At 62.0% G+C, this 56,366-nt stretch carries 46 protein-coding genes and 6 pseudogenes; 22 read left to right on the top strand and 30 right to left on the bottom strand.

Annotated elements, in window-relative coordinates:
• Both MKL01_RS35565 and MKL01_RS35560 read right to left on the bottom strand, forming a co-directional pair.
• The coding region (locus MKL01_RS35565) for a DDE-type integrase/transposase/recombinase (RefSeq protein WP_243909859.1) at positions 1-712 on the bottom strand (712 nt) is incomplete at its 3' end.
• A 24-nt stretch (positions 713-736) separates the two neighbouring features.
• Complete coding sequence (locus MKL01_RS35560; protein ID WP_243909858.1) at positions 737-898, bottom strand: hypothetical protein; 162 nt, start codon at positions 896-898, stop codon at positions 737-739.
• Between the two features lie 339 nt (positions 899-1,237).
• Between MKL01_RS35560 and MKL01_RS36075 the strand changes: the two genes are divergently transcribed.
• Together MKL01_RS36075 and MKL01_RS35550 are read left to right on the top strand one after the other, a co-directional pair.
• On the top strand, positions 1,238-2,752 hold the full coding sequence (locus MKL01_RS36075) for a glycosyltransferase family 61 protein (RefSeq protein ID WP_243909857.1): 1,515 nt from the start codon (positions 1,238-1,240) through the stop codon (positions 2,750-2,752).
• A 101-nt stretch (positions 2,753-2,853) separates the two neighbouring features.
• Positions 2,854-4,389: a glycosyltransferase family 61 protein gene (locus MKL01_RS35550; protein ID WP_243909856.1), complete on the top strand. Its 1,536-nt coding sequence runs from the start codon at positions 2,854-2,856 to the stop codon at positions 4,387-4,389.
• Between the two features lie 37 nt (positions 4,390-4,426).
• Here MKL01_RS35550 and MKL01_RS35545 read toward each other — a convergent pair whose 3' ends face one another.
• From MKL01_RS35545 to MKL01_RS35535, 3 genes are all read right to left on the bottom strand, one after another.
• Positions 4,427-4,738 carry an ATP-dependent helicase gene (locus MKL01_RS35545; RefSeq protein ID WP_243909855.1) on the bottom strand — a complete coding sequence of 104 codons (312 nt, stop codon included), beginning with the start codon at positions 4,736-4,738 and terminating at the stop codon, positions 4,427-4,429.
• A 195-nt stretch (positions 4,739-4,933) separates the two neighbouring features.
• Positions 4,934-5,989 carry a non-hydrolyzing UDP-N-acetylglucosamine 2-epimerase gene (gene wecB, locus MKL01_RS35540; protein ID WP_243909854.1) on the bottom strand — a complete coding sequence of 352 codons (1,056 nt, stop codon included), beginning with the start codon at positions 5,987-5,989 and terminating at the stop codon, positions 4,934-4,936.
• Complete coding sequence (locus MKL01_RS35535) at positions 5,986-8,574, bottom strand: glycosyltransferase (protein WP_243909853.1); 2,589 nt, start codon at positions 8,572-8,574, stop codon at positions 5,986-5,988. The genes wecB and MKL01_RS35535 overlap by 4 nt, the downstream gene beginning before the upstream one ends.
• A gap of 926 nt (positions 8,575-9,500) precedes the next feature.
• Here MKL01_RS35535 and MKL01_RS35530 point away from each other — a divergent pair.
• Both MKL01_RS35530 and MKL01_RS35525 read left to right on the top strand, forming a co-directional pair.
• Positions 9,501-9,803 carry an ATP-dependent helicase gene (locus MKL01_RS35530; RefSeq protein ID WP_243909852.1) on the top strand — a complete coding sequence of 101 codons (303 nt, stop codon included), beginning with the start codon at positions 9,501-9,503 and terminating at the stop codon, positions 9,801-9,803.
• Between the two features lie 122 nt (positions 9,804-9,925).
• A complete protein-coding gene (locus tag MKL01_RS35525) occupies positions 9,926-10,222 on the top strand; it encodes an ATP-dependent helicase (RefSeq protein WP_243909851.1) in 297 nt (98 codons plus the stop codon).
• 116 nt (positions 10,223-10,338) lie between these two features.
• Here the strand turns inward: MKL01_RS35525 and MKL01_RS35520 are convergent, their stop codons facing one another.
• The 9 genes from MKL01_RS35520 to MKL01_RS35480 all read right to left on the bottom strand — a co-directional run bounded on the left by MKL01_RS35520 (position 10,339) and on the right by MKL01_RS35480 (position 19,660).
• Entirely contained in the window at positions 10,339-11,202 is an 864-nt protein-coding gene (locus tag MKL01_RS35520; RefSeq protein ID WP_243909850.1) for an NAD-dependent epimerase/dehydratase family protein, read from the bottom strand.
• Positions 11,203-11,206: 4 nt separating this feature from the next.
• On the bottom strand, positions 11,207-12,337 hold the full coding sequence (locus tag MKL01_RS35515; protein WP_243909849.1) for a class I SAM-dependent methyltransferase: 1,131 nt from the start codon (positions 12,335-12,337) through the stop codon (positions 11,207-11,209).
• A 115-nt stretch (positions 12,338-12,452) separates the two neighbouring features.
• Positions 12,453-13,451: an NAD-dependent epimerase/dehydratase family protein gene (locus MKL01_RS35510; protein ID WP_243909848.1), complete on the bottom strand. Its 999-nt coding sequence runs from the start codon at positions 13,449-13,451 to the stop codon at positions 12,453-12,455.
• A gap of 182 nt (positions 13,452-13,633) precedes the next feature.
• Complete coding sequence (locus MKL01_RS35505) at positions 13,634-14,935, bottom strand: glycosyltransferase (RefSeq protein ID WP_243909847.1); 1,302 nt, start codon at positions 14,933-14,935, stop codon at positions 13,634-13,636.
• Positions 14,936-15,072: 137 nt separating this feature from the next.
• A complete protein-coding gene (locus tag MKL01_RS35500; RefSeq protein ID WP_313901512.1) occupies positions 15,073-15,462 on the bottom strand; it encodes a UDP-N-acetylglucosamine 2-epimerase in 390 nt (129 codons plus the stop codon).
• A 122-nt stretch (positions 15,463-15,584) separates the two neighbouring features.
• The gene (locus MKL01_RS35495) at positions 15,585-16,724 is read right to left on the bottom strand and encodes a DegT/DnrJ/EryC1/StrS family aminotransferase (RefSeq protein ID WP_313901511.1); all 1,140 of its coding nucleotides are present in this window, start codon (positions 16,722-16,724) and stop codon (positions 15,585-15,587) included.
• Positions 16,725-16,726: 2 nt separating this feature from the next.
• Positions 16,727-17,308 (bottom strand): acyltransferase, encoded by a 582-nt coding sequence (locus tag MKL01_RS35490; RefSeq protein WP_243909845.1) that lies wholly within the window; start codon positions 17,306-17,308, stop codon positions 16,727-16,729.
• A 10-nt stretch (positions 17,309-17,318) separates the two neighbouring features.
• Positions 17,319-18,287 (bottom strand): Gfo/Idh/MocA family protein, encoded by a 969-nt coding sequence (locus MKL01_RS35485; protein WP_243909844.1) that lies wholly within the window; start codon positions 18,285-18,287, stop codon positions 17,319-17,321.
• Positions 18,288-18,298: 11 nt separating this feature from the next.
• Entirely contained in the window at positions 18,299-19,660 is a 1,362-nt protein-coding gene (locus tag MKL01_RS35480) for a nucleotide sugar dehydrogenase (protein ID WP_409566410.1), read from the bottom strand.
• Between the two features lie 368 nt (positions 19,661-20,028).
• Between MKL01_RS35480 and asnB (MKL01_RS35475) the strand changes: the two genes are divergently transcribed.
• The 9 genes from asnB (MKL01_RS35475) to MKL01_RS36070 all read left to right on the top strand — a co-directional run bounded on the left by asnB (MKL01_RS35475) (position 20,029) and on the right by MKL01_RS36070 (position 31,022).
• Positions 20,029-21,963 (top strand): asparagine synthase (glutamine-hydrolyzing), encoded by a 1,935-nt coding sequence (asnB, locus tag MKL01_RS35475; RefSeq protein WP_243909843.1) that lies wholly within the window; start codon positions 20,029-20,031, stop codon positions 21,961-21,963.
• 91 nt (positions 21,964-22,054) lie between these two features.
• Positions 22,055-24,007 (top strand): asparagine synthase (glutamine-hydrolyzing), encoded by a 1,953-nt coding sequence (gene asnB, locus MKL01_RS35470; RefSeq protein WP_243909842.1) that lies wholly within the window; start codon positions 22,055-22,057, stop codon positions 24,005-24,007.
• 86 nt (positions 24,008-24,093) lie between these two features.
• Complete coding sequence (asnB, locus tag MKL01_RS35465) at positions 24,094-25,965, top strand: asparagine synthase (glutamine-hydrolyzing) (protein WP_243909841.1); 1,872 nt, start codon at positions 24,094-24,096, stop codon at positions 25,963-25,965.
• Positions 25,966-26,060: 95 nt separating this feature from the next.
• Positions 26,061-27,197 (top strand): DegT/DnrJ/EryC1/StrS family aminotransferase, encoded by a 1,137-nt coding sequence (locus tag MKL01_RS35460; protein WP_243909840.1) that lies wholly within the window; start codon positions 26,061-26,063, stop codon positions 27,195-27,197.
• The gene (locus MKL01_RS35455; protein WP_243909861.1) at positions 27,172-28,251 is read left to right on the top strand and encodes a DegT/DnrJ/EryC1/StrS family aminotransferase; all 1,080 of its coding nucleotides are present in this window, start codon (positions 27,172-27,174) and stop codon (positions 28,249-28,251) included. The genes MKL01_RS35460 and MKL01_RS35455 overlap by 26 nt, the downstream gene beginning before the upstream one ends.
• Positions 28,242-29,288, top strand: coding sequence for a GNAT family N-acetyltransferase (locus tag MKL01_RS35450; RefSeq protein ID WP_243909839.1), 1,047 nt, complete (start codon positions 28,242-28,244; stop codon positions 29,286-29,288). The genes MKL01_RS35455 and MKL01_RS35450 overlap by 10 nt, the downstream gene beginning before the upstream one ends.
• Positions 29,289-29,295: 7 nt before the next feature.
• Positions 29,296-30,057 carry a formyltransferase family protein gene (locus MKL01_RS35445; protein ID WP_243909838.1) on the top strand — a complete coding sequence of 254 codons (762 nt, stop codon included), beginning with the start codon at positions 29,296-29,298 and terminating at the stop codon, positions 30,055-30,057.
• Between the two features lie 193 nt (positions 30,058-30,250).
• Positions 30,251-30,544, top strand: a complete 294-nt coding sequence (locus MKL01_RS35440; protein WP_243909837.1) for a hypothetical protein — start codon at positions 30,251-30,253, stop codon at positions 30,542-30,544.
• Positions 30,545-30,833: 289 nt separating this feature from the next.
• Positions 30,834-31,022, top strand: coding sequence for a transposase (locus MKL01_RS36070; RefSeq protein ID WP_313901513.1), 189 nt, complete (start codon positions 30,834-30,836; stop codon positions 31,020-31,022).
• Between the two features lie 270 nt (positions 31,023-31,292).
• Here MKL01_RS36070 and tnpC read toward each other — a convergent pair.
• Positions 31,293-32,595 (bottom strand): annotated as a pseudogene (gene tnpC / locus MKL01_RS35430) (IS66 family transposase).
• 219 nt (positions 32,596-32,814) lie between these two features.
• Positions 32,815-34,074, bottom strand: coding sequence for a hypothetical protein (locus MKL01_RS35425; RefSeq protein WP_243909836.1), 1,260 nt, complete (start codon positions 34,072-34,074; stop codon positions 32,815-32,817).
• Between the two features lie 957 nt (positions 34,075-35,031).
• Here MKL01_RS35425 and MKL01_RS35420 point away from each other — a divergent pair.
• From MKL01_RS35420 to tnpB, 4 genes and pseudogenes are all read left to right on the top strand, one after another.
• Entirely contained in the window at positions 35,032-35,781 is a 750-nt protein-coding gene (locus MKL01_RS35420) for a hypothetical protein (protein ID WP_243909835.1), read from the top strand.
• A gap of 1 nt (position 35,782) precedes the next feature.
• Entirely contained in the window at positions 35,783-36,628 is an 846-nt protein-coding gene (locus MKL01_RS35415) for a class I SAM-dependent methyltransferase (protein ID WP_243909834.1), read from the top strand.
• A gap of 281 nt (positions 36,629-36,909) precedes the next feature.
• Positions 36,910-37,260 carry an IS66-like element accessory protein TnpA gene (tnpA, locus tag MKL01_RS35410; RefSeq protein ID WP_243909833.1) on the top strand — a complete coding sequence of 117 codons (351 nt, stop codon included), beginning with the start codon at positions 36,910-36,912 and terminating at the stop codon, positions 37,258-37,260.
• Positions 37,257-37,574 (top strand): annotated as a pseudogene (tnpB, locus tag MKL01_RS35405) (IS66 family insertion sequence element accessory protein TnpB). The gene tnpA and the pseudogene tnpB overlap by 4 nt, the downstream one beginning before the upstream one ends.
• On the opposite strand, the gene MKL01_RS35400 reads toward tnpB, so the two are convergent.
• Together MKL01_RS35400 and MKL01_RS35395 are read right to left on the bottom strand one after the other, a co-directional pair.
• Positions 37,550-38,485 carry a transposase gene (locus MKL01_RS35400; protein WP_243909832.1) on the bottom strand — a complete coding sequence of 312 codons (936 nt, stop codon included), beginning with the start codon at positions 38,483-38,485 and terminating at the stop codon, positions 37,550-37,552. The pseudogene tnpB and the gene MKL01_RS35400 sit on opposite strands and share 25 nt — an antisense overlap.
• A 70-nt stretch (positions 38,486-38,555) precedes the next feature.
• Positions 38,556-39,155, bottom strand: coding sequence for a transposase family protein (locus MKL01_RS35395; protein ID WP_243909831.1), 600 nt, complete (start codon positions 39,153-39,155; stop codon positions 38,556-38,558).
• 116 nt (positions 39,156-39,271) lie between these two features.
• On the opposite strand from MKL01_RS35395, the pseudogene MKL01_RS35390 reads away from it, so the two are divergent.
• A pseudogene (locus tag MKL01_RS35390) lies at positions 39,272-39,494 on the top strand (transposase domain-containing protein); the annotation flags it as partial.
• 224 nt (positions 39,495-39,718) lie between these two features.
• Here the strand turns inward: MKL01_RS35390 and MKL01_RS35385 are convergent.
• The 4 genes from MKL01_RS35385 to MKL01_RS35370 form a co-directional block, all read right to left on the bottom strand.
• Positions 39,719-40,099 (bottom strand): hypothetical protein, encoded by a 381-nt coding sequence (locus tag MKL01_RS35385; protein ID WP_243909830.1) that lies wholly within the window; start codon positions 40,097-40,099, stop codon positions 39,719-39,721.
• A gap of 581 nt (positions 40,100-40,680) precedes the next feature.
• Entirely contained in the window at positions 40,681-41,757 is a 1,077-nt protein-coding gene (locus tag MKL01_RS35380; protein ID WP_243909829.1) for a glycosyltransferase, read from the bottom strand.
• Positions 41,758-42,384: 627 nt separating this feature from the next.
• Entirely contained in the window at positions 42,385-44,283 is a 1,899-nt protein-coding gene (gene asnB, locus MKL01_RS35375) for an asparagine synthase (glutamine-hydrolyzing) (protein WP_243909828.1), read from the bottom strand.
• Between the two features lie 407 nt (positions 44,284-44,690).
• Positions 44,691-45,158 (bottom strand): hypothetical protein, encoded by a 468-nt coding sequence (locus MKL01_RS35370; RefSeq protein WP_243909827.1) that lies wholly within the window; start codon positions 45,156-45,158, stop codon positions 44,691-44,693.
• Positions 45,159-45,593: 435 nt separating this feature from the next.
• On the opposite strand from MKL01_RS35370, the gene MKL01_RS35365 reads away from it, so the two are divergent.
• Positions 45,594-46,469 carry a DapH/DapD/GlmU-related protein gene (locus MKL01_RS35365; protein ID WP_243909826.1) on the top strand — a complete coding sequence of 292 codons (876 nt, stop codon included), beginning with the start codon at positions 45,594-45,596 and terminating at the stop codon, positions 46,467-46,469.
• A gap of 185 nt (positions 46,470-46,654) precedes the next feature.
• Here the strand turns inward: MKL01_RS35365 and MKL01_RS35360 are convergent.
• The 7 genes and pseudogenes from MKL01_RS35360 to MKL01_RS35330 all read right to left on the bottom strand — a co-directional run.
• Positions 46,655-46,850: pseudogene (locus tag MKL01_RS35360) on the bottom strand (IS3 family transposase); the annotation flags it as partial.
• 50 nt (positions 46,851-46,900) lie between these two features.
• Positions 46,901-46,991 (bottom strand): annotated as a pseudogene (locus MKL01_RS35355) (IS5/IS1182 family transposase); the annotation flags it as partial.
• Between the two features lie 145 nt (positions 46,992-47,136).
• Positions 47,137-47,781: an acetyltransferase gene (locus MKL01_RS35350; RefSeq protein WP_243909825.1), complete on the bottom strand. Its 645-nt coding sequence runs from the start codon at positions 47,779-47,781 to the stop codon at positions 47,137-47,139.
• A gap of 150 nt (positions 47,782-47,931) precedes the next feature.
• Positions 47,932-48,159, bottom strand: a complete 228-nt coding sequence (locus MKL01_RS35345; RefSeq protein WP_243909824.1) for a hypothetical protein — start codon at positions 48,157-48,159, stop codon at positions 47,932-47,934.
• Positions 48,159-49,097: a 3-oxoacyl-ACP synthase III family protein gene (locus tag MKL01_RS35340; protein ID WP_243909823.1), complete on the bottom strand. Its 939-nt coding sequence runs from the start codon at positions 49,095-49,097 to the stop codon at positions 48,159-48,161. Before MKL01_RS35340 ends, MKL01_RS35345 begins: the two co-directional genes overlap by 1 nt.
• Positions 49,098-49,188: 91 nt before the next feature.
• Positions 49,189-49,425, bottom strand: a complete 237-nt coding sequence (locus tag MKL01_RS35335; RefSeq protein ID WP_243909822.1) for a hypothetical protein — start codon at positions 49,423-49,425, stop codon at positions 49,189-49,191.
• Between the two features lie 40 nt (positions 49,426-49,465).
• Positions 49,466-51,073 carry an HAD-IIIC family phosphatase gene (locus MKL01_RS35330; RefSeq protein WP_243909821.1) on the bottom strand — a complete coding sequence of 536 codons (1,608 nt, stop codon included), beginning with the start codon at positions 51,071-51,073 and terminating at the stop codon, positions 49,466-49,468.
• 203 nt (positions 51,074-51,276) lie between these two features.
• On the opposite strand from MKL01_RS35330, the gene MKL01_RS35325 reads away from it, so the two are divergent.
• Positions 51,277-52,710 (top strand): hybrid (R)-hydratase [(R)-specific enoyl-CoA hydratase/NAD(P)-dependent dehydrogenase, encoded by a 1,434-nt coding sequence (locus tag MKL01_RS35325; RefSeq protein ID WP_243909820.1) that lies wholly within the window; start codon positions 51,277-51,279, stop codon positions 52,708-52,710.
• 543 nt (positions 52,711-53,253) lie between these two features.
• Here MKL01_RS35325 and MKL01_RS35315 read toward each other — a convergent pair.
• Complete coding sequence (locus MKL01_RS35315) at positions 53,254-53,784, bottom strand: hypothetical protein (RefSeq protein WP_243909819.1); 531 nt, start codon at positions 53,782-53,784, stop codon at positions 53,254-53,256.
• A gap of 426 nt (positions 53,785-54,210) precedes the next feature.
• On the opposite strand from MKL01_RS35315, the gene MKL01_RS35310 reads away from it, so the two are divergent.
• Both MKL01_RS35310 and MKL01_RS35305 read left to right on the top strand, forming a co-directional pair.
• Entirely contained in the window at positions 54,211-56,265 is a 2,055-nt protein-coding gene (locus MKL01_RS35310) for a hypothetical protein (protein ID WP_243909818.1), read from the top strand.
• Positions 56,175-56,366, top strand: a pseudogene (locus MKL01_RS35305) (MFS transporter); the annotation flags it as partial. The gene MKL01_RS35310 and the pseudogene MKL01_RS35305, both read left to right, overlap by 91 nt.

The following is a 56,366-nucleotide window of genomic DNA, read 5'->3' as shown; positions in this document are numbered from 1 at the left end:
GTCCATGGGTGGTCAGGCGATGCTCGATGCCGTGCTCGTGGCAGACGCGCGCGAACATGTGCCGGCTGTAGAGGGCTGTCGGGCCTGAGCGGTTGCGCGGGGCATGGCAGAACCGCACCCCCTTGTCGGTCAGCACGGTGTGGATCTTGTACGGCACGACCGCGACCAGGGCGCAGAGAAAGTCCGATGCTGCGTAGCGGTTCGCTTCTGCCTCCAGCTTGACGAAAGCCAGCTTCGAGGTTCGGTCGATAGCCACAAACAGGTAGAGCTTGCCTTCCTCCGTCCTGACCTCGGCGATGTCGATGTGCATGTAGCCGATGGGGTAATCGGCAAAGCGCTTCTTCTTGGGCTTGTCGCCTTCCATCTCCGGCAGGCGGCTGATGCCGTGCCGCTCAAGGCAACGGTGCAACGACGAGCGAGTCAGATGCGGGATCGTGGGCTGCAGGCCGTATAGGCAGTCGTCCAGCGGCAGCAGCGTATGGCGCCGGAAGGCGACGATGACCGCCTCGTCCTCAGGTGTCAGGACGGTCGAGCGGGGTTCCTTGGGCCCCATGGCAGCATCGACCGTCGACTGCCGCGCGCGCCATTTCTGGATCGTCGTCGGGCTGACGCCGTAGCGCTTGGCTGCCGCTCTCACACTCTCTTGACGTAGCTGTATTGCGCGACGGATCGCCTCCGTCGTGCGGGCGCTGCCGTGGAGAATTTGGCCCATAGCGCATCTCTCGCAGCATGGTGGTCAACCGTACCACCACACCGCGGGATCAAACAGCTTGAGGGAGTCGACCTTCGAGCCCTCCGCCAGCAGCGCGGTCTCCGGTGCCTTGACGATCGGATCGTCGGGACCGGATTCCTCGTTCACCCGGTCGATGGCCTTGTAGACGATATCCAAACCGCGCACGCCGGACTCCAAGTCTATTTAGAGACACTGATGACCGGCGCGCTGCCACTCCATGCCGGCCAAATAATGTCGAGAGGCCTGCCTCCCTAGCGAGGGACCGACACTTCCTGCAAGATCCGGCCGGATGCAGGGCGCAAAACGGCTTCGCGTGGCGGGCGTGGCTGCATGCAGCCGGCGGCGCGGTCCATGACCTGTCCGGGAGCCGCATCCCATATGGCATCGCGCGTTGCGGAGCGCCGAAAGAACGCCGCATTCCCGCGTGACAGGCGGCAGATCCTGGGTGATGCGGCTTCGGGGGACGAGATCGGCGTGCGGGCTGTCGGAAACCGGATGCGGTCGGTGCGCGCGCGCGCTGCACAGGTGCTCGCTTCGAAACTCGTCGATCCTGACTACTACCTCGCGCGCAACGGGGATGTCGCCGCGTCGGGGATGGACCCGATCGAGCACTTCGCACAGTACTGGCATTATCCGCCGGTCCGCGCACCGAACGCGCGCGCGGAGCCGTGGATCTTCACCCTCTCGCCGCTCGTCGCGCTTGGCTTGCGCGCTGCGGGCCGGGATCGCGCGGACGTCCTCGATTATCTACGCCAGCGGATCAACGACCTCTCCGGCGAGAGCAGGCCGATCCAATTGCGGCTCTGCCTCGCCGTCGCGCGATTCCTGGCACGCAGACCGACTCCCGCCGTCACCGCCGCGCTCGGGCGCCCGCTTGGCGTCGCGCGGATCGTCTCCGACCGGCCGGGCTGGATCGAGCGGACGCCTGTCGCCGACGAAACGACGCTCACGTTCCGCGATCCGCCGATCCTCCCGTCGAGCACGCCAGGAGAGACGCGCAGAATCGCAGTCCCGGCCCTCTGGTGCGCCACGATCCGGGACGCGGCCGTGTTCGGGGCCGCCGAGGTCATGGCCCGTGACCACTTGGTCGTCCACGAGCCCGCGGCCGATCCCCGGCTGCGCTACGCGACGCGGCAATGCAACTTCGTCACGAATTGCTATCCGGTGCAGCGCGGCAAGATCCTGGCGCGCCTGCCGGACGCGGCCGAGCAGACCCTGGAGCGCGCCATCCTTCTCGGCGGCCGAGGTGGGGAGAACTACTTCCACTTCCTGATCGAGTACCTCACCAAAGGTCACGTCATCGAGCGGCTGCCGGAACTCGACGGTGTGCCGCTCCTCGTCTCGGCAGAGCTGTACCCGCAGGAGATCGAGGCGCTCGGCCGGGTCCTACCCGGCCGGCCCGTGATCCGGCGCCGGACCGGCGCGCGGATCGACGTCGAAACCCTCCATCTGCCCTCGGTCATGTCCTTCGTGCCCGACGACCCGGCCATCCCGTTCTGGCGCGCCGCGGCCGCCAATCCGGACAGCCTTCGCTGGCTCCGGGACCGTGTCCTCGCCGGTGAAAATGATACGGTGCGGAAGGACACCCGGATCTATCTCGGCCGCAGCGGCGGGCGGAATATCGGCAACGCCGAAGAAGTGGCCGAGGTGTTCCGCCGTCACGGTTTCGTCGTGCTCGATCCGGCACGGCTCAGTTTCGCCGAGCAGGTCGCGATGTTCCGCTCCGCGACGCACATCGCGGGCCCCGTCGGGGCGGCCTTCGCCAACCTCGTCTTCGCCTCACCCGGCGCGCGGGTCATGGGCATCATCTCGCCCTTCGCGGTCCGCTTCTCGCTCTTCGCCCATCTGGCACGGTTCGCCGGATGCACCTACGATGTCCTGCCCGGCATCCGGCCGGACTACCGCGCGGGTATGGAAGAGCGCGGCAACCCGATATCGGTAACGCACGGTGCCTTTGGCGTCGATACCGACTATCTGGAGCGGGCTTTGTCCCAGTTTCTCGCGCCGCGGGACGGCTGAGCCGTGGCCGCACCGAGCGGTTGCGGAATGGGTCACGCGCCGATGGGGCTTCAGCCTGACAGCCCCCGGTGACCCCTTCGGATGAGGTCAGGGGCTGCATCATGACCACGACTCTCCGAACTCGCATCGGCCGCGCCTTCGCACGGATGGTGGTCGATCCCGACCACATGCTGGGCCGCTATCCCGACCTCGCAGCCGCGAAGGTCGACCCCGTCACCTGGTTCGCCGAACATTGGCACCACGAACCGGTGCGCGCACCGAGCCCACGCGGTGAGACCGCTCTCTTCGCGCTCTCGCCCCTCGTCGTGCTTCTGCTCCATCTGGCAGGCCGCGACCGCCAGGATTGGCTCGACTGCCTGCGCAAGCGGATCCTGGACCTGTCCTGCACCGATCGAAAGGTGCAGCATGGGCTGGCCTTGCGGATCGCCCGGCTCGTCGGTGATCGGCTGCAGAAGTCACCGGAACGGCTGGCCGCCCTGCGCGGCGGCGGCCTTGGCCGGACGATGCCCGTCGTCCCGATCGGTGCGGGCGAGACCGGCGCGCGCGTCGAAATGGTTGAGCCGGCCGGCACCTACACCTTCCGCGAACCGCAGGACATCGACGAGCGCCGCGAACCGGTGTTGCGGACCGTAGAGCGCCCGGCCCTGTGGTGTGCGACCGTTCCGGAGGCTTCGGTTTTTGGCTCCTTTCAGGTTGCCGCGGGTGGGGCGCTCATCCGCTACGAGCCGGCTGCCGATCCGACGTTCCGCTTCGTCGCTCGGCAGTCGGAGTTTGTCATCGGCTGCTATCCGAAGCGTCGCCGTGCAGTGCTCGCCCGGATGCCGGCCACCCCCGACGCGACGATCGACGAGGCGGTCCTGCTCGGCGGTCGCTGCGGCGCCAACTACTTCCACTTCCTGATCGAGTACCTGACCCGCGGGCGCATCATCGAGGCACTGCCACAGCTCGCGGGCCTGCCGCTGATCGTCACGGAGGAGATGTTCCCGCAGGAATACGAGGCGCTGGACCTCGTCCTGCCGGGGCGGACGCTGATCCGGCGGCGCTACGCGAGCCGGCTGGACGTCCGCCGTCTGCACATCCCGTCGCTCATGACCGACCTGCCCGACAGCGGGGAGGTGCCGTTCTGGCGGTTGGGCGGCCTCAATTCCGAGAGCCTCGCATGGCTGCGCACACGGGTGCTCTCCAGTCCCACGATCCGGGACCGAAAGATCGCCGGTCCGGAGCGGATCTACCTCGCGCGTTCGGGCGCGCGAAGCATCCTCAACGCCCCCGAAATCGTGGTGGAGTTCCGCCGCGCCGGTTTCACGGTGATCGATCCATCTCAGCACGACTTCGCCAAGCAGGTTCATCTGTTCGCCGGCGCCACCCACATAGCCGGCCCGATGGGAGCAGCCTTCTCGAACCTCTTGTTCGCGCAGGCCAGCACGCGGGTCCTTGTCCTGTCTTCACCGTTCCTAGTTCGCTTCCCGATCTTCGCGAACCTCGCCGCCTTCGCTGGCTGTCACTACACCGCCCTCTCCGGTGAGCGGCCGGACTTCCGACCCGGCATGGCGGACGAGCGGGCGGCGCTCGAACGGTCACATGGCGATTTCAGTGTCGATCCGGTCAAGCTGCGGCGGATCCTGGCGAATCTATGAGCGCGGTCCGCGCTCAGCCGGATCCGCCCGTGCGCTCTTAGAGCGGGGCGTTGACGTCGATCCCGAGGACACGCCGCGCCTCCGTCAGCAGGATGGTGTGGCGCACTGCCTGTGGCCCCTCGTCCGGCGTCTCCCGGCCAGCCTGGGCGACGATCGCATGGAACTGACGGCGGTTGAGGCCCCGATTTGGCAAGCTCGCCAGCACGGCGTTCAGGACGATCCGCACGGCTTCAGTGCGCTCCCGCTCCCGTTCCAGCGCGGCAACAGTCCGGCTCAACTCCGCTTGGATTGTCGCCAACTCACGTCTGAGGGTCTCGTTCGTGGGTGTGGCTTCCGCCGACTCGCCCATGACAATTCCTCTTGAAACCAATCTCGCATCTACAGGACAGCGGCGGGGGATGTATGTCCATGGGGTCAGCCTCATCGATCGGAACGCGCGAGGCAACGCCCTGTGAGACCTCGATCGGACGGCCCTTCAGGACGCCGGAGGCCCGACGAGCCCGCCCGGAGGTGTCGCCGCGTCGCGGTCACCGGGTGCGGACCCTCAACCTTCGAGGAAGCGCGCGATGTGCTCAACGATGATCTCTGCGCTGCGGCCTGTGCCGTATTCAGTAATCTCACGGCGCGGTCTGTCCGCCTCGTCGGACCAAAGCCGATTCCAGCCGGCCTCGACCGTCTCGACCCACTCTGTCTCGTCGCGCAAGGTCACGCACGGAACCCGGTGGAAGTAGGCTTCCTTCTGGAGGCCCCCGGAGTCAGTCAGCACGCCTGCGGCATTGCGGAGAAGCCAAGCCATATCGAGATACCCGAGGGGCTCGATTGCGCGCACGCCGACGATGGCAGACTTTCGTGCAGCCAAGCGCTGGCGGGTCCGTGGGTGAGCGACGAGGATGACAGGGCGCAGTTCCGCTTCACGTTCAAGGCGCGCGATAACCTGAGCGAGGCGCATCTCGTCGTCCGTATTCTCTGCGCGGTGGACCGTGGCGACGGTATAGGTTTTCGGAATCAAAGCTAGCAGTTCCAAGATGTTGGAACTCAATTCAGCCTTGGATGCTGCGAAGATTGCCGCATCATACATCACGTCACCGGTCGCGAAGACACCGGTGCTCAAACCTTCACGGGCGAGATTGGCGACCGCCGCTCCAGTCGGGCAAAACAACAGGCGGCTCATGTGATCGGTGGCGACGCGATTGATCTCCTCCGGCATGCGGCGGTTGAAGGAACGCAAGCCGGCCTCGACATGCGCGACCGGCACGTGGAGCTTGACGGCAGCGAGCGCGCCGGCAAGCGTCGAGTTTGTATCGCCGTAGACCAGCACGAGATCAGGCCTCTCGCGTAGAATCAGCTCCTCGATCCCCTCCAGCATCCGGGCAGTCATGGCCCCGTGACTCAGACTGTGTACGTTGAGGTTATAAGCCGGCGTGGCGAGGTCCAATTCACGGAAAAATACGTCCGACATCATCGGATCGAAATGCTGTCCGGTATGGACGAGCATTTCCGCAATTCCGGCCGCGCGGAGGGCTCTGGCAATTGGGGCAGCCTTGATGAATTGCGGACGTGCACCGACCACGGTGAGTATCCGAGGACTCACGCCGCTCACCCGCCTAATCCGAACGCGCGCGCGATCGGCCGTACGAACCGCCGAAGCGCATGTGGAACCGCGCGCGCATCCTCCGGCGTCTGAATGGCAACCTCCTCAGGGAGCGTCGGCTCGACCGGAGCGGGTCGTTGCGCTTCCGCCGGGGGCACCGGAGGGATCGGCTCTGGAAAGTTGATCACCGTGAGTTCGCCGGCGCCGCGTCCCGTCAGCATGGCCTCAAGGCGCTCATACATCACGCGGCTACGCGATTGCCAGTTGAAGCTCGTCTCAAAATAAGTGCGCGCCTTGCGACCGAGCTGCCTGCGCAAATCGGGGTCAGCCGTCAATTCCGCCACAGCAGCGACGAAACGCGCTCGATCACTGAAATCGACGACCCGGCCGCATTCCGCCTCTCGGATGATGGCGCCGACGAAATTCGTATCGTTGGCAAGGATCGGCAGCCCAGCACGCATGTATTGTGAGGTTTTGTTCGGGCAGCAGAAGCGGTGATTCGTAGAGATGGGTTCGTAGGGGATAAAGCCGACATCGGCGCGACGCATCGAGGCGACGATCTCGGTTTCGGGCACGGGATCCGGGAACAGGATTCTGGTTCCGAGAAGGCCGTTCGCCTCCGCTCGAGCGATGAGATCGCCCTTCAGTGGATTGTGCGGACCCTGAAGATGCAAAATCGCATTGGGCGGCGTATCGGGCCATGCATCCACCAGCAGGGCAAGCCCCCGACCAGATCCGAACAAGCCACAGAACAGGAAAATGCAGTCTGTCGAATCAGGCCGGTGCGCCGCCTCGAAACCGACGTCCTCGTTCGGCTCTGCGTTGACGACGACGTCGAAGGGCCGACCATACTCGACAGCCATCAGGCCCGCGAGCCCGGGAGTCACTGTCTGCCTGGCATCGGTGTGCGCCACGAGTCTCCGTTCCAGAGCAGAAAAGAACTGCCGCTCGAATTCGTTCGACTCAGGAATCATTTCCGGCATGTATTCATGGGCATCGTAGAGAACTTCGATGCCGAACAACTCCTTCAGGATAATCGCGGCCGGCAGGGTGAAGGCGTCGGATGCGATGATCGCCTGTACACCACGCAGGCGTCGGCCGGCTTCGACGAGCGTCATCGTTGTGGCGAGCAGCACCCGGAGGGAAAAGCGCAGGCTGCCAAGTCGTGGCGCGTGTGTCGGAGCACCGACCAGCGTCGCGAATTCCTCCTGGGGCAGCCGATAGGCCCGTTCAAGGAAGGCCAGCTCGTGCAGGATCGCGACCGCCGTAGGGCTGGTACCTAAGGGGCCGAACCACGTGAAGGCCGTACCGTCGACCCATTCTAGCCGCGGCACGGCCCAGTAGAGACCGTCCCGCGTCGACGTGCGCAGGATCGGCGCCTCGTCGGATTCAAGGACGCCGAGTTGGTGCACCAGCACGTCCGGCGGCGCGTGCCGTTCGGTCCAGCCGTGCCGCGGATCGTGGCGCGGCTCCATCGCCGAGAGGAGAAGCACCTGGCGCTCGCCCCGGTACGACAGCTTGGGCACGGTGAACGCGCCCTTCTCTTGCCCGACCTCTTCGATGCGGTCATCGAGACGGCCGATGAAGGTCTCGATCCAATTGGCGCGATCGAGGATCACCTCAGCGCGAGCCGCCTCGACGATCGCGCCACGCTGCGCCTCGTCGCGTATGATCGCCACCGCCGCGTTAAGGTCGCCACCAGGCGCGATCGGGATGAAGTGCCGGCCCGGCACGAGGAGTCCGGAATAATGCCCGGGAACAAGAAGTTGAAGCGTGCCGCAGGCCGCGGCTTCGAATTGCGCGGGCGCAATTTGTCGAGCATCGATCCGCCCTTCCAGAGCGGATAGGCGTGCGAGATACGCCTGCGCGTGATCCGGATCCTCCCGGAGTGGGCCGAGCTCTGCCTCGATGTCCGCGATCCGGTGCGCGAGTGTGCCGTCGAGGTCGAACAAACGTACGCCGTCCTCCGCACCGAGGGTCGCCTTGCATGAGAGCAAGAACTGGGTCCAGGCATCGCTGTCGAAGCGCTCCTCCCGTCGGTTCGCGATGTCGAGGAGGAGACCGCGGCCGGCTAGGCGGCGCACAATCTCAGCGCCGACGGCTCCCGCCTGCCAAGCGTGACTGTCCAACAACCGAGGACTGCCTTCGCCGCGGTAGCCGATATCGATGGGACGAGGCGCAAGGCGCGTATCGATCGCCCGCTGGGTTGGCGTCACGTAGCCTGGCAGCATCCGCTCCAACAACGTGGAATCGAGTGCTTCCTGCGGATAGATCAGCCCAACGCTCTCTGGCGGCAGGTTCGTGAACAAGATGTCGTAGCCGGTCTCCGCCATATGCGTAGCGACCGCCTGGGCATTACCGCCGTCCTCCCGCCGCATCAGCACCTTTACGCCAGCATAGTCCTTCAACTTACGCCGGGTGTATGCGTCGAGGCCGCGCAGGATCGCCGCGTCATCGGTAAGTGTGTGATGCAGTATGATTGCGGCATAGGAGTCAAGGTCGACATCCGGGGCCAAATGCGGCGTTCCCACCGGAGGCGCGTACTCGCCCAGGTTGAGAACGGTGATCGGAAAGCGCGACAGCCTCTGTATCAAGGCGATTGCTTCGGATGGGGAGATAGAGGCGCCGATATCGAAGCAGCAGACAAGGAGCAGTTTGTCCGGTCGCGGCTTGAACGGTCCCTCGCCCTGGCGGGGGGCTCGCGACCGGGGAGAACTCGATGTTAGTCCCGCGACAGGCAATCTGTTGCTAATCGTGAAGATGGTGTCCTCCTCCCCTCGGTTGCGGGCCTGCCCGGCCTTGAGACAGCCCGTTACGGACCGTGGCGATAATAGTGTCCTGCATCTCCGCCGAAAGGTCGGGGTGCGTATGTAGCGCCACGACGTCAACTGCTACGCCATGGGAGAGAGGCAGGCCGTTGCCCGCGACCGGGTAGCCGCGATAGGCCGTCTGCCGGTGCAGCGGCATCGGATATCACACCATAGTTGAGATTTCCCGCGCCTTTAGGTCAGCCAAGAAGGTCTCTGGGCGCGCAGCTGGTACCCAAATCTTGAACTGTGCCGAGAGCGAGGATGATCCAGAGCACTGGGCCGGCAGCGTCACAATTCCTAAGAGGCCGGGTATGTTGCGCTCGGCAACCCCCTGCCGCAGGACAAAAGCGATCTGCTCGTTCGTAAAGCGTTTGCGAGGCATGGCATCCACCCTCCTTCAGAGTTCAGGATGCCCGAAAAACTTGCGCTCGGCGCGGACCAGTTTGCTGGGTCAGGGTCACTCGTGGTGCGGGGTTGTATGATGAGAGGCATAGTCCTATGGCTCAAGGTCAGTTGGCGACCCGAGCCTGAGCCGATCGAGCTGTCACGACCCGAGACCGTGCATAGACCATGGACCACCGCCAGGGCGGACCCATTGCTTCAAAAATGGTGCGTTCAGCACGCATCAGTTCGAAGCAAGATTAACGACAACGCGATCGGGTATCGCCCTGCGAGGGATGGAGGTTTTTGTGCTACGGGACGAGGTCGTGTTGGCTATCGAGAGCGCGCAGAAGGCGCTTGATGACGCGCGCATTAAGATGAAGGCGCGCGACGAGACCCTACGGGCGATGGCAACCGCCGAGGCTGATCAGCGAGTTCAGGCGCTTCAGACGGTGCTCGACGCGCTTTTGGCGAGTATGAAGCCGCGCGGATTCGACCGGAAGAAGTTCCAAGCGCGCATCGCCCTGGCGGGCCGCGACACGCCGGATTCGGGCCCTGCGGCCGTCCGGCACGCGATATACCTCGCCGAGGCGCGAAAGGTGCTTGGGATTGACCCAAATGCCCCGGCTTGAGTCGCGAGGCGACAATGCGAGTGGCGGCTCGGCGTCATCGGTGGAGGTTCGGAGAAACTGGCCCTCGATGGACAGGGCCTGGGAGCCGATCCATTAGTCCCGGGACGATCGGGGAGACCTGAGTGATAGATTCCGTTGAGGAGCGCCTGAAGCAGGTTGAGAGCGCGCTGCAGGCAATGCGATCCGAACTGTTCCACCGGGAACGGATCGACGCGGCGCTGGCCGAACATCGGGAGGCCGCTGTGCGGACCGTACTCGATGCGATGATCGCCAGTCTCGGCTGGCGCGGACTCGACCGCAAAAAGTTCAAGGCACTCATCGCCGGCGCGGCGCAGAAGGTCCCCGATCACGGCCCCGCCTCCGTGCGCCATGAGGTCCTGTATGCTGAATCTCGGAAGGTTCTGGGGATACAGGGCTAGGTGTATGGTCTCGTATGATTTCCCAGGGCTGAGCTCAATACTCATGGAAAGTCTCGACATCTGGAAACCAAGATCGGAGGACGATCGTCAGCCAATCCGACGTTCTATGGGAATGTTCAGTGCTGAGAGTCCTCTGCGAGGGTCCGGTCTAGCCCCACTTCCAAAGGCACCAGGCTGGTGAGATCGAAGAGTTGGCCGAGCCTCGCGACGGGCGGCACGAGGTCGAGAGCGGTCCCGTTGCCAATTTCGAAGACGGGACGCTTCGCGAGCCTCATTCCGATGATCTCCGCGAGGTCCGACAGCGTGACGGCGCGCGGCGAGGCCACATTGAAGACGCCGTTCCAGGCCCGGGCCAAGCTCTCGATCACGATGTCGCACAGGTCGTCGACGTAGATCGGTGCGAGGCGCAGGCCCTTGCCGTCGGCAGATAATTCCACCGGGACTTCGCCGCGCACGCGGCCGATGATCGAAGGGACGATCCGATCGGTCTGCCCCGGTCCGTAGGGGCTAAAGATGCGCAGGACGGCGACCGGCATCAGCGCCGAGAAGGGCGTCGCGATCACCTCGGCTGCGAGCTTCGTCGCTCCCAGGCAGGTGTCCGGCCTCAGCGGCGCCTCTTCGTCCAGTCCGTTGCGGAACGGCTGATACACGGTTCCGCTTGACAGCAGGCAGAACCGCGATGCACCGGCCGTGGCGGCGTAGTCGAGCAGCGCAAAGGTGCTTGCGGTATTGACCGCGAACATCTCCCGCCCGTCTGCAGGGAAGGCGCGGTGGTTACGCGACTGGGCCGTGTGGACGATGGCGTCGATCTGCTGCGGCAGGGTGGTCGGGGCGGGTTCGCAGCCGAAGTCCCAGCGGACCGCACGGGGGTCTGCGACATCCCCGCGCGTCACGACGACCGGATCATATCCCGTCAGGACCAAGCGGCGGACCAGAGCCCGGCCCACGAAACCCGTAGCGCCTGTGACGAGCACCCGCATTGGGCTAATCCGACGGCCGCGTCAGCAAGACGGAGATGCCGTTCGGATTCGCATCGTTGACTTGGAACTTAGCAACCCCGAGATCCGTCAGCCATCCCTCGACCTCTTCTACGGAGTGCTGCCAAGCGTCGTGAGGGTGATACCAGTCAAAATTTACCATGTTGTTGGTTTCGAAGTCGAAGGCTTCGTTCCAGAAACATTTCAGAAAGCTGTAATAGATCAATCGCTGAACATCATGCGTCCCGGCCGGGATGCCGAGCACGTCGATCGGTCGCGACAGGGTCACCGTGCCGCCGATTCGGCTAAGCTCGCGCCCGAGTTCGGTGATCGGTTCGCAGGCACCGTAGCACGCGTCCGGCGTCATCCGAGTGAAGGTGCTACGGATGTGATCATCGCAGAACCGCCGCGCGGGTCCCATCTGCTTGTACACGTAGAAGAAGAACTGCCCGCCCGGCCGTACTTTCCGATACAGTGCCTCAACCGCTGCCCGCGTATCTGGCGTGTGGTGCAGAACACCGTCGGCGACGACGAGGTCGAAGCTCTCGTCTGCGAAGGGGGCAGCCATCAGGTCCGCTCGAACGACGGTGCAGTTCGGCAGCGTCCGCGTGTTTTCGAAGGTCGTGTCGGCGGCCTCTGAGATATCGAGCGCGAACACTTCGCCTCGGCAGTGGCGGGCCATAAACCGTGTATTGAAGCCCGATCCAGGGCCAACCTCCAAGATACGGCTGCGGCAGGCGTAGAAATCTGGCAGCTCGGCCCGATCCGCCAAGCCGAACTTTTTCGCGTACCAGTCGAAGAGGAACGTCTCGTGACCCGGCTCCAGGCCGTAATTCTTGAAGCGGCGCCATTTGTCGGAGAACGTCTGCGTCGTCATGGCCTGCTGGGCCGCGCGAGCGTCACCGGCCCCACGTGTGGGGAGGGCAAGCCCGTGACGTGCACAGAAATCAATCCACTCAGGGTCCGCCGCGCCGTCAAGGAAGGACGGCACGCCTCTCAGGATCGGAAACCACGATCCATCCGCGGCACGGAGCAGCCCCTCGCGAACATGGTCCTCATCGCGCGCGAAAACCTCGAGGTTCAGGCTCGCCTCGGAGCTTCCCGGAACACGCAGGGCTTCAATCATGGTCTCGCGCAACGGATAGTCTCCTCAAGCCGTGCTGTGCCCGTCCACCGCGCTCCGGAGCGTGAACCGGAGCAAATCCCGATTCGCGCGCTGGCCCCCGGCCGCCATCAGGCCGTCAGGAAAGTCGTTAGACGATGGCGGCCCGCGCGCGGCGGGCCTCGACTTCCTGGATGTGGGACATACGCCAAGCGATGAGATCGCGCAGCCCTTCCTCCAGGCTGACGCTCGCGGTGAAGCCGATCTCCTGGGCCGCGCGCCGGGGCGAACCGATGCGGTTGCGCACGAGGGTCGCGTGGCTGCGCGGCGCGTACTGGATCGGCTGGTTGCAGCCCGTGAGGTTGAGCAGCATCTCGGCGAGTTCCCGCAGCGACGTGCGCCGCCCCGTGCCGACGTTGTAGAACCGATCGACGACCTCGGCCTTCAGGGCGCAGAGGTTGGCTGCCGCACAATCCTTTACCGCCACAAAGTCGAACGCCTCGCTCCCATCCCCGAGGATTGTCGGCCCCTCGCCGCGATCAATCGCATCGAGCATCTTCATGATGACTGCGATATAAGCTCCCCGGTAGTCCTGACGCGGTCCATAGACGTTCATGTAACGCAGTCCAACAACGTTAAGCCCGTAGCGATGGTGAAACGCCCGAGCCATCGCCTCGCCGGCGATCTTGGTCGCACCGTAGAAATTCTTGTTGTTGAAGGGGTGTTCTTCGGTCATCGGCTCCTCGACAGCATCTCCATAAACCGACGCCGAGGAAGAGTAGACTAGCCGCTGAACGCCGTTCCGCACGCAGGCTTCCAGCACGTTGAAGGTGCCACGGACGTTCACGTCGAAGGCCGACCGGGGAAACTCGTGACACTGAAGCAGCCAAAGGGCCGCGAAATGCAAGACCCCGTCAGCACCTTTCAGCGCCGCGTCGAGGATGTCCGTCTGCATGATATCGCCGCCGGCTTCGAAGATTTTCACGCGCGGATCGCGCAGCGCGCCTGCTAGATTCTCCGGCGTACCGCGGACGAAATTGTCGTAGATGACGATTTCATTGACATCTTGAGCCGTGAGCTGATCGACGGCATGCGAGCCAATGAGACCGGCTCCACCGATCACGACGATGCGCTTTCCCTGGAGATCCATGATCCGCTCCTTAATCAATATCTATCGGGCAAGCGATCCGGCTGATGCTCGATCCAACTTTACCGCGACCCGTCGGCGCGACCGTCAAGACCGCTCGGCTCTCGCACGCTTCGTCCGATAATCCTAGAGCGCGGGTCGCTGGCCATAATACCAGGACGCGCCAAATTGAAGCCTCGATGCTTTCAGGCCTGCATGGCCCGATCGAAGGCTTCTACGAACTTCCGCTCCTCCATCTCCCAGTGATACGTGCGGCGAGCGGCTTCGTAAGCGTTGACGCGATACTCAGCCAGCTTGTCTGGCTCGGCGATAAGTACATTCAAAGCATGAGCGATCTCGTGAGGATCCAGTTTTGGAAACAAGCGTCCGACTTTGAGCTTCTCCGTCAAAGCTCTCATTTCAACGAGGTCGGAGCTCATAACGGCTAACCCCGCCATCATGTATTCAAAAAATTTATTGGGCAGCGCAAATTCAGTATTCTTGCAAACGTTCACGAAAGGGTTGAGGCCGATGTCGCAAAACGCAGCGGTCTCGACCAATTCAGTGACCTTGACCGGCTGTTCAAAATGGACTTTGTCGGCCAAACCCACGCGCTCCACATGCGCGCGAAGCACAGACTCATATTCGCCAATCCCCCGCAATACGAATAGTGCGTTTGGGACATAGCGGGCGGCCTCGACCATTTCGTCCAAACCGCGGTAGGCGAAGTAGGCGCCGTGATACAGGACCCGTGGGACATGGTTACGTCTCTCAAGGGTCGCCACGTTCGGAAGATGCCGGATCGAGGGGACGTTGTGAATCGTCACGAACCCATCTGCATGATACTCAGTACGGAAGTAATCGGCGATAGCACCACAGACCGTAAACCGGCATTGCGAGAAAGGTATCAGCTCCTTCTCCAGCGCAGTGTAAAACCTGTGCCAGATGTGGCCGCGCATATGGGTCGGAAGCTGTTCAGGATAGACCTCATGCGCGTCGTAAACAATCTTTGCGCCATTCACGCGATGCAGCATATGAGCCGCAACTAGCGTGTCGAGATCATTCGCATAAACGACGTCTGGCTTAAATGATTGCGCGGCGCGAAAAAGATCCAAATTAACTAGGAGGATGGACCGAATCCGATTGATCGACTGGATCAATCCGAGATGAAGGTCCCATTGCCGGTTATTGCAAATGTACTCGACGCGGCGATCAATCTGCCAGATAATGTTGTCCAACGCGTTGATACGTCGAACGTCCAATTCCATTACGCGTGGATCGCATCGGCCTATGATCCGCGCGGTATCCGGAGAAACTTTAGAAATTTGTTGAACACGCTCAAGGTCATAATTGTGGGCGACTTCCACCCGCTCAATCTCGATGCCGTCGACGATTTCGGATTTTGACTTCCCACCCAGGCGCATCTCGAAGACGCGGGCGGTGTGGCCGCAATCTTGGAGGGATCGAGTAGTCCTGCGGACGCGTGGATCGCGGTGCGTCTCATTCATGTTCAGCACAGCTATCCGCAAGATTCCTGTTCCTCTTCTGCTCAACCAGCCCCGCACCCATAGAGTCGCGTGAACGCCTCAGCACAGCCGTTGAATTTATTTGACTTGACCGATCCCTTATAATCGCCGAGAGGCGCTCAGTTCACCGCATCAAAGAAATCCTTGGGCACGGCGACGATCCGTGCTGCGGTCTCGCCGCAGCCGTAATCCGGAATATCGTAACGCGGCGAATTGCGCGGATGACGCCACAGTTGACTCCAGCCGCTGTCGACGGTCTCGACCCACTCAGTCTCCTCGCGCAGCGTCACGCATGGCTCGCGATGAAAGTAGGCTTCTTTCTGCAGCCCCCCGAATCCGTTAGGACCGCCGCCGCGTACCGTTTCGTGGAGGAGCATTCCCGCGTAACCGTCAAGCTCTACATCAGGCGGCAGTTGTAGCGTCCGGTCATCATTGCGATGCTGGGAAAGATTGAGCACTGTAATCGGAAAGCGAGAGCATCGCTGCAGACAAGAGATCGTTTCAGGCACCAGTACGATGCCGTTAGGATCATACCGGCAGACAAGGAGGATCGGCTCCGGTCGGACCGTTGCTCGTATAGAGCCCAGACGCGATGTATGAAACCGTCGGCCGATATCATCTAAAGAAGCACTCACGCCTTGCTCACGCACTCGCGGACCGCTGCGATGACGACATCTTGCGTTTTTGCATCGAGATCTGGATGCATCGGTAGGGAGAGGACTTCGTCCGCGACGCGATCGGAAACTGGCAGGCCATTGCCGGCGCAGGGGTAATGGCGGTAAGCCGTCTGCCGATGCAGTGGCTTAGGGTAATAGATGGCGGTCGGGATACCCTTTGCCTTTAGGTCAGCGACGATAGCAGCGCGATGCGAAGCAGCCACACGGATCGTGAACTGAGCCCAAACGGATGTACATCTCTGCCGAATCCGAGGAACTGAGACGACGTCGGCGAGGCCATCCTGGTAGCGACCCGCGACCCTGTCACGCATCGCGATTTCCTCCGGAAACACCGCAAGTTTCTCTAGGAGGACCGCCGCTTGCAATGTATCAAGGCGTGAATTTACGCCGATACGGACGTTATCATATTTGTCGGTGCCGCGCCCGTGGACGTGGAGCGAGCGAAGAAGTTCCGCGTGCCGCTCGTCATCAGTGAGGATCGCACCACCATCTCCGTAGCAACCTAGCGGTTTTGACGGGAAGAAGCTGGTGGTCGTGAACGTACCGACAGATCCGACTAATCGACCTTGATACGAAGCGCCGAGACCTTGAGCAGCGTCGCAGATGAGGGTGAGACCATGATGCGCGCAAAACGCCTCAATCGGATCGTAGTCGGCAGGCTGTCCGAATAGATCTACGGAGATGAGCGCCCGCGGAATAAGGTTCGCCGTCTTAGCGGCGGCAATGCCCTGCTCGAGACCGGCAGGATCAAGGGTATAAGTCTCGTCCTCGATGTCGACGAAAACTGGGCTTGCACCAAGCCAAGCCACGACCTCCGCTGTCGAGGCAAAGGTGAAGGAAGGGACCAACACGGCATCGCCTGGCCTCAGATTGAGTGCCATCAGGCATAGCGCAATTGCGTCAGTGCCATTACCACAACCGATCGCGTGCTTGGCACCACAAAACGACTCGAGCGCACGTTCAAATTCTGCGACTTGTCGACCGAGAATGAAGTTCGCCTCATTGATGGCACTCAGCACAGCCTCATCTAGTCGGGCGCCGAGGCGACGACGTTGCGCCTGTAGGTCGATGAATGCGATTGGCTCCGCGCTCAAGCTCAAATTTCCTCCAGAACGTTAGCGCCGTTCAACCGGTAGCGATGACCCTCGCGGGGGCAGACCAAGTCACTACCAAGGCGTTCGCCAAGTCGACTTACCCAGCCGATTTGCCGGGCCGGAACCCCAGCGACGAGGGCAAAGTTCGGCACGTCGTGAGTAACAACTGCTCCAGCGCCTATGAGGCAGTAAGCGCCCAACCGATGGCCGCAGACGATCGTCGCGTTTGCACCGATGCTGGCCCCACGACCGACAGGCGTCGATCGGAATTCGCTCTTACGATTCACGAACGCGCGCGGCGTGTCCACGTTGGTGAAAACGCAGGATGGCCCGCAGAACACGTCATCCTCAAGGTCTACACCCTCGTATAGCGCGACGTTGTTTTGGATTTTGCAGCCGTTCCCGACCCGGACTCGCGGTCCCACCATGACGTTTTGGCCAAGCACGCAATCGCGTCCGATCGTGACGCCGGACAGCACGTGCACGAAGTGCCAGACCCGCGTTCCTTGGCCGATTGTGACGTCCGAATCGACGTAAGCCGACTCGTGGATCTGGACCCCCGGGAAGCGCGGATCCTCAATCATCCCATCCGCACTAAAGGTCATGCTGACCCCGTATTGGCCGCCGCTGACCCACGAAGGGATGGCGCTCGCCCACTTCTGTGATCGGGATCGACCGAAATGCCGAGACCACCTCGATGCAGGGTCGCACTGCGTCGAGTCCATAGCCGGCTCCAGCTAAGATCTCCTCGTAGCTACGCGTGTGAAGATCGGTGAACCCGTCCGAGAATTCCACCGCCTCGTCGTCGACCGAAATCGCGCGGTAGGTCGTCTTTTGCCCTCTTATCTCCAGCGGCAAATCTGATCGATCCACAGACAAGAACCAGCGCACATCAGCGTTCGCGTAGTGCAGCACGCCCGAGGCCCGCTCGCCTTCGCGCAACGTCGCAGTCTGGGACTCGAAGGGCCCGAAAACGAAGTTGAGCATGTCGAAGAAATGGACCCCGATGTTCGTCGCAATGCCCCCCGATTTCGGCTCCTCCCCCTTCCAAGATGCGTGATACCAGCGGCCCCGAGAGGTGATGTATGTGAGATCGACCGCGTGTCGCCGGCCGGAATGAGCGACACGCTCCCTGAGCGCAAGGATCGCCGGATGAAGGCGCAACTGGAGGATGGTCGACACACGCCGGCCGGTTTCCCGTTCCAGTTCGGCTAGTCCATCTATGTTCCATGGGTTGAGGACGAGGGGCTTCTCGCAGATCGCGTCCGAGCCGGAGCGAAGCGCGAACCTCACATGTGCATCGTGCAAATAATTCGGGGAGCAGATCGACACGTAATCGATCCTGGAGCCGCGACGACGGATCTTATCGATGTGACGATCAAATCGTTCGAACTCGGTGAAAAAGTGTGCGTCGGGAAAGTGGCTGTCGAGAATGCCTACGGAGTCATTCGGGTCGAACGCGACCAGAAGGTTACCGCCGACCTTCTTGATGGCTCCCATGTGGCGGGGCGCGATGTAGCCCGCGGCGCCGACCAGCGCGAAATTTGTCACGGGCTCCTCCATAGCGCGATCCGTCAAGCTTTTACGATATGCATACCCACGGCACCCGCGCGTCCGCACGCATTGCGTGTGTCGACGAGCAACCGGGCCCGGGCAGCGAGGGCGCCGAAGTCAATCGCGTCGTGATCCGTCGCGACAAGCACCGCGTCGTAGGCCTCAACCGTTCCATCTGCCAGCGATACGGACCTGCGGCCGGCCAGCGCGGCATGCTCACGTGTCGGCGGAATCTCAGGAACGTGGGGATCGAAGTAATCGACCGCGGCACGCCGTTCTTCGAGGATCTCGATCAGCCGCAGCGACGGGCTTTCCCGCATGTCATCGACGTTCTTCTTGTATGCAATGCCGATCACGAGCACCCGCGCACCACGCAATCCGCGGCCGGCGGCGAGGTCAAGCGACTCGGCGAGACGATCGACAACGTAGTAGGGCATGCCTGTATTGATCTGTCCGGCGAGTTCGATGAAGCGGGTTGTGATGTCGTATTCCCGCGCCTTCCACGTCAGATAGAATGGATCGATCGGGATGCAATGGCCGCCGAGTCCGGGACCAGGGTAAAATGGCATGTAGCCGAACGGCTTAGTCTTGGCTGCGTCAATCACCTCCCAGACGTCAATACCCATCTTATGGTAGATGACCTTAAGTTCATTCACGAGCGCGACGTTAACAGCTCGAAAAATATTCTCGGTGAGCTTGACGGCTTCGGCCGTGGCGGGCGTCGACACCGGAACGGTCTTGACGACCAGCGTGTCATAGAGAGCTTTAGCGATGCGCAATGCCTCGGAGCCATCACCGCCGACGACCTTCGGGATAGTTGAGGTGCTGTGGGTCTGATTTCCCGGATCCTCTCGCTCGGGCGAGAACGCTAGATAAAAATCTACGCCACTACGAAGACCTCCGGCCTCAAGCATCGGTTTGACGACCTCATCGGTCGTGCCCGGCCACGTCGTCGATTCAAGAACCACTAGTTGACCAGGCCTGAGGCGGGCCGCCACGGCCTCGCTCGTCCGCTCAACAAAGCTCAGGTCTGGCTCGCGATTCCGTGTCAGCGGCGTTGGTACCGCGATAATGATCGCATCCACCTCGGCAAGGCGACTGAAATCGGCCGTAGCCGAGAACCGGCCGGCCTGTACGGCATCCGCGACCGCGGCCGACGGAATGTGCTTGATAAAGCTCTCGCCCAAATTGAGCTGCTCGACTCGTCGGGCATCGATATCGAATCCGATCACCGGAAAACCGGCTTTGCATGCCGTCAGCGCGAGCGGAATCCCGACGTAACCTAATCCGATGATGCCAACCCGATAATTCCGCGCGGCTATCCGTGTGATGAGATCATCGGCCGACGGCGAACTTGCGGCCGCTGCTTCGCCCAACTGCACCAAAGTGAGGTCTCCTTGCGAATTTCGCCGCTGGCCGACCGCCAATTGCTGCCGTACCGCAGTCTCGCGAGCTAAATTGCGTCGTGCAGAGCTGCAGGCCACCCGCCACGGCCGCCCTTCTGCGACCCTGGGACGTGCTGGTCAAGTAGCCCTCGACGCGCGCAGGTGCTCCTGCCGCCGTATGCGATTGCGCGCGCTAGGCTTAGCTGACGAGAATCGGCAGCAATGACGTTCCAAGTGACCTGCCTTGTCAAAGCCAATTTCGTCCGACAGAAGGCCCGCTCTACCCAAGGCTTCCCCTCGGCCATACTCCGATCAGGCGGTCCTTTGGAGAATCATCGTGTGCTGCGGAAGGGACGCTCGAGGACATGTGTGGCATCGCGGGCGCAGTGTCGCTCCAGGGCGGTCCGATCCCGCGACTTGATCAGATCCTAACGGCGATGGGTGGACTGATCGCCCATCGCGGTCCGGATGGGGAGGGCACTTGGACAAACTCGTCCCGGTCGTGCGGCCTCGTTCATCGCCGGCTGTCGATTATCGACGCGACTCCGAGCGGCAGCCAGCCGATGGTTGGGCAGGATGGCTCGGTCGTGACCTTCAACGGTGAAATCTACAACTACGTCGAGCTTGCGGAGCGTCTGAGTCGCGACTGGACCTTTCGGTCGCGGTCAGACACAGAGACGATCCTCGCTGGCTACGCCAGATGGGGCCTCGACTGCCTGAGCGAGTTGCGCGGGATGTTCGCCTTCGCGATCTGGGACGGGGCGCGGCTCGTCGCGGCCCGGGACCGCTTCGGCATCAAGCCCCTCTATTATGCGGTAGTCCGGGATGTGCTGTACTTTGCTTCCGAGCCGAAGGCACTCCTTCCGATCATGCCCGATGTTGTCACCGATCGGGATGCCTTGGCCGAGTACCTGACCTTTCAGTACACGATCGGCGAGCAGACCCTATTTAAGGGCATCAAGGCGCTCCTGCCTGGTCATACCCTGATCGTCGCAAACGGATCGATCGAGGTGCGCAAATACTGGGACATCCAGTACGAGATCGACGCCGACCACACAGAGCACTGGTTCGCTGAGGAGATGCGTCGTCGCCTCCACGATTCGGTCAGGCTGCATTTGCGCGCAGACACGGAGATCGGCGCCTACGTCTCAGGTGGGATCGACTCGAGCCTGGTGGCGAGCCTCGCCGCACGCCAGGACTCGCGCGTGACGCGCGCATTCCACGGGAAGTTCGTCGAGCACGACGGCTACGACGAAAGTGGCTTTGCCGCGGAGGCGTGCGCCCACGCCGGTCTTGACCTCCACCAGATCGCCATTACCGGCCAGGATTTCAACGATAACATCGAACGGGTTGTCTACCACCTCGACACGCCGGTAGGCGGCCCTGGGTCGTTCGCCCAATTTATGGTGTCCGGACTAGCCGCCCGCCACGTCAAGGTGGTGCTCGGAGGGCAAGGCGGGGACGAAATCTTTGCCGGCTACGCGCGCTACCTGATCGCCTACCTGGAACAGTGCCTCAAGGCCGCGATCGAGGGAACGCAGCGGAACGGCAATTTCGTCGTCACTCCAGAATCGATCATCCCGCATCTGCGCGTCCTGCAGGAGTACAAGCCCCTCATCCAGCAGCTGTTCTCGAAGGGTCTCTTCGGCCCCCTGGACGAGCGCTACTTCGCGCTTATCGACCGCTCATCGGACACCACCGCAGAAATCGACTGGCAAGCGCTCGACCGCCGCGGCGTCTTCGAGCGCTACACGGCGATCTTCAACTCGGCGCGCAACGTGCGCAAGGAAGCTTACCTCGACTCGATGATGCACTTCGACTTCAAGGGATTGCTGCCGGCGCTTCTACAAGTCGAGGACCGCATGTCCATGGCACACGGCCTCGAAGCACGCGTGCCCCTCCTCGATCATCCGGTGGTGGAGCTAGCCGCTACTGTCCCCGCCATTGTGAAATTTCAGGGCGGCCAGATGAAGCACTTCCTCAAGACTACGTTCCGTCAGGACATCCCCGAAGCCTTGATCGGCCGGCGCGACAAGATGGGCTTCCCGGTTCCGATCAAAGAGTGGCTGACGGGACCATCGCAGGCGATGTTTGCCGACCTCTTCTCCAGCCGCGCCGCACGCGAGCGCCGCTTCATCAACGCGCCGGTTATCCTGGAGAACTTCCAGGCGGCGGGCCGCTACTCCCGCAAGGCCTGGGGCCTGCTCAATATTGAACTCTGGCACCGCATCTTCCACGACCGCGCCGCTCAGTATCGGCGCTTGGTGGACGAGGCCGTACCTAAGGCAGCCGCAGGCTGATCCCTTGGACGCGGCGTCTGAGGGCCACCGCGCGATGGTGATGCGCCGCCGGAGGAGCCCGGGGACGAAGGAATGGCGAGGAGCTGATCGGATGTGCGGCATCAGTGGGGTGATCTGGCGGGCTCAGGACAGGCCGGCGGCTCGCCATGAGGTCGAGCGGATGAACGCTATGCAGTTCCACCGCGGACCTGACGGCGGCGGCGTTTTCACCGACGGGAACGTGGCCTTGGGGCACCGGCGCCTGTCGATCCTGGACCTTTCCGAACTCGGCAAGCAGCCGATGACGAGCGCGGATGGGCGCTACACAATCACGTTCAACGGCGAGATCTACAACTATAGGGAACTCCGCGGCGAGCTGGCGGCGGCCGGCTACACGTTCCGCTCCTCGACCGACACCGAGGTTCTGCTCGCGGCCTACGCCCTTTGGGGCGAGGCCTGCGTCTCGCGCCTGAACGGAATGTGGGCCTTCGCGATCTACGATCGCGACGCGCGGACCGTATTCCTGTCGCGCGACCGCTTCGGGATCAAGCCGCTCTACGTCGTCGACGACGCGCAGCGCTTCGCGTTCGCCTCCGAGATGAAGGCGCTGCTGGCAGCCTTCCCCGACCTGCGCGACGTCAACTACGCGATGCTGCGCTACTTCCTGCCGTGGGGAAGTTTGCACGACGGGCCGGAGACCTTCTTCAACCGTATCGAGTCGGTCCCGCCCGCTCACAACCTCATCGTCGAACTCGCCTCAGGCCGGCGCAGGAGCTACAGTTACTGGTCGGTCGACCCAGAGGCGTTCGCGCGCAAGTGGGTTGGCACCTCGCCCGTCGACGATCTCGACGCGCTACTGCAATCGGCCATCCAGCTCCACATGCGCGCCGACGTGCCGGTCGGGACCTGCCTGTCCGGCGGCCTCGATTCGAGCACGATCGTCGCGCTGATGAGCGAGCGGCATCCCGAGAAGATCCGCACCTATTCCGGTCTCTACAAGGGCCGCGAATACGACGAAGAGATATACGTGGACGCGGTCAACCGGCACCTTGGCTGCGTCGGCGAGGGCGTCCGTCGCCAGCCCGACGGCGATCTGCTCGATGACCTCGCGACCATAACGTGGCACCAAGACACACCGAGCGCGGGGCCCGGCCTCTACACGCAATTCAACGTCATGGAACGCGCCTCGCGTGACGTGAAGGTCATCCTCGACGGGCAGGGTGGCGACGAGCTCTTCGCGGGCTACCTGCCCTACTACCAGACCCGCATCAACGACCTGTTCCGGCGGGGCGGCGTGCGCCCGTACCTGTCCGGCTACTGGCTGATGGCGGCCGTCTGGAAGCATCACGGCACGAAGTGGCTGAACGGCGTCGACGACCGTTTCCTCGTGAGCCACTCCCGCGCCTTCCTAGCCCGGCACAGGAAGCGCTTCGGGTCCACGCCTGCGCCGCAGGCGGTGGAGCCGGCCTTCTTCCATCCCGACCTCGCGGCCAACGAGAACGGGGCCATCACCCGCAGCCTCGGCACCCCCTACGCCGACGAGCTGTCGAACGTCCTCTACAATCATACCATGACCCAATCGATCCCCGCGCTCCTGCACTACGAGGACCGGAACTCGATGGCCTTCTCGGTTGAGGCGCGGGTGCCGTTCTTGGACTATCGGATCGTCGAGTTCGCGATGGGGCTGGATCCGGCCTACAAGATCCGCAACACGTGGACGAAGTGGATCCTGCGCAAAGTCGCCGCGCCGCGGCTGCCGGCCTCCGTCACGTGGCGGCGCAGCAAGCTCGGCTACCCAACCCCTGCCAACCGCTGGATCCGGAGCGGGCGTGATGCCGAGCACATGCGTGACCTGCTGTTCTCGCGCAGCTTCCTCGAGCGGAACGTCGTCACGCGCGAGGCGGTCGAATTCTACTGGCGCGAACATCAGGAGGGACGGTCTGACCGGAGCTGGCTCCTGTACCGCTACGCGACGATGGAACTCTGGTTCCGGCACTTCATCGACCGGCTCGAACCGCGGACCGCGCGTCCCGTCCCCGGCCCGGCCCTCGCGGCAACGGCCTAGAGCTGTGCTCAGACCGGAAACCCGTCCCAACGCGGTCGCGAGCCCTCGTATGTCCATATTGACCCTGCGCGGATCGGCCCCCTGACATGTGCGGTATCGCGGGACTGCTCCACCTCGACGGCCGGCCGGCCTCCCCAATCGTCCTACGGGCGATGACCAACGCGATCGCCCATCGCGGCCCGGACGGCGAGGGCCAGTTCTGCGACGGCTCCCTCGGGCTCGGCCACCGCCGGCTGTCGATCATCGACCTCAGCGACGCCGCGCGACAGCCGATGTCGACCCACGACGGCCGCTTCGTCATGACCTACAACGGCGAGATCTACAATTTTCAGGAGATCAAGTCGGCGCTGACGATGCGCGGGCACGTCTTCAGATCGAGCGGCGACAGCGAGGTGCTGCTCGCCGCCTTCGCTGAGTGGGGCGTGGGCGCCTTGCAGCGGCTGAACGGCATGTTCGCCTTCGCGATCTGGGACGCGGCCGAGCGCGTGCTGACCATCGCCCGGGACCGGTTCGGGGTGAAGCCGGTCTATTACGCGCTGTCGAACCGGACCTTCATGTTCGCGTCCGAGATCAAGGCGTTCCGGGCCGTGCCTGGCCACTACTTCCGCCTCGACGTCGAGGGGCTGGCCGAGTACCTGTCCTTTCAGAACTTCTTCACCGACCGGACGCTGTTCGCCAATGCCAAGCTGCTGCCGGCGGGCTGCTACATCCAGATCCGTCCAGGCGCGGAGGCGCCGGTGCAGCGCCGGTACTGGGACTTCGCCTTCGAGGAGCCCGCAGGAGCGGTCGACGAGCACGCCCTCATCGAGGAACTCGACCGCCTGTTCACGCAGGCGGTCAGCCGGCAGCTCCAGAGCGACGTGGCGGTCGGATCCTACCTCTCGGGGGGGATCGATTCCGGCGCGATCTGCGCGACCGCCGCGGCGGAGCTGCCGCAAATGCAAACCTTCACGGTCGGGTTCGACCTCAACTCCGCCTCCGGCGTGGAACTCGGCTACGACGAGCGCAGCCGCGCGGAGCACCTGTCCTACCTGTTCGGCACGGAGCACTACGAGATGGTGCTCAAGGCTGGTGACATGGAGCGCGCCCTGCCGAGGCTCGCCTGGCACTTGGAGGAGCCGCGCGTCGGGCAATGCTACCCGAACTACTACGCCGCCCGCCTCGCGTCAAAGTTCGTCAAAGTCGTTCTGTCCGGCACCGGCGGGGACGAGCTGTTCGGCGGCTATCCCTGGCGCTACTACCGGGCGGTGGTCAATGACAACTTCGATCATTATGTCGAGAAGTACTTCGGCTTCTGGCAGCGCCTGGTTCCGAGCGAGGTCCTGCCTGACCTAATGCGGCCGGTCTGGGGCCGGGCCGCGCACGTCTCGCCGCAGGAGATCTTCCGAGGCGTCTTCCAGGCCCACGCGGAGCAACTCACCCGCCCGGAGGACTACGTCAACCACTCCCTCTACTTCGAGGCGAAGACGTTCCTAGCCGGCCTCCTGGTGGTCGACGACAAACTTGCCATGGCCCACGGGCTCGAGAGCCGGGTGCCGTTTCTCGACAACGACCTCGTCGACTTCGCCATGAAGCTGCCGGCTCACCTCAAGCTCGGCAACCTCACCGAGGTCGTACGCCTCAACGAGAACGAGCCAGGCGGCAAGGCCGAACGCTACCGGGAGCGCACGAAGGACGGCAAGCTGATACTGCGCCGAATGATCGAGCGCCGTCTCCCGCAGACGATTGCGCAGCGCGAGAAGCAGGGCTTCTCCGCGCCGGACGCGAGCTGGTTCAAGGGCGAGAGCATAGCCTACGTCCGCCGCCGAATTTTCAACGACAGGGCCGCCCTGTACGATTACCTCGATCGTGATACCGTCCAGTCGCTCGTCAGCGACCATCTTGAAGGGCGGCAGAACCGGCGCTTGCTGATCTGGTCCCTCCTCAATATCGAGCAGCTTCTTGAGGCATATTTCTAAATCACAGACAGAGGACGTTAGACCTCATACAACACACCTGCGATCGGCTCAAGACCGAGCTCAATCCATCAACCCACAACACCCGATCTGAGAGCATGACAGCCTTGAACATCACCGAGCCAAGCTTCGATGACACTGAATTGACGGCTTTGAAAGAATGCCTTGATTCAAAGTGGGTCACCCAGGGCCCGATGACGGCACGCTTCGAGGCGCTGATCGCACAAGCACAGGGTGCTCGACACGCGCTTGCCTGCACTTCAGCAACATCGGCGCTGCATCTGGCAGCCCTTGCTCTCGACCTCGGTCCGGGTGACGAGGTAATCGTCCCTGCATTAACCTGGGTAACAAGCGCGCATGCTGTGGAATATGTCGGCGCACGCGCAGTCTTTGCCGACATAGACCTCGCGACCTATAACTTAGACCCGACGTGCGTCGAAGCAGCCATAACTCCGCGCACGAGAGCCATCACTGCGGTTCACCTCTTCGGGCTTGCCGCGCCGATGACCGAGCTGGTCGCCTTAGCGGAACGACACAAATTGGCTATCATTGAAGATGCTGCGTGTGGCATCGGGACTCACTACATGGGACGTCCAGTCGGCACGATCGGTGATCTTGGCTGCTTCTCTTTCCACCCTCGCAAAGTGATCACAACCGGCGAGGGAGGCGCGGTCACTACAAACCGCGATGACCTCGCTGCTCGCGTCCGCATACTGCGCAATCATGGAGCCAGCATCCCGCGCGCCGATGACGATCAGGGACCTTGGACGATGTCAAATTTCGACGACCTGGGTTTTAATCTGCGCTTATCTGATATCCAAGCGGCGGTTGGGGTCGCGCAGATGGCCAAGCTCGAGCGACTGATCTCAGACCGTCGTCGCGTAGCTCGGCGCTACGACGCTATGTTGCAGGAAGAGCAGACGCTTTTCCTGCCAATCGGCGGCGACCGGGGCGGGCATAGCTACCAGTCATACGTAATCCGGCTTCGTGATGGCGGTCGAGCACGGCGTAACGCCGTGATGCGTGCCTTAGCCGAAAGAAGCATCCAGACCCGTCCTGGCACGCATGCCGTTCACCGCCTCGGATACTATAGAAATAAATACAATCTCACTCCTGAAATGTTTGATAATGCATCGCTGGCTGAAGATACCACGATCACGTTACCAATTATTCCCAATATGAGCGAAGCGCAACAGGATCAGGTAGTTGATGCACTATGCGAGGCCTTACGCTGACGACGATGTCGCGGCGTCAGGCAAGATGATCCCACACTCGAAGCCCGATATCGGTGAGGCTGAAGTCGCAGCGCTTACACGCGTCGCGCTGACAGGCATGCTGGTCGACGGACCTAACTCGGTATCTTTCGTAGAGAACCTTAGCAAACTGGCCCAGGGACGCCATGTCTCGCTCTGCAGCAGCGGAAGACACGCACTAGCCACGGCCCTCTCATCTCTGAAACTGCGAAGAGGTTCAGGCATCATCCTGCAAACCTATGTTTGCGATGCGGTGGTATGGGCAATTTGCAAAAACGACCTAACACCGCAGTTCGCAGATATTGGTGATCATTGGTGCATGACTCCGGACACAGCGAAACGGGCTAAGACACGCCAGACAGGAGCGATCATCTTATCGCCACCATTCGGCATTTTCCAATCAGCGAAGCAATTTCGAGATCTAAATTTACCGATTATTCACGACCTCTGCCAAGCATCACTAGCTACTATTGCCGACGCACAGCCAGAGCATTCCGGCGACGTGACCGTAACATCCTTTCATCCCACAAAATACATTTGCGCCGCGGGCGGCGGAGCAATCATCAAAGCCTATCCAGAGTCAGACAGTGCTTCAAAAATTAATAGCGAGCATTGCGGCACGCCGGCGCTGTTTTCGGAGCTACAGGCAGCCTTGGGCGAAGTTCAGCTCAGTAGGCTCCCGGAATTCGCGCGAAAGCGTAGCGCTTTATACGAATCTTACCTAGCTGCCGCACCGGAAGCGACGACCGCCGATATCCGCGCAGCTATCGATGTTGATCCCGGCCGTCTATTTCGCTTTCCGATCCGTACAAGAAACAAACTTCGAGAAACCATGGCGAGCTTTCATTCATCTGGCGTGGCCGCCAGAAGCGGCGTCGACAGCTTAGCTCATCGAGCCTTCGGCCTCCATGATGATCTCTTTCCAAACGCAGTGTGCGCCCTCAAAACGACGATGTCAGTTCCATTCTATCCAGCTCTGTTGCCCGAACAGGCCAGTCGCGTAGCGGAAACCCTTATGAGATTCGCATGCCCCTAACTGGCTCCCTCCTGACGCCAGCCGACTTTACCGCCTTCAGTCGGTTCATTGCCGTTCATCCTGAAGCGCTTGTCTACCACACCCCTGAGTACCTCGATGCGTTGTCAGAGATTATACCGGGGGCACAGCGTGTAATATTCGGCGTCCGAAAAAATGATCAGCTCATCGCTGTATTTACCGGCTTCCTAATGGAAACGGAAGCGGGTCGAATCTTCAATGCGTCACCATACTTTGGCAGCCATGGTGATATCTTGATAGATGAGAGCACTGACTCGGACGCATCCATAGATTGCATCTCAGAAATGTTATGGTTATATATACGTGACAAGGCCGTCGACTCTGTCAATATCGTTGCGCATCCAATGAAATCCCACGTTGTTGGGTTGGCGCAGAAACTAGGCCTTTCTGCCTGGGACTCGCGGATTGGACAAATTTCGCTTCTTCCCGGGGCCGAACATCGCCAGGCGATCGTCGACGGTATTCTTTCTCAATGCCGGCAAAAGACAAGAAACCAAGCTCGAAAGAGTTTGAGAGGCGCCTTCGACATCAAACTTTCCGACCACGAGGACGATTGGGCAGAGTTCACCGAGCACCACCGGCGCGGCATGGAACGGATCGGTGGACGAGCGAAAGCACCAAAAGAGTTCTCGGCACTGCGACGAAATCTCGGCAGTGCGCTGAAGTTATACGTCGCCTACAGAGGCACCGAGTTTACCGCCGGCCTACTGATCTTATCCCACCGCGAATGGCTAGAATATTTTACGCCGGTTGTGGTAGAGGCCTATCGCTCAGAACAGCCGCTCTCGGCGCTCATCATCAAAGCTATGGCTGACGGGGTGATTACCGGTAAACGTTATTGGAATTGGGGAGGAACATGGCATCAACAATCGGGAGTCTACCATTTTAAGCATGGCTGGGGCGCAATTGATTACCCTTATATTTATTATGGAAAAATGTTTACGCCGCGACTGGCTAACCTCGTTCCGAGCGAGCTGACCAGGCTGTTTCCCTATTTTTACGTTCGACCCTTCGTGTGAGCTCAAAATGCCCATTGACCTGATATACTTCACCGGGGGAGCCAGGGAGAGAGTCCTGGAAGCCGTTTTGGCCGCGGGCCACCGCGTCAGTGAGATCTTCGTTAATGATCCGGTACGCTGGCCGAACGTTGTGCCCACTTTGCAAATCGCAAGCTGTCGTGGGATCAAAGTAACTGTCATCACAAGAAAGACTGATTTATTAAAGCATTATGATCGCTTGCGAGGAAAGCAATGTCTTTCTGCCGGTTACAACTATCTATTCGACGATTTATTTTTAGAGACTGTGTCGTGGTGCATTAATGTGCACGGTTCTTTGCTGCCAAATTATCCGGGAGCTAGAACGCTCGGTTGGATAATCGAGAATGACGAGCCTCGCAGCGGAGTTACAGTTCATATAGTTGATCGTGGTGTCGATACTGGCGCTGTTGTGCTCCAAAGAGAGTTCAATGTATCGCCTTTTGAAACAACACGCAGCTTGTCCAATAAAACATACTCTTTTGAACCGCAAGTGGTCGTGGAAGCTTTATCAATTATAGAACAATTCGGCTTCACCCGCACTATGCCGCAATCGCCTAACCAGACCACCCATCTGAATCGTGTACCTTCAGATGGGGAGGTCGATACAAATCTTTCATTGAAGCAAGTGTTCAACAAAATTCGAGCGGCTGATCCTGAAAAATATCCAGCCTACTTTTATCATCATGGCGAAAAGGTTTTGATCAACCTTTGGCGGCCGGATAAAAATAGCGATGAAGAGGATTTAATTTAGCATTACGCCGTTTTGAGTTAGATCTCGTAAGGAGGAGCGGCTTCCGATTCTACTCGGCATATGCCGTTGACCACCACGAACACGCTGGCAGGCAGTTCTTGATGCGACCAGTGGCGCCTGTCCTTCATCACCACGCCAGCCGAGTGCGCGCGCTTCCTCAGTTGGTGGTCTCCTTGACCAAGAGCATCGCGTCGTGAGCCCCATAGCGCCCTACGATCCGGACGTGCACTACGCCAGGAAGCGCGCGACCACATGGATCGGCTACAAGGTCCACCTGACTGAGACCTGCGATGACGCCAAGCCCCCGCTGATCGTCCACGTTGCGACGACACCGGCCCCGATCGTGGACCGGGCGGTGCTCGACCCGTTGCACGCGGCGCTGGCGACGAAGGACTTGCTGCCGTCACGCCATCTCGTCGACGCCGCCTATATCGACGCCGACGGCCTCGTGGCCGCCGCGCGTGATCACCACGTCGTCCTGATCTGACCGGTGTCGAAGGACAACCAGTGGCGAGCGCGTACCGAGGGCGCCTTCACCATCGGAGGCTTCCACCTCGACTGGGATCGGCAGATCGCGACCTGCCCGGCGGGACAGACAGCCGGAATTGGCTTCCCAATTACGACCTCGGTCGAACGGTCATACGGATTCAGTTCGCGGCACAGCACTGCCGAACCTGCAGCCTGAGGCCTCGCTGCACCCGCTCGCAGCGCCGTCTGCTGACCCCGCGCTCGCGTGTGGAACATGATGCGCTCGTCGCGGCGCGGGCACGAGAGACATCGTCGCGCTACAGTCGGCCTTCGCAAATGACCGGCGACGGCGCGCTGGCATCGAAGGCACGCTCTCACGCGGCGCACGGGCGATGGGCCTGCGTCGCAGTCGCTATCTCGGACTGGCCAGGCTGCACCTCGTCGCTTTCGCCTGCCTCATGCTCAAAAAGGCCGCTCAACTCGCAACAGGTTCATAACAGCCGCTAGGGGACGGCGTAGGCCAAATCTGCTTGCCGATGCCAACACGGTGACCCGCATCGAGTTAGGGTCAGAATACTGCTTTTCGAATCAAGATTTCCCAGCGCACGCAAAAATGTTGAAAATTTTGGGGCTGATCTGTCGCGAAGCGATCGGACCTGCAGTGCAACGCCTTCGTCATGCCGTAATGCTGCAGAGGGCACGCTACGGTATAAATCCAGCAGTGGTGGCCGGCAATTTGTAATTACCCACGCCTGTGATGGCCGGGTTCAGGCGCCCCCGGTTTTGAGGATGGCGCCGAATGGATTGGCGCCGCTCAGGCGGGCGGTGTCGACGACGGTGCGGATGGCGGCCTCGCCCTCAGCCGCCCACATGGCGCGGTAGCCGTTGGTGACCTTCCGCTGCACGACAGCCGGACGAAGCAGCCGCTCGGAGCCGTTGTTGGTCGGCTCGACCTTTCCAGGATAGGCGAGGAACACCAGGAGCTGATCGCGCGCGCGGCGGATCTTGGCCTGCAGGTCGCGGGTCAGGTCACAGCGGCTCGACGTGGCCAGGATGGCGCCGAGTTGCCGATTCAGGCTCCGGCGCTTGGCCGAGAGCGTCGAGGCGGCGAGATCCGTAACGCGCTCGGCCAGGGCGAAGACGCTTCCCAGCCAGAGCTGCAGGCGCCTGAGCACGGGATCGTCGCTGACCTCGACGACGTAGGCAACGTCGCGCGCCAGATGCGCCAGGCAGGTCTGGTGCTCGGCGGCATGGCCCTGCTGGGCCGTGTAGCGATCTGAGATCCACACCGCGGGCCAATGCCCGTCCATCATCTCGCGCACCACAACAGCGCCGCGCGTCGGCGAGGCCGTGTGCACCACGGCTTGCGCCGAGTGGAACAGCCAGTGGTAAGCGTTCGAACCTTCGATCCGCACGCCGGTCTCGTCGCAGGCGACGACCTCAGCCTTGCGCAGGGTCGCGATGGCCGCGTCACGGCCGGCACGGAAGCGGCCCTGCGCGCGCCGGAGCAGGTTCATCAGCCCGCCCTGGCTGAGGGTGAGGCCGAACAGGTCGCAGAGCGCCGCCTGCAGCCGCTCATACGAGAGCGCTTGGAAGGTTTTGAGGTACGTCGCCACCGCGTGCAGCCGCGGACCGAACGGCGTACCTCGCACTGCCTCGGGTGCCGGCGCGATCACGCGCGTCCCGCAGCGCGGACAACGAACGGCAAGGCGCCGGTGCTGCGTTACGACCGGCGCCACCGCGAGCAGCTCGATCCGCTCAGAGACGCTGGCGATATCGGCGCACAGGTCCCCAGGCAGAAGGCCGCCGCAGCACGCGCACGCCTCGGGACGATGCTCGACGACTGCGTCAGGATCATCGCTGACGACGCGGCTATGGCCGTCGTGGCCCGGCTTGGCGCCGCCGGGCTTGGAGTGCTCCCGCTGCTCCTTGCGATCCGTCGCGGGCGGCTTGGACGAGGTGCGCGAGGTCTTCTCTGGCCGCTGCAGCCGCAGCACCACCTCATCCTGAGCCTGTCGAAGGATCGATCAGCTCTTCGCGGCTTAGCCGTTCCAGTTCGCTGCGGCCCATCCCACGAGGGAATCAGCGAAATCCGACCCGCGCAAGAGGCAAGCTCGTCCCGGCAAGCCGCCCAGCGGTGGGCGTTCAGCCGCCGACCGATCCACCCCTTGAGTAATTACCGCAATTTGCGCTCGTCAGTCGCTCGGTATCCGGCGGAGCGAAAAACAACTCTCGCGAAGACATACAGGATCTTAATGAATGCCGAATTGTAATTTGGCGTAATACCTATTATGAGTCGATCCCGACGTCGTTCCGTTCGTAAAGGGCGGTCGCCTCGTCAAATGAGATTGGTGGCGGAGCATCGATTAAAGAAGGTACGATGCGCTGAAGAGCAGCCATCCTCTTTTTTATGCGTCTTGTGACGCGCGGAGGATATTTACCTGTCTCAAGATACATTCGGCCGAGATCAATGGCCGTTGCTTCAATTGTATAAAAATGCTCGGCATAGATACGTCCGCGGCGCCCAAGCTCAGTCAAGTCAAAACGGCCTCGTAAGCAGTCTAGCAGAACGTCGTAAATCGAATTAGGAGGCGTATTAATAATTGGCGACCGATCTGGGTCTGCGACTTGCGTGCGATTCCGAATATAGCACAAAACCGGTTTGCCGAGCATCATCGCCTCTATACCTGTGTAGCCGTGAGATCCGATGACAAATTGCTCAGCGATGATGTCACACGACCTGAAAAGCTCGATAACCTCAGTATTCGGCACGCCCTGAACTCGCACCAACTCAATTAGGTGTCCCTCTCGCTGCAGTCGCTCAATCGCCGAAATAAGATAGTCACTACCTTTGAAGTGCGGATGGTTAGGCGCGTGCGCTACTCTTAACGGCATCCCTGGTTTCCAAGAACATCCAGAGAATTTGAATTTTTTCGCGTCGATCGGTAAATATTGAACTTGGTAGAATCCGGGAATATACTGCGAGATATCTAGATTTGCCGCGGTTGCATTGGCGAAGTGCTGAATATTCTTGACGTTTGCAAGCCCCAGATCATCGTCACAGATACAAAAACGTCCCGGCTCTGGACAATTTGCGCACATATTGTATCGACCAAGCGCTAGCGTCGTTTCCCGCGTTCGAGCGTCGGCACCGTAAGCGTAAGTGTAAAGCCTTTTCTCGAAGGATCGGATCTCCTGCATTTCTTCAATTTTGTGGCCGAGCGGCCCCTCGTGCATCATCAGACCCCTATCGTAAAAATAATTAAAGGTATCGTACCGGATGAGAGCAGCGTAAAACACTGTCTTATGGAAAATAACTGCCGGCGCGTAGCCCTTTGCATGAGCCCAGAAGAATAACTTCTTGAGATTGATGTCAAATGTCTTAGATATGTAGTATGTGTTGAAGACAACACTTTCCGACCGAAACCCGAGTAGGCGGTCGCACTGCGCGGTGAGTGGTAGAGTCAGAATTGGGGTGACACCCCAAAGTGTTCTAGGAGTTCCGAAGGTCATGCGACGCCATGCTGCAGCGCGAATAACAGCGTTCAACACATTCCATCCTAGCGCGGTAACGCGTCGGATTATTAGTTGCGCAACTTTATTAGCGATCATACTGCAATCTCTGCACCACTTGGAATTGGACTTTTCGCCCCGGAGTGGGTGGTCATTACCCTATGCTGCGCGATTGTGGAATCGTATTGGCTGAGCGGTGGCGCGGTTCAGGGTCCAGCCCAGCTCGGTATCCAAAGGACGTTAAATGTGGACGAGCTCCGCGCGGCGGTGGTGGCCGCTTTTAAGTGGCTTAGGAGGAACGGTCCGGCCGTCGCGAACGGCGGGTCGTGATCAGGGAGGCCGATAACGGCATTCGGAGTTGAGTTGGTGCTCCGAACGCTGATCGTCCAGGATCTTGTTCTGCATGTTGACATCCTCGTGGAAGATGCGAATGCACTCGCGAATTTAGCGGCTGTCCTCAGTGCGGCGGCGCTCCATGTTCTGCTGCTCGCAAATGATGTCCATCAGCTTGCGCGATCTCTGGGCGCATGGGCCGGGCGTGTTGCCGCCATCCACCGGCGGGCGGCCCGTGGTCGATCTCGAAGCGCCCTCAGCGGCACACCAGCCGATCGTCGGGCTCATCAGTCCGTAGGGCCGCCGAGCTCGGATTTTCGTGATCACCGTGATGTTTTCGGAACTTGCCTAATCCTATGGCAGATGAATCCCGCATGGTCGATGGTGCAGATCTCGCCGGGAGTGAGCCTGTCATTCGGCCGCCCGTTATCGCTATCCACGGCTGAGGCATAGCTCGAGCGCGCGCGGGCGAGCGCCACCACCATGAGAGGCGTGCAGGAGATCGGGGCTCCTTATAAGTTGGCCGGGGCTCAGACGGCCATCAAAGGCAGCTTTCTACGCACGCTGTAAAGCGGTCGACGGGCCGTACGTTTGCGCGTAGATAAAGGCCACCTGCCGACCCGAGCCAGGCACGGTTGTGTCCAGAAAAGGAGGTTTACTTTGATTGATCCAAGTCGACCTTATTTCGCTATTTCAAGCGATATTGATTGGGCCTCAGAGGATTGTATACTTGATTTTCTTGATATCATTTCAGGTAATGAGATCCGACCAACTCTATTCTCCACGCATAAAAGCGACATAATAAACTCCTATCAATCGAGAGATTTAGTCGATGTCGGCCTTCACCCAAATTTTCTGCCGGGATCGACGCATGGCTCTACATTTACCGAAGTTGCCCAGCACGTTCATGATCTCCACCCTGGAGCGATTAGCTTTCGGTCGCACGCCTATATGGACGGGACACCTATTTCACTAGCGATGCGCGCCCACGGAATGTTGTATGATAGCAATCTTAGCCTGTATCTTCAGGCCGGGATAATGCCGCTCGAGCACTGGAGCGGCATCCGGCGCTTCCCGTCTTTTTGGTGCGAAGATGTACATTGGACTCGGACCGGTGGAAATTGGTCTTTCAACGACTGCGCCGACGCTTTTTTCACTCCTGGTCTGAAGATAATCAACGTTCATCCAATCCACGTCGCACTGAATACACCGATTGGGTCATTCTATTCAGACATTTCTATCAAAGCGCCGGATCTCACGAAGGTCGACGTCCAAAATATACGATTCCAAGGTCGCGGTACGCGCACATTCCTTCAGGATATGATCGCTTCCGTGAAAGGCGCCGGACACTCATTCTATACACTTCGTGAACTATACGAACTTGACCAGAAAACAAACGGAGTTATTTAAGATGACAAGCGAACATGAGAAGTATTGGTCCTCGTCATACGAGGAGCGGCAGTCTTTTTTAAAGGAGCTCTACAATAAGCGGGACGCAACCGATCCGTATGCAACGTCGCGAGACGGAGATCAGCGCGAACTTGAAATTAGCGCAATCCGAAAGGTTCTTCTGAATGTCGCACCTGGTTACATGGTCGATCTTGGATGCGGGAACGGTTATACTTTGATTTCAGTGGCTGTCGATTTGGCAGGCTGGCGCATGGAAGGAGTGGATCTATCCGACAAACTGATCGACGGCGCCAACACCATTTTGGAAGGTAGCCGTTCGGCACTGAAATCAGAGCTGTCGTTTCAATGCGGCGACGCCATCATGTTCGTCAAAGACATCCCCGCAGGTACTGCCGATGTGATTTTGACAGAACGTTTTCTACTAAACCTTCCAGGGAAAGACCTGCAGCACGCAGTTATCGCCGATATTCATAGAGCATTGCGTCCCGGCGGCCTGCTCCTGATGTGCGAAGCATCCAAGACTGGCTTCACCGAATTGAATCGTCTTCGTGCGGCTGTAGGACTCGAAATTACAGCCGAAACGAGCGCGGACAACATCTCCGCAATCAGATTTGACGATGAAGAGATAGAGCGGCACGCATCGAGCATAGGCTTCCAACTTGTCGCGAAGGAGGGATTTAGTCTATTTTTTGCCATCAGCCGCGTTTTCTATCCAGCAATGATTTCGCCAGAAGCCCCGAAGTTCAACTCCAAAGCAAATAAACTGGCGAGAAAGATCCAAGAATCCTTACCCCTGCAGCCCGGTATTGGATCAAATGTTTTATGGACACTTAGAAAAATGGACTGATTGCAGAGTGATCACCACTTTCTTCTCGACATCGCGAAGGTGTAAGCTCTTTCGAAGGCCACGATAGCGGTCCTGTTATCAACAAACATGCCGGAGTATCCGCCAGGGGTTCCAGCGGCCAGCGTATTCGGCGCCCATGGTCCCGTGGCGGAGCCCCACCCCTTGGCCGCGCTCATGAAAGCTCACCTCCGGAAACAAGGTGGGCGCTCGTTGGCTGGCGCCTTGTGGGATAAGATCCTGGACCTGGATACCGTGCTGTCGCGAAGGCCTGTATTCGCCCTATGTCTGGACCTACGATCTCGCTCCATATCGTCGTAGCCGGCACGCGTCGCTCGTGGACGCGTGAGGAAAAGCGAGCGATCCTCGCTGAGGCGGAGAGCACCACCGCGTCGATCTCGTCTGTGGCACGCCGCCATGGCCTGACGCCATCGCTCCTCTTTTGCTGGCGACGCGAGGCTTGGGATGAGGAGCGGGCGGCCCTGCCGGCACCGGTGGGGCTGCCGACGCGTGACGAGAGTGCGCCGGGTGGCGCCATCGAGGTGGAACTGGCCAACGGCCATCGACTGCGCGCCGAGGCCGGTGCCGATCCGGCCTTGGTGCGGGATCTCCTCGCGGCGCTGCTGGATCGATGATTCCCGTTCCCTCGGACTCGCGCGTGCGGCTGGCCACCTGCCACACGGAGATGAGGAAGGGCTTCGACGGGCTCGCCGCGCTGGTGCAGGATCACCTGCACCATGATCCGTTCTCCGGTCAGGCCGTCGTCTTCCGCGGTCGTGCGTGACTGCGGATCAAGGTCCTGTGGTGGGACGCCCGGGGGCTGTGCCTGTTCTCGAAGCGGCTCGAGAGAGGCCGTTTCGTCTGGCAGGGGACTGTGTCAACGAGCACCGAAGTCTGGTTCTCCGTCATTTCGTGTGGCGGAGGTCAGACGGGGTTGAGCACACGCTGACGGAGGAGTTCGAAGCCGGCACGGCCATACATGCTACGCTTGATCGTCTTCAAGCGGCTGATTTGGCCCTCGGCCGGGCCAGTCGACCACGGCAGCGCCATGGCGTTTGCGAGCCCTCCGGCGTCGCGTTGCAGGCTGGCGGCGAACCCGTTCAGCGCGCTCGACCGCGCCGCGGCCAGCCAGTCCTCGACGGCCTCCGCAGAGTGACCGCGGAGCATGGCGGCCAAGCGGGCTGCCAGATCGGCCGCGTCAGCCAAGCCCGGAGCCTGACGCCGCAGCCGCTCGATGAAGGCGCCATCTTCACCGTTGCACGCATCGGCCCCACTTTGGAGGAGGCGCACGATCCGCCGCGTCCCCGGCGGCCTCCAAGCATACGACGCGCCGGCGGTTTCATGATCGAGCCTGTCCGCTCCGGCCCGACGCCGCGCCGTAGCCCATGCCCGAGCGACGCGCGGCTTGATCCGGGCGCCGAGCCGGTCGAGTTCGCGGGCCAACTCGGCCCCGTTGCGGCAACCCTCGGCCCAGCGCCGGTCGAGATAGGCGCGGTGGGGATCGATGACGCTCGGGCGCGCCAGCTTTTTCCAGGTCGGTGGCTCGTCCCGCCACAGCCATCGCCATACGGTCTTGCGGTCGAGATCGAGATGGCGGGCAAGGCCGGCGACGGAAGCACCGGCCGCACGAAGGCGCCGGAGTTCGGCGTGGCGCGCCTGACGGGGAGCGTGCCTTTCCTGCTTGCGTCGGTCGACCGACGTAAGGGGGCGAAGTCGGTTCCGCTCGGCCCGAAGCGCAGCGGCCCGTTCGTCCCCAAATGTCCGTGCCACCGAGCGGATCACGCTGTGCTGGCCGGTGACAGCCTCCTGCAGGGCCTCGCCCAGATTGCGCAGCACATGCAAGCGGTCGAGGACATGCATTGCCCCGGGCGCTCCCTGCCGGACGCCCCCGCCGTAGACCTCGGCCCGGTCGCGGGCGACGATCCCGACGCTAGGATGGCCGTAGCCAGTTGGCGACGGTGCCGGCGTCGCGATCGGGCAAGAGCTCCGCGATGGCGTTGCGTTCCAGATCGACGATGATCGTTCCGTAGCGCCGCCCGCGCCGCCTGGCCCACTCGTCGATGGCGATGACGCGTGGCAGCCGTGGGGTCGGGGCCGGCCCGCCCCGGACCATGCGCAGGAAGATGGACGGGCTGGCCGGGAGTGCCAACCGGTGGGCCAGTCGTGTGGCCGGCGCTCCGCCGAGGGCGAGGCCGAGATGCCGCTGCACATCCTGAAGCCGTCGGGAGCGCCTGGCGCGCGGGACGGCGACGTCCGGCAGGCTCTGGCTGAAGGTGCGGCGGGGGCAGACGGGATTGCGCCAGCACAGGCGTCGCAGGCGCACGTGCGGGCTTACTGACCGCCCCTGCCAAGGCAGGTCGGCGAGGCGGCGCTCGTAGGAGCCGTTGCTTCGATTCGAATGCCTTCGACAGACCGGACAGCACGATGCCGCCGACCGCGGCACGGCCATCACCGTCACACGCTCGGGCTCGGAGGCGACCGCGGTGACGCGCAACGAGGACGGAATGAAGGGGAGCAGGTGTTTGGGCATCGGAAGCTCGGGGATCGCTCCATCCCATCCGAATCGCCGCTACGCCCGACGGCTCCCGCTCATCCCATTCCGCCACACGAAATGACGGAGAACCCAATGTTCAACGCCCACTGACAGTCGCGGTCGGGCGCAAGAACTACCTGTTCGCCGGCTCGGCGCGGCGCCGAGCGAGCCGCGGCATTCTACACGCTGATCGAGACGGCCAAGCTCAACGGGCTCGACCCGGAGGCCTGCTTGCGCGACGTGCTCACCCGCCTCGCCGATCATCCAGCCAAACGCCTGGCCGAACTCCTGCCCTGGAACTGGTCGCCGGTCGCTGCTGGTGCTCAGGCCGCCTGATCAACTAGGCCGCTCTCCGAGCGCTTACGATACAAGCTTGGACACGCGGATTTTAGTGGTGGCTCCGGCCGCCGCTCAGTTCCGCAGTGACCGGAACCCGGCTGGCCTTCGCGTTCGGACGCCGGCACGTTTGGATGTCGGAGAAAGACCATCAATCAGGGCGGGAGGTGAGGCCCGAGACCGGCGACTGGGCCTCGTCCTGCTCGAGGCATTGATCATGCGCTTCACGAGCCGCTGACGGACTCTCTAGTTTTACCACTCAGGCCGGCCGCCTTTTGGGCGGCACTCCGGCGAGTGAGTTCAGCCGCCACCGACGACCAAGGCCCACGTTCGGCACAGCCTTCCGCCGGAAGGTCGCCTTGTTCGATGAAGCTCGCATTGGCTTCCTGACAGATGTTGATGGCCTCGTCGATCGATATAATATTATTTCTGATCATAACATCTAGCAGGGATAAGCCGAACAACATCGGAAGGCCAACAGCGATGTCGATCTGGCTTTCGATCCGGACGGCCCTTTCCTCCAAACGACGGAGGCGCCTGTTGATGATAGCGCGGCTCCTAGCAAGCGAGATAAAGGTCTTTCGGATCTTCAAAAATCCCAGCATTCTACCCATTCCAAGTTGTGCGGCTCTCGATCTCGGTGTGGATAGTCCGCACCGTCCGGACAAAGCCTTGCGCCGAACGACGACCGTCCTCCGATGCTCTCCCGCACCAGGACCTCTAGCCCCCGCGGGGGGGGAGGGGGGGTGGTGCAGCCCCGTGCGACCGAAATTATCAGACGGATGCTTCGGAAGAACGACCAAGGCCACGTCCACATTCCGTTGGCGCCAACACGCATCGCGGTGCATCCGGTCCAGGCCGAGAGCTTTTTTGGCAAGGTCAATGGACTCGTGATGAACACGATGCAGTGTGGTATTCGTGTCCCATAGCTCACGAGCGTCGTCATTTTTTTCTGCGAAGTGCGGCAGATGACAGGTACGCATCCGGGGAAGAACGTGACAGCGCCTGATCGCGATGCCTTCCGATACAACGAGGCTCCACGGATCAGGTATCGGGAGATCCAGTACTTTCACAGGTCCAGGGCAGCGCTCCAAATTCCTCCGGTCTGCGCCCCGTAACCAGGCCGGAGGTTGCTCCTTAGAAACTTTGCGAAGCGCAGCAAATGGGCTTCGGAGGAGGATCAAAATCACGCGAGGATGAATGGTCTGCTCGGGTCTTTATAGCAGGCGATCATGCTTCGTGCGATCCTGGCTGGATCGTGCCATCGCTCGACAAAGCGCCTTGAAGCCGCTGAGATTTCGGGCCACTCGCTTCTACGGTCAATAATTGATAGTATATGTTCTGTTAGGTTGAGCGGATCGACATTGACGATCGGCAGATCTTTGACGAAATCGCGAGGAAGATTTACGAAATCACGCTCACGTAGCGTACACAGCACGATTTTCCCCATTGCCATAGCTTCTACGGCGAAACCGCCGTACCATCCCGCTAGGATCTGATCGATGATCAAGTCGGCGGAGCGATACTGAACCATCGCCTCCTCGTGCGACATGTTTTCAATCAGAACGACGTCGATTGGGCGTTGCCGGGCTACGATGTCGAGCGCTGCCAGGATGATGTCAGTGCCCTTGATGCTGCGATTGCTTGGAGCGTGCACCACGCGGATGCGTCCGGACGTATTCGGTTGCGTGACGGTGACTGCGTCGATCTCGACGCTCGCGTAGGGCAGGAATTCTCCACGCGGAAGGTAGTGACCGAGTTCCGGATTGAGGTAGAAGACCTTATCGGCGAGCGGCAGCAGCGTTTCGATCAGCGTGACCCGCTTTGCATCAAGATGGTCCACGCAGGTCCGGTAGAGGGTGCAGGCACCGGGGGCGCAGCAGGTGACGGGATTGCGAACGTTCGACCGCGCCGCCATCCGAATATCACAACCTTGAAATGTAAAAAACACTTTCCGTCCCATCTGATGAGCGATCTTGAGATCCAGAAATGGATAAGGACTAGGCTTGTTGAGATCATCCCAGGAAAACAGGGATCTTCCATAATACGAATGTAAAACATCATATTCGATGGGTGCCCGGAGGGCCATCTCTGTTCTCTTCGTGAGAGCAGCGGCAGAGTCGTCCCCTAGCACTCCGATAGCCCGGTCTGCCTTGTACTCGAACACGGGCGGTATGTAGTGGACGACTAGTTCACTCTCGACATCGAGTTTGCGTTCGTGGTTTGACAGGACCCAAGGCTGGTTGCCGAGATTGCTCGGCATGTGCAAAACTCGCATGCAGTAAGCCCAGGAAGGAGTTCGGCCTCGGGGACAGGCGCATCGGAGAAGGTTCGAATCGAGTAGACAGCCGTGCCATCGGCCTGCGTCCTCCCCAATGACGTGCCCAGATCGGGTGCCGCCGCATCACGCGGGTGACGAACTTGACGACCGCGCCTTCGCTTCCGCCAATTCCAGCCCCACAGCTGTCAGGCGGGCTCTGAGATGATCCTGACTCTTTATGAGCTCGTCGACCATTCCGTTGAGCCGCCTCATCTCAAGCATCGCTTCGATGAGGACCGGGATAACGGCCTCGTAAGCACTACGAAAGGCAGCCGCCTCTCCTCCATCGGCTGGGCTTGGCCTAACAGACTCGTCCCGTGTCCACAATGCGCGCAGACAGGCCAGAGTGGATCCGATGCGGCCGGTTGGCTGAGACATAGGCATATAGCGATCTGCTCTAAAGGCTTTAGAACATGTCTCTTTGCACATTTCTCTGACGCGCGTCTCCGTCGCGGATGCCTCAGGACAGCAGGTACTCGATGGCCGAAGCCGCGCCCATTCGGGGGAACCGACGGCGTCGTATTTTGTCGATCATCGGGATGATAAGGTGCAGCGAGCCAATTCGAGGCGTCATACGGTTACGCCAAACGTCTCACCCCAAATACCGAGGTTGACGATCCTCCAAAGTGTGAAGTCGACGGGTCGACGTCCCTCAAGCATGTCGGAGGCGAATGCCCGCGTCGCCGCGGGATCGAACAGATCTGGGTACAGAGTCAGGCTCGCCTCAATCCCGGCTACGACACGTTCGCGCAACGGGCCTCGGAACCAGGCTTCTTCCGGGGTGGAGAAGCCGAGCTTGTCGCGCCTATGACGGATCGTCGAAGGAAGTATCCTGTTCATAGCGCGTCGTAGCACGCGCTTGGTGTCCCCGCCGACGACCTTGTGACAATTGCCAAGGGCGAGGTTGAATTCGACCAAGGGATGGTCGAGGAACGGGACACGCGCCTCGATAGAATGCGCCATGGAGTTCCGGTCCTCCCAATGCAGCAACATTTGGAGGTTCGACGCGTAGGTCAACGTTAGGCAGAGTGTGCGCACATCGACGATCGGCGGCAGATCGAGCGATGCCGTCGCGAGCGCGAGGGGGCCATTTGGGTTTCCGGCGGCGCGGATCAAGGGACCGCTCAGCCAGTCGTAGTACGGCGGCTGCGGCGCCGGAGGCGGTAGTTTCGTGCCGATCCAGCCCGCTAGTCCAGCAGGTAGCAGCGGCAGTACGTGCTCCCGCACGGGTGGCGACATTGGCGCGCCGTGGTAGCGCCGACGCTCGATGATCGTTCGCGCGATCTGGCCGATTTTTCGCTGCTGGCGCAGGGCGACTAAGTGATAGCCGAATGCGCCGTGATAACCCGCAAGTTGCTCGTCGGCGCCCTGGCCGTCGAGCATCACTTTAATGCCAGCTTTGCGCGCCGCCTCAAAGACGCACCATTGCGCAAAGATCGAACTCGAGCCGAACGGCTCGTCTTGGTGCCAAGTGATCTCCGCAGCCCGGTCGAACACATCGTCGGCGCGCGGGTAGACGAAATGTGGATTTGCGCCCGTACGGCCGACCACCGCATCCATGAACGGCTTCTCGTCAACTTCCTTGTTTGGATAGCATGCCGAGACGGTGTTGAGCGCCGCATCTGCCGGCAAGTCACGCGCCATCAGGCAGACGATGGCGGAAGAGTCGAGGCCTCCCGAAAGGCAGGACCCGATTGACACATCAGATCGCAAATGAAGCCGTACCGACGCATCTAAGAGGTCGCGAAAGCGCGCTGCGGCGTCCCTTTCTGTCAGGTCAAGGTGGCCGGCAGTCGCGGGATACCACCGGCGGATTTCTGCCCGCGGCACCGATCCGTCGGCTCGCACTATGACTTGCTCTCCGCCGCGTAACTGGCGCACGCCCTCGAACATCGTCTCGGCCGTGTGGTCTGAGACACCCGCACTCAGAAAGTCATGTACTCGCGCCACATTCATGCGACCCGACCATCCCTTCAGACCGATCAATTGCTTGATCTCGGAAGCGAAGGCGAAACCACCCACTCCTTCAAAAACGTAGAGCGGCTTAATCCCGAAACGATCGCGCGCAGCGAAGAGCGTCTTCTCCCGCTCATCCCATATTAGGAAGGCGAACATACCGCGCAGCTTGTGTAGGCATTCCATTCCCCATACCATGAAGCTGCGGAGTAGCACTTCGCTGTCGCTGTCTGTGTAAAAAGTTTCCCCCTTTAGCATTAATTCGTTGCGAAGTTCCAAGTAGTTGTAAATCTCGCCATTAAATATAAGATGGTAGCGACAGGACCGATCGCTCATCGGCTGTAGACCGGCATCCGAGACGTCGATGATAGCTAAACGCCGATGTCCAAGGGCTACGGGACCGCTACCACTTGCGTAAACTTCCCACCCACGACCGTCAGGACCACGATGTTGAATGATGTCAATCCGCTGCTCGTCCGGCTCGAAACCTATGGATGCATAGAGACCGCACATCGCTAGTATTGTCCCTTAAATATTAATTGGCAAAATATACAGGGACGATTTACATAGGTACAAAATTGCATGAAGCTGAGACATTTCGTTCCTAAAGCCCTGGAGGACGTCATTGCCTTGATGTCGCGCGTGAAGGCTCTGCTAGGCCGCATCGCGGACGGTCGTTAGCGGATCCGACAGACGGTGTCACGGAGCAAGCGGCCTCCTTTCAGATGGAGCCGCTTTCTGTGGCCAATAGATGACGAGTGATACTGGCCCGCTGCGAAGAGCCCTTGACGCTCTCCCATGAGGTGCCTCCGCTGTTTCGCACGCGCTCCGTCCTTTCCAGCTTAGCTTCGTTAAATGTTTGGCCCCATAATTTGATAGTGCCGGTACTTGGTGAATTGGCACGATGTATAGGAAGTCGGTCAAAGGCGGGCGAAGAAGGGCATTTCGCCTCTGCCATGGAGGCCGGCCCAATGCGGATGGGAGGCTACGGCCTGAAGCTTCGCCCATCCGGCTCCGCAGACCTCGTCCTTCCCATCGTTGCCGTTCCAGTCGAACTGGATGCCGGTGTGATCACCTGGGATGGCTGTGGAGGGGCAGGCTCGTAGATTGCCGCATGCCGCATGCAGCCGCGACCGTGTGATCGCCGTGATGCCGCTGCGGTGCATGGCATCGAGAAACAGGAGCGCGGACAAGCCGCTGTCGCCGACGAGAATGAGATCGCCGCTCGGCAGCCAGTGACGGGCTTGCAGGGCTAGGTGGCGGCCAACATCGAGCAACGGCTTGTACGGACGGCCCCGTTCGCGACAGTCGCACTCGGACGGCACCATCGCAGTGAGGAGCGGCAGGGCCCAGACTTGTCTGGCCCAGGGGACCGGGGCGAGCAGCATCAAGCTCATAGAGTCGCAGTCCGCCCGTCGTGACGCAGTAGCTATCGGAGTAGCGGACCGGGCCGCCATAGGTTTCTTTGGCCGCGATGCGCTTGCCGCGGCGGCGGTCGATCGTGTCGTCGAGCGCCAGGATGACTGGACCGTGTACGGCCGCGCCGGCTTCGACCTGCTTCGACAGCGCGTCCTTCACGCCGCCGGAAGCGCTCGCTCTCCTCCAGGCAGAACTGCTACAAACTCTCAGCACCGAACCGCCGGAAGGACCTGCTCCAGAGGGCGCTTGATACCGTTACTCGAACGAGTTGCGAGGCCAACGATCGACCGATCTGTGAAGGCATTCGGCTCCTCGCCCGCATTTGGTAAGCGCAGCCAGGGCACAAGCATGAGTTGATTCTATCTTCGCTTTGCCCGAGAACTCATCGCATAATCGACAGCTGCATGTCCGTCGGTCATCGGAATGCCTGTCGAAAAACAGAATGGGTCCAGCATGGCCCGGCTTTGATGATGGAGCTTTCGGGCGTGCGAATCCACACGACAGCTGTAATTGATCCCAGCGCACGGATTGCGCCCACCGCAACGGTTGGGCCGTTCTGCGTCATCGGGCCCGATGTTGTGATCGGTTCAAATGTCCGCATTGATTCCCATGCAATCATCGAGGGTGGTGTCGTCGTAGAGGAAGAGTCTCATGTCGGCGCCGGCGTAGTAATTCATGGCTCAGCTGTGATCGGATCGTCAACATCTATTTTTCCTTATGCAGTCATTGGACAAACTGGACAGTTTCCAGGCCATCATAACTCTGATGGAAAGGTAGTAATCGAGGGCGAATGCGTTATACGAGAATTTGTGATTATCAATAAATCGGTAACCTCGCCGGCAACGCGCGTAGGCCGAGGCTGCTATCTAATGGCCCGAACGCAAATCGATCACGATTGCATTCTCTCTCCGTATGTAAAAACCGCTACAGGCGTCACGCTCGGCGGCTCTGTTCATGTTGAAGACCACGCTTACCTCGGCATGAACTCGGTGGTGCATCAGGGGCTTCGGATTGGCCGCGCCTGTATGATCGGCATGAACGGCGTAGTGAAAGCGCATGTGCCCCCCTTCACAACCCTCGTTGATCGGCGGATCAACCGTATCAATGTGATCGGTCTCACGCGCCTTGGAGCAAGCGAAGAGGACATCACACGCGTTGAGGCGTTCTATCGAGGAAAGAGGGACGAATTACTGGTTCGGATAGGGAGCGACCCATGGATCGACGCTATCGAGAACTTCGTAGCCCAGGTAGCTCCGGACCGAATGGAGCTATTTGCGTGAACGGCGTAGCCTTAATACAGATTTCTAAAATTGAATGCGATTATAGCAATCCTGCCGCCACGACGCCGCGGCCGGCCACCGAAGATGGCAAAGCTCGGTACCATCGCTGGTTGATCAACGACTACCACCGAACCTGCCAGATAGGAAATTTTGAAAGCCCACAATTGCGGAGACTTCGGTGCCCATTGAGACAGCTCGGCGGCAATATCCTCTTGCCGCCCGGCGAGTGGTGCATCCATCTTGCGATCACGCTGGCCGCCGATTCAATTGCGCAACGCCGAGGTCGGCGGCGACCTTGTGTCCAGAGCGATGGCTCGTCTGGGCGAAGCGGACCGCCTCGGCACGAAACTTGGGTGTAAACCGCTCATTGCGTTCTGCCATCGGAGGCCTCCTTCACGGAAAGAGTTCTCCACTTTTCCGAGGCATGTCCAATCCTCCGCAGGCCGGCCCGTGCGCGGCTTCGGCGGAGGCAGCAATGGGGCGATCCGCCCACTGCGCGTCAGGCAGTTCAAAGTGTCGCATCCCGATCACATGGGGTTGACCCGCAGCCTGTGAACCCTTTGCAGAGACGCCTTAGTGCTGCCGCTGCGAGATGCCGTCTGGTGTTTGCATCCTCTCTTGCGCCAGAGAGGTGCCATGCAGCTCCATGGGGTTCGTCGCCTCAGCCTCAATCCGCTGAAACAACGGGGTTATCAGGCTTAGGCCAAACCACTGCATCGTTGGGCATCGTACGCAGCACGGTGCACCCCATACCAATCATTGACCGCTCACCGACCTTGAGGCCCTGCAACACCTTGGCGAGCGGACCGACGAGACCATCCGCACCGATCGCGCAGCGGCCGCCAATGAATGCTGCTGGCGAGATCGTCGTGTTATCCCCGATCTCTGCGTCGTGGCCGATGATGGCACCGGTGTTCACAACGCAAAATCGTCCTAGGCGCACGTCAACGTTGACGATCACGCCGTGCGCCACGAACGCGCCTGCGCCCAGCATCACCCCCTGGCTGACAATCGCATGAGGTGACACCAGGGGAGGGCAGGGCAGAGCGTGCCGGTCGAGCCAAGCGATGATCTCGGCACGCGCCTGGATCGCTGCCCGGCTCACGCCACCCACCGCCAGTGCCACACCATCGTATTCGGCTCGGTCGGCCAGCAACTCGTCGAGATACCCCCTATAGCGCCCGACCTGTACGGTTGGCTGATTCGAATAGGTTGCCTCTACCGTATAGCCACGCAGTTGCGCGACCTCGGCGATCTCCTTGGAGAAGCCCCCTCCGCCGATCAGGGCTAGACGCTGGATGTCAATTGTCACGGGAGACCATCCATCACGCGATCTGCCCTATCATAAAGGTGCGGTGCTTTGCCCTGATCGGCGAACCGTTCCGCGGCACCGCTGCCGATTCCGCTGCTGCCTCCGACGACGAGGATGTGCTCTGCAGCTTCCGCCATGCTTATCCAGGCTTCAGGACTGCAACTTCGCGACGGCAATGCCGAGAAGGTCGTCTGTGGTGGCTGCCTTCGCGATCTGCGATGGCTCGACCTCAAGACCCAGCGTATCGAACAGGGCCATGATATTGAGGATGCCGAGGGAGTCGAAGGTCTCGATCTCGCCAAGCTTCTGGCCGCGCGCGAGCGGCCCCTGCTGGTCCAGGATCGCGCCGAGCTCGTCCAGGAACCCAGCCTCAGTCATCACGCGATCTCCTCAAACTTCAGGACGGGCGGAGCATAAATTCGGTCCGTGGCAAGAGCGCACGCACCCCAACTCAGACCCACGCCGAACCCGGCTAGCACCGCGCGCAAGGGCCGGTGCGAGAAATCCTCCGCCAGGAAGCCCGAGATCGTGCCCGGGATCGAGGCTGAGTTCTGGTTCCCGTAGACGGATTGCGTGCCCGAGGGAAGCTTGCCGTCGTCAAGGCTCAGGCGCCGCTGCAGGTTCTTGAGGATGTACTTGTTCGGCTGGTGCAGAACGTAATAGTCCGGCTCTTCCGGCCGCAAATCCGCAGCCGCTAGGATGTCGGTAATCAGCGCCGGCACGCGCTTCAGGGTAAAGTTGAAGACCTGCGCGCCGTCCATGTTCATGGAGGCCGGTTTGTCCCGATCCTCGGCATCCCGGCGCAGGCCGCTATGGGGGATAAACAGAGCCTTCTCGCCCGACCCGTCGCTGTGAAGCTGGAAGACGCTCTCGGTCTCGCGCCGCTCGACCAGTACTGCAGCCCCGGCATCGCCCATGATGGGGGTGATGGCACGGTCATCCTTGGCGACCATCCGGCTCGCCACGTCACCGACGCAGAGCAGGATCCGCTTCAGCCCGGATTCGACAAGGCTGTAGGCAACCGAGAGTCCGTACACGAAGCCGCTGCAGCCCAACCGCATGTCAAAGCAGAGCGTGTCGGTATTCATGCCGAGGCGGTGCTGCATGCCGATCGCCGTCGACGGCGAGCTGTAGTCAGGTGTCTGCGTGACCAGGATCAGCCCGTCGAGATTCTCCGGCCTCAGACCGAGGCCGTCGAGGAGGTGCCGGGCGGAATGCAGGCAGAGGTCGGCCGTCGTTGTGTCGGCCCGTACGACTACGTGGCGCGTGGCGAAGCCCATCGCGCGCTTGAGCCGTTCGGCCTCGTCCGGCGCCATCCTGAGATCCGCCGCCTCCGCGTCGAAGGCGAGCGACCGACCGCCGACCGTGGTGACGAGGCCGGCGAGGCCGGCGTGTCGGAACCGAAGCTCAGCCACGGTTTACAGCTTCCGCCACGTACTCGAACCAGTTCTGGATCCGGAGCAGCGGCGAGCGCGTGCTGTCGAGGATGCTCTCGTCGGCCAGCGGAATGTAGCGGCCCAAGGCTTTCTCGATCTCGGACTCGGTCTCCAACAGAAGCTCGACCACCGCGAAGGAGTCGATCTTCTCGAACAGGTTGTCCTCGGGTCCGAGCGCGCCCAGCTCCGGCCGGCCCCACGTGTCCACGAGGCGGTCCAGGGTGGCGCGGGCCGCGGCTACGGCGCTCTCAGTCCGCGATGATGTGGATGTAGGCGGTGTCATCCGGTCCTCGGGTCAATCGATAGTCCCTTCCCTCGGGGCCAGAGCCGACGAGCGCGAACCCGTTGTCGTCCAGAAAGGTCTCGACCATGCGGTTCTTTGGGGTTGGGCGGTAGTGGGCCCTCAGCTCCGGATCCGCCTCTTGCTGACAAATGTAGCGCAAGACTTGGCTCTCAATGCGGCGCCCGAGGGCCCGACAGCTCATCAGGAAGGTCTCGAGCGCGCCGCCCCGGACGACGGCGACCCCGACGATCCCCATGTCGCCAAATCGGTCGGCCACTCGCGCCGCGTAGACGCTACCCTCGCGCATCGCGGTGGCGACCTCGTCCTCGGTGTAGCGCCGCGTTGTGAGATTGAACTGGTTGGTCTTATTGATCAGCTGCGTGACCCGCCGCAGGGATCCCGGATTGTTCCGCGCCATGTGCACCCGGATGTCGAGGGAGGCGAGATACTCGTCCATCGAAGCTGCCGAGCGTTGCAGTTCTTGCCGCTGCGCCTCGCCCCGGTACAGCTCAGTTTTGGCCAGATCTTCAACGGTCACGTTCCGAGCGCGCAGGGACGCGATCCCGTCGAGCAGCGAGAGGGCCTGCTCTGGACGCGTGCGGTCGAACAGGTGGCACTCGACACTGGGAAGCCGCGCCCGGACCTCCTCGATCTCAAAGGGATTGTCGTCGATAAAGATGAAGCTGTCGAGGCCGAGATTAAGCGTCTCGGCGAGTTCGCGGATGTTCTCGCTCTTCTCCGACCAGTTACTGCGGTAGGCGACGAGGTCGTCGAGGCGCAGCGGCATCGCACGCTGCTCGAAGACCGAGCAGAAATCCTCCTCGTTGTTCTTGGTCACCGCGCAGAGCAGGATGCCCAGACTCTTCAGGCGCAGCAGCTGGCGCTGGAGCTGCGTGTGGACGATTCCTGGATAGTCGTTGTCGACCTCGAGGTTCTCCACACCGTCCTCACCCACGATGCCGCCCCACAGCGTGTTGTCGGCGTCGACTACCACTACCTTGCGGCGCGCCCGCAGCCGGGCCGCGATGGCGTCGGCGTAGCGCTCGACCAGAACGTCCACAGCGGCCGGAGCATAGGGCATCTGGTACATATAACGGTTACGCTCGCGGAAGGCGTTGGCGAAACCGAGGAGCGCCAGGGCACCGGCCGCGTCGATGACGCTGACCCGCTCGTGGGATCGGGCGAGGCCGAAAAGGACTGCGTTCACACGGGCAAGCGCCTCCAGCTGATCATGAAGATCGCTTTCCACGGACGAGACCGGCACGAAGGGCACGGTGTTGAGGATGATGGTGCCGGGAGCCTGCGCGAGCCGGGCCAAGACCAGCTCGGCGAGCCCCCGCGCCCTTGCGGCCGCGCCCTTGTCCGGGGCGACGTCGAAGTACCAGCGGTGGTCGAGATGCACAATCAGGACGTCGGCGGCAGCGGGACCCGTCAGGACCTGCTCTATCTGCCCAATAGGGAGATGCTCGAAGGATACGTCGGCGAGATCCGCGAGGCGGCCCGACACCTTCCCGAACGGGTTGGTGACGACGTTTCCGACGAAGCCAATCGACAGGGCGCGAGCCGTGGTCATCCTCGATACCGGTCCCTGCGACACCCTGCGGATGCCTGGCCCTCCGGCGATCGACCGGTCCCTTTACATCCGTGTGAGCGCGCCCTCTTGCGAGATCGCGTGCCATAAAGCAAGGGGCCGGGCGTCCAGTGGCCGGCCAGCCAGGCATGGGCGACCGGCCGCGGCCGGGCCGGGGAGGTGACCGGCGGATGAGGAGCATCTCGATGAACGAAGCCGGCTCGGACGATACCTCTGCGAAGATGCGGATCTGGACCGAGGCGCACCAGGCCGCCTTCGCGCGGGCCACCGGCGACGTGAACCCGATGCACATGGATGCACGGATGGCCCGACGGACGCTTGCCGGCGAGCGGGCCGTCCACGGCGTCCACGCCGCTCTCTGGGCCCTTGATGCCTGCGCGACCGCACATCCCCTTGATCGGCTTGCGACGCTGCAGATGCGGTTCGAGCGGTTCGTCCTGGTCGGAGACTGCACCGTGCTGACGGCCCACGAGGCGGACGCGCAGCACCTGCGCCTGTCCCTATCGGTGGATGGCGCTCGTACCTTAACGATTCAGGCAACTTTCGCGACGGAGCGAGCGCCGGCTCAGCCAGTCGAGTGGGCGCCGACCGCGATTCCCGCGGAGCCGGTCGCCCGCGATCCGGAGGCCCTGACGGATCTGACCGGGGCCTTCTCGCTGCCTTCCCCTGAGGCGATCGCCGCGCTGGCGCCACGTCTCGCGCGTGCCCTCGGTCCCCACCGGGTTGCGGCTTTAGGCGGCCTCTCGACCCTCGTAGGCATGTTCGTACCCGGTCTGCACTCAATCCTCTCGAAGATCGACGTGACCGTTACCGACGGCGTTGCCGCTTCGAGCCTCGGCTACACGGTGAAGAGGTTCCAGCCGATGCTGCAATCGGTGACCCTCGACGCCGTCGGCCCCGGCATTTTTGCCCGAGTCGACGGCTTCGTCCGCCCGCGGCCGGTGGAGCAGGAGAGCTTGCAGGACCTAGCGGCGCTGGTCCAACCGGACACCTTCGCGGGCGTGTCCGCTCTGATCATCGGCGGGTCTCGGGGTCTCGGGGCCGCGACGGCCAAGCTTATCGCCGCCGGGGGCGGGGAGGTCTGCATCACCTACGCGTCCGGTGCCGACGAGGCGGAGGCGGTCGCTCGGGAGATCCGTCCAGCCGGCGGGCGCTGCCAGGTTCTCCGCTACGACGCAGCGGAGCCGGCGGTCGCACAGTTCGCGACGCTTGCGATGCGCCCGTCCCAGCTCTACCATTTCGCAACGCCCCGCATCTTCCGCCAGAAGCGCGCACCCTTCGAGCCTGCCTGCCTGGACGAGATGATGCGCGTCTACAATTCCGCCTTCTACGAGCTGAGCGTGTTCTGCCTCGATCGCAGCGACGCCGTGGCGGCCTTCTACCCGTCGACCACCGCCATCGATGAGGCGCCCCGCGACATGCTGGAATACGTCATGGCTAAGATTGCGGGCGAGACGCTCGCCACGACACTGGCGCGGACGATCCCGAATCTGCGGACCGTGATCAAGCGGCTTCCCCGGGTGAAGACCGATCAGACGGCCACGATCTTCCCCGTTCCGGCCGCCGCACCGAGCGCGGTGATGCTGCCGATCATCCGCCAGATGTCGGCGACCGCCTGATCCGGAGCAGCGCCGAGCGCGGGACCGGCGGGCCGGACAAGGCCGTTCTGCACGGATGAAGTTTGATGAAGGGTCCGAGGCCGCGATCTCCCGGACAAGTACAAGAGCTCGGAAGCTTTTAGCGGAACATTTTCTACAATTGAGGTCCGGGCAGTTTCAGCCGCACTCAGCTTCTTCAGCTCCGCCGCAAATCGCTCGTAGTCGCTCAGGAGTGTGCCCGGCTGTATCACTGCGCCTGTCAGTGTTCGCGCCAAACGCTACGATGCCGGCGACAGGGACTGTGCGGCTCCGCTTCTGATTTTCAGGTAGGTGGCGTTGATCCAGAAATACGGCCATTCCTCGTCGATCCGGCGGTCAAGGAAAGCGCCCTCCTCGCAGCGCGTCGAGATGCTCGGGACGGTAGCGTTCAGAGACAGGATCGGCCGCCGAGCGGACTATCTTTAGCGCTGCCAAGATCAAGCCGCGGAGGACAGCAGCTGGCTCGCACCGTTGTTGTAAGACTCGGCACCTTCCGCCGAGCGGCCGTGAAGTGATTGAACCAGCTTACTCTGCCGCTTCGGTATCGCGGTGGGCATCATCGTCGGCCGAGGACTCGTCAACCGGATCAGTCTCCGCGTCGGCTTCCTCGTCCGATCCAGCGGCGGCGGTGAAGAAGTCACCGGTCCGGACCGCCTCGCCGCCCGTCACCATCATGCTCAGGTAGGTATTGAGGGTGTTCGGAGCGACGTCCGGCAACCGGTCGGCGATCTCAGCGTGCGACAAGCCTTGTGAGCCCGCGTTGCTAAGGAGGGCCTTCAGGCGCCCCTTGGCCGAATTCGCTCGCGGACCGCGAGCCCCGCGCCGACCACCCTGCGCGGAGGCGGCACGATCGGCAGTCGGGACCCGTGCACCATCGGCTGCGTGGAGGCGCGCGGTTTCCTCCAGCGGAACTCCCTCCACGATCGAGGTCAGGGCGGCTTCGGCTGCGCGCAGCTTCGTGAGCTCGGCCGCGATCCGATCGTAGTCGCTCTGGAGAGCAGCCCGGCGCGCCCGAACGTCAACCAGGGCCTTCGTTAGGGTGTTATCCTCAGCCATCGGACGATCCCGCCACATCAAGTCGTTATCGTCAGGCATAGGTCATAGGAGCCTCCCAGCGTCAACAGAGCCTCAGACCGGCGCCAGCTCGGTTCGACCGAGCGAGCCGAGCGCCGATGTTTACGGCCCCGGCGCGCTCCGATAGGGCAGGGGAAAGCCGACATGGCGCCTAGCCCGGCTCAAATGACAGCCCTGAACCCAGCCCAGCGAACGCATGCTCACACGAGCGCCAAATTCCGACGCAGCGACCGGCAAGCTTCGCGCTTCAGCCCGGGTGCATCGCTCGGTTTCCGGCGCGGTCGACGGGCAGGACAGGTGGATCGGTGACGGGCTAGGAAGCGAAACGACCGGCGCGACGCGCCGCGACGTGAGAGCGGTACTTTGAAAAAACTCCACGGCTTGTATCGGAGCTGGGCGAGCGCCGGCTTGATCCGCGCGGGCAGCAACGCCGTTGCCATCCTTGCAGGCCCCAGAGGCCTTCTCCCGGCGAACGATATCACCTCCGCGGCAGACCAGATCGCCGCGCTGGCGCCGTTCTTCGACGCGGGCTTCTACGCGAGCTGGTACGGCATCACGGCCGATCCGGTGCGCGACTACCTGGTCCAGGGCTGGCGCGCGGGCCGCGACCCGCGGGCCGACTTCGCCTCCGCCGACTACCTCGCCGCGCGCCCCTACTTGGCCAGGGCCGGCATCAACCCGTTCCTGCACGCCCTGGCGCGCCGCCGCCGCAGGGGTGATCGCAGCGGGCAGGCCGCGGGCCATCCGCTGCCCCCGCGCGACACCGCCGAGGTCGAGCGCCTCGCCCGCCGCCTCGTGGACGGGCCGTTCTACCGCGCCGGCAACCCCGACCTCGCCGAAGCCGGCGTCGACCCGGTCGACCACTACATGGCCTCGGGCTGGCGCGAGGGCCGCGAGCCCGCGCCCCAGTTCGACGTGCTCACCTACTGCCTGACCCGCGGGATCACCTACGCCACCCAGAACCCGCTGATGCACTACGTCCTCCATGGCGGACCCGCCCGGCCGGACCCGGCCGAGGCGCTGGCCCTGCGGGTCGAGATCCTGGCGCCCTGGTTCGACGCCGCCCACTACCGGCGCGGCCTCGACGAGGCCCAGGCCGAGGCGCTGGCCGGCGCCTCCGACGCCGCGCTGCTGCGCCACTACGTCGAGGGCGGCTGGCGGGCCCTGGTGAGCCCGCGGCCGGACTTCGACCCGGCCGGGTTCGTGCAGGCGCGGGCCGGCAGCCGGGCGGTCCGGGACGACCCGTTCTTCCGCTACGTCGCCGAGGCGAAGCTCACCGGGCAGACGCCGTTTGCCGAGCCGCACCGGCTGAACCTGCCGGCGGTGGACGCGGACTGGTACCGGGCGACCTACCCGGATGTCGGGGCGATGCAGCCCTACCTGCACTTCGCCGGGGTGGGCTGGCGGGAGCTGCGCGATCCGGGCCCGGGGCGCTCGACGCTGGCGGCGCTGCTGCGGGTCTGCGGGCTGCGCCCGGCGCGGGCGCCCCTCGAGGACACCGGCTGGCTCGGGGCGATCGGTGAGCCCGCGGACCGGGCGGCCGTGCTCGACCTGCAGGCGCGTCTGGTGGCGGGGCATTTCGACCACGCGTTCTACCGGGCGCGCTACGGGCTGTCCGCGGAGGCGGACGCGGTGCGCGACTATTGCGACGCCGGCTGGCGGAAGGGCCGCAACCCCAGGCCCGACTTCGACGGACAGGCCTATCTCGACGCGCATGCCGGGGTCCGCGAGACCGGCCTGGCGCCCTTCGTCCACCGCCTCGCCACGGCGCTGCTGCACGGCACCGACATCTCGGCCGGGGCCTTCCACCCGGGCTACGGCGCGCCGGATTCGAAGGCGGCGGCGCTGGCCGAGGAAGCCCGGCTGATCGAGCCCCATTTCGACGCCGCCTTCTACGCCAAGCGCAACCCCGACGCCGCGGGCGCTCCCGGCGGCCCGCTCGCCCATTTCGTTGCCTACGGCCAGCACGAGGGCCGCGACCCGAGCGGGACGTTCTCCATCGCGTTCTACACGGAGACCTACGGGCACCTGTTCGCGCCGGGAGAGTCGCCGTTCCTGCACTACGTGCGCACGGGCCGAGCCGCCGGGCTGATGGCGGCGCCCGAGGACCTCGGCACCTATCCGCCCATGACGGCCCCCGACCCGCACGACTGGGACGGCCTGCCCCGGGCCCTGCCCATCGCCGAGGCCCGCGTCGTCGTCATCGTCCCGGTCTACAAGGGCCGCGGCGAGACCCTGCGCGCCCTCCACGCCTGCCTGTCGGCCCCGCAGGCCACCCCCTTCACCCTGCTCGCCGTCAACGACCGCTCCCCCGACCCCCAGCTCACCGCAGACCTCGCCGCCCTGGCCGCGCGCGGCCTGTTCCACCTCGTCGAGAACCCGCACCCTGCGCCTTCACCATCAACGTGGTCGCGCTGTTCGCACGGCTGCGCCTCGTCGCCACCGACGAGTTCGCCCGGATGATGGACCTCGACCGGCTGCGCCCGGTCCCGGCCCTGGAGCTGTTCCGCCACCACGCCGGCGACGTGATCCGCGGCGCCTTCGTGCCGCTCGCGGCCTTCGCG

Source organism: Methylobacterium sp. J-070 (assembly GCF_022829385.1).
In the GTDB taxonomy this organism is placed as follows: domain Bacteria; phylum Pseudomonadota; class Alphaproteobacteria; order Rhizobiales; family Beijerinckiaceae; genus Methylobacterium.
Note: the sequence above shows the minus strand (reverse complement) of the source record. Positions and strands in the feature narration are given on the sequence as shown.

What these genes read in the sequence shown, in the direction of transcription:
- MKL01_RS35445 (WP_243909838.1), top strand. Translation starts at nt 29,296, where the DNA reads ATGCCCATTGACCTGATATACTTCACCGGGGGAGCCAGGGAGAGAGTC.
- asnB (WP_243909841.1), top strand. Translation starts at nt 24,094, where the DNA reads ATGTGCGGTATCGCGGGACTGCTCCACCTCGACGGCCGGCCGGCCTCC.
- MKL01_RS35415 (WP_243909834.1), top strand. Translation starts at nt 35,783, where the DNA reads ATGACAAGCGAACATGAGAAGTATTGGTCCTCGTCATACGAGGAGCGG.
- MKL01_RS35490 (WP_243909845.1), bottom strand. Translation starts at nt 17,308, where the DNA reads ATGATTGAGGATCCGCGCTTCCCGGGGGTCCAGATCCACGAGTCGGCT.
- asnB (WP_243909843.1), top strand. Translation starts at nt 20,029, where the DNA reads ATGTGTGGCATCGCGGGCGCAGTGTCGCTCCAGGGCGGTCCGATCCCG.
- MKL01_RS35455 (WP_243909861.1), top strand. Translation starts at nt 27,172, where the DNA reads ATGCACTATGCGAGGCCTTACGCTGACGACGATGTCGCGGCGTCAGGC.
- MKL01_RS35325 (WP_243909820.1), top strand. Translation starts at nt 51,277, where the DNA reads ATGAACGAAGCCGGCTCGGACGATACCTCTGCGAAGATGCGGATCTGG.
- MKL01_RS35520 (WP_243909850.1), bottom strand. Translation starts at nt 11,202, where the DNA reads ATGCGGGTGCTCGTCACAGGCGCTACGGGTTTCGTGGGCCGGGCTCTG.
- MKL01_RS35545 (WP_243909855.1), bottom strand. Translation starts at nt 4,738, where the DNA reads ATGGGCGAGTCGGCGGAAGCCACACCCACGAACGAGACCCTCAGACGT.
- MKL01_RS35340 (WP_243909823.1), bottom strand. Translation starts at nt 49,097, where the DNA reads ATGGCGCCGGACGAGGCCGAACGGCTCAAGCGCGCGATGGGCTTCGCC.
- MKL01_RS35380 (WP_243909829.1), bottom strand. Translation starts at nt 41,757, where the DNA reads ATGCCGAGCAATCTCGGCAACCAGCCTTGGGTCCTGTCAAACCACGAA.
- MKL01_RS35385 (WP_243909830.1), bottom strand. Translation starts at nt 40,099, where the DNA reads ATGCTGGGATTTTTGAAGATCCGAAAGACCTTTATCTCGCTTGCTAGG.
- MKL01_RS35330 (WP_243909821.1), bottom strand. Translation starts at nt 51,073, where the DNA reads ATGACCACGGCTCGCGCCCTGTCGATTGGCTTCGTCGGAAACGTCGTC.
- MKL01_RS35460 (WP_243909840.1), top strand. Translation starts at nt 26,061, where the DNA reads ATGACAGCCTTGAACATCACCGAGCCAAGCTTCGATGACACTGAATTG.
- MKL01_RS35345 (WP_243909824.1), bottom strand. Translation starts at nt 48,159, where the DNA reads ATGACTGAGGCTGGGTTCCTGGACGAGCTCGGCGCGATCCTGGACCAG.
- MKL01_RS35315 (WP_243909819.1), bottom strand. Translation starts at nt 53,784, where the DNA reads ATGGCTGAGGATAACACCCTAACGAAGGCCCTGGTTGACGTTCGGGCG.
- MKL01_RS35505 (WP_243909847.1), bottom strand. Translation starts at nt 14,935, where the DNA reads ATGAATGAGACGCACCGCGATCCACGCGTCCGCAGGACTACTCGATCC.
- MKL01_RS35370 (WP_243909827.1), bottom strand. Translation starts at nt 45,158, where the DNA reads ATGCTGCTCGCCCCGGTCCCCTGGGCCAGACAAGTCTGGGCCCTGCCG.
- MKL01_RS35485 (WP_243909844.1), bottom strand. Translation starts at nt 18,287, where the DNA reads ATGGAGGAGCCCGTGACAAATTTCGCGCTGGTCGGCGCCGCGGGCTAC.
- tnpA (WP_243909833.1), top strand. Translation starts at nt 36,910, where the DNA reads ATGTCTGGACCTACGATCTCGCTCCATATCGTCGTAGCCGGCACGCGT.
- MKL01_RS35450 (WP_243909839.1), top strand. Translation starts at nt 28,242, where the DNA reads ATGCCCCTAACTGGCTCCCTCCTGACGCCAGCCGACTTTACCGCCTTC.
- MKL01_RS35365 (WP_243909826.1), top strand. Translation starts at nt 45,594, where the DNA reads ATGTCCGTCGGTCATCGGAATGCCTGTCGAAAAACAGAATGGGTCCAG.
- MKL01_RS35510 (WP_243909848.1), bottom strand. Translation starts at nt 13,451, where the DNA reads ATGGATCTCCAGGGAAAGCGCATCGTCGTGATCGGTGGAGCCGGTCTC.
- asnB (WP_243909828.1), bottom strand. Translation starts at nt 44,283, where the DNA reads ATGTGCGGTCTCTATGCATCCATAGGTTTCGAGCCGGACGAGCAGCGG.
- MKL01_RS35395 (WP_243909831.1), bottom strand. Translation starts at nt 39,155, where the DNA reads ATGCCCAAACACCTGCTCCCCTTCATTCCGTCCTCGTTGCGCGTCACC.
- MKL01_RS35400 (WP_243909832.1), bottom strand. Translation starts at nt 38,485, where the DNA reads ATGCATGTCCTCGACCGCTTGCATGTGCTGCGCAATCTGGGCGAGGCC.
- MKL01_RS35550 (WP_243909856.1), top strand. Translation starts at nt 2,854, where the DNA reads ATGACCACGACTCTCCGAACTCGCATCGGCCGCGCCTTCGCACGGATG.
- asnB (WP_243909842.1), top strand. Translation starts at nt 22,055, where the DNA reads ATGTGCGGCATCAGTGGGGTGATCTGGCGGGCTCAGGACAGGCCGGCG.